Annotated in this window: 52 protein-coding genes (1 of these 52 running past the window's edge); 28 read left to right on the top strand and 24 right to left on the bottom strand. The window is 72.9% G+C overall.

Features of this window, described 5'->3' with window-relative positions:
* The 3 genes from ACFW01_RS28640 to ACFW01_RS28630 all read right to left on the bottom strand — a co-directional run.
* On the bottom strand, positions 1 to 656 hold the beginning of the coding sequence (locus ACFW01_RS28640) for a DUF692 domain-containing protein (RefSeq protein ID WP_384508255.1). Its footprint begins 688 nt before the window's first position; the window shows 656 of its 1,344 coding nt (coding positions 1–656); it begins with the start codon at positions 654 to 656; the stop codon falls past the left edge of the window.
* A gap of 113 nt (positions 657 to 769) precedes the next feature.
* On the bottom strand, positions 770 to 1,342 hold the full coding sequence (locus ACFW01_RS28635; RefSeq protein ID WP_384508252.1) for a GNAT family N-acetyltransferase: 573 nt from the start codon (positions 1,340 to 1,342) through the stop codon (positions 770 to 772).
* Positions 1,343 to 1,354: 12 nt separating this feature from the next.
* Positions 1,355 to 2,158, bottom strand: a complete 804-nt coding sequence (locus ACFW01_RS28630; protein ID WP_234959999.1) for an alpha/beta fold hydrolase — start codon at positions 2,156 to 2,158, stop codon at positions 1,355 to 1,357.
* Positions 2,159 to 2,336: 178 nt separating this feature from the next.
* Between ACFW01_RS28630 and ACFW01_RS28625 the strand changes: the two genes are divergently transcribed.
* Positions 2,337 to 3,407 (top strand): ArsR/SmtB family transcription factor, encoded by a 1,071-nt coding sequence (locus ACFW01_RS28625; RefSeq protein ID WP_384508249.1) that lies wholly within the window; start codon positions 2,337 to 2,339, stop codon positions 3,405 to 3,407.
* Positions 3,407 to 3,787 carry a hypothetical protein gene (locus ACFW01_RS28620; protein ID WP_234960001.1) on the top strand — a complete coding sequence of 127 codons (381 nt, stop codon included), beginning with the start codon at positions 3,407 to 3,409 and terminating at the stop codon, positions 3,785 to 3,787. Before ACFW01_RS28625 ends, ACFW01_RS28620 begins: the two co-directional genes overlap by 1 nt.
* Here the strand turns inward: ACFW01_RS28620 and ACFW01_RS28615 are convergent.
* From ACFW01_RS28615 to zapE, 9 genes are all read right to left on the bottom strand, one after another.
* A complete protein-coding gene (locus tag ACFW01_RS28615; protein WP_384508246.1) occupies positions 3,762 to 4,508 on the bottom strand; it encodes a peptidyl-tRNA hydrolase in 747 nt (248 codons plus the stop codon). The two genes, ACFW01_RS28620 and ACFW01_RS28615, sit on opposite strands and share 26 nt — an antisense overlap.
* A gap of 225 nt (positions 4,509 to 4,733) precedes the next feature.
* The gene (locus ACFW01_RS28610; protein WP_234960003.1) at positions 4,734 to 4,931 is read right to left on the bottom strand and encodes a hypothetical protein; all 198 of its coding nucleotides are present in this window, start codon (positions 4,929 to 4,931) and stop codon (positions 4,734 to 4,736) included.
* An 18-nt stretch (positions 4,932 to 4,949) separates the two neighbouring features.
* Complete coding sequence (locus ACFW01_RS28605; RefSeq protein WP_384508242.1) at positions 4,950 to 5,801, bottom strand: polysaccharide deacetylase family protein; 852 nt, start codon at positions 5,799 to 5,801, stop codon at positions 4,950 to 4,952.
* A gap of 77 nt (positions 5,802 to 5,878) precedes the next feature.
* Entirely contained in the window at positions 5,879 to 7,279 is a 1,401-nt protein-coding gene (locus tag ACFW01_RS28600; RefSeq protein ID WP_384508239.1) for a PhoX family protein, read from the bottom strand.
* 102 nt (positions 7,280 to 7,381) lie between these two features.
* Entirely contained in the window at positions 7,382 to 8,158 is a 777-nt protein-coding gene (locus ACFW01_RS28595) for a slipin family protein (RefSeq protein WP_234960005.1), read from the bottom strand.
* Between the two features lie 120 nt (positions 8,159 to 8,278).
* Positions 8,279 to 9,760: a SulP family inorganic anion transporter gene (locus tag ACFW01_RS28590; RefSeq protein WP_234960006.1), complete on the bottom strand. Its 1,482-nt coding sequence runs from the start codon at positions 9,758 to 9,760 to the stop codon at positions 8,279 to 8,281.
* A gap of 8 nt (positions 9,761 to 9,768) precedes the next feature.
* Positions 9,769 to 10,350 carry a carbonic anhydrase gene (locus ACFW01_RS28585; RefSeq protein WP_384508235.1) on the bottom strand — a complete coding sequence of 194 codons (582 nt, stop codon included), beginning with the start codon at positions 10,348 to 10,350 and terminating at the stop codon, positions 9,769 to 9,771.
* 81 nt (positions 10,351 to 10,431) lie between these two features.
* Entirely contained in the window at positions 10,432 to 10,815 is a 384-nt protein-coding gene (locus ACFW01_RS28580; RefSeq protein ID WP_384508232.1) for a hypothetical protein, read from the bottom strand.
* Positions 10,816 to 11,012: 197 nt separating this feature from the next.
* The gene (zapE, locus tag ACFW01_RS28575) at positions 11,013 to 12,134 is read right to left on the bottom strand and encodes a cell division protein ZapE (protein WP_234960009.1); all 1,122 of its coding nucleotides are present in this window, start codon (positions 12,132 to 12,134) and stop codon (positions 11,013 to 11,015) included.
* Between the two features lie 522 nt (positions 12,135 to 12,656).
* Between zapE and ACFW01_RS28570 the strand changes: the two genes are divergently transcribed.
* The 4 genes from ACFW01_RS28570 (at position 12,657) to msrB (ending at position 16,035) form a co-directional block, all read left to right on the top strand.
* The gene (locus ACFW01_RS28570) at positions 12,657 to 13,454 is read left to right on the top strand and encodes a pyrimidine reductase family protein (RefSeq protein ID WP_384508229.1); all 798 of its coding nucleotides are present in this window, start codon (positions 12,657 to 12,659) and stop codon (positions 13,452 to 13,454) included.
* Between the two features lie 214 nt (positions 13,455 to 13,668).
* On the top strand, positions 13,669 to 14,142 hold the full coding sequence (locus ACFW01_RS28565; protein ID WP_185832646.1) for an indole-3-glycerol phosphate synthase: 474 nt from the start codon (positions 13,669 to 13,671) through the stop codon (positions 14,140 to 14,142).
* Between the two features lie 73 nt (positions 14,143 to 14,215).
* Positions 14,216 to 15,613, top strand: coding sequence for a UDP-N-acetylmuramate--L-alanine ligase (gene murC, locus ACFW01_RS28560; RefSeq protein WP_234960011.1), 1,398 nt, complete (start codon positions 14,216 to 14,218; stop codon positions 15,611 to 15,613).
* 14 nt (positions 15,614 to 15,627) lie between these two features.
* Positions 15,628 to 16,035: a peptide-methionine (R)-S-oxide reductase MsrB gene (gene msrB, locus ACFW01_RS28555; RefSeq protein WP_234960012.1), complete on the top strand. Its 408-nt coding sequence runs from the start codon at positions 15,628 to 15,630 to the stop codon at positions 16,033 to 16,035.
* A gap of 1 nt (position 16,036) precedes the next feature.
* Here msrB and ACFW01_RS28550 read toward each other — a convergent pair whose 3' ends face one another.
* Positions 16,037 to 17,485, bottom strand: coding sequence for an ATP-binding protein (locus ACFW01_RS28550; protein WP_384508224.1), 1,449 nt, complete (start codon positions 17,483 to 17,485; stop codon positions 16,037 to 16,039).
* The gene (locus ACFW01_RS28545; RefSeq protein ID WP_234960014.1) at positions 17,485 to 18,174 is read right to left on the bottom strand and encodes a response regulator transcription factor; all 690 of its coding nucleotides are present in this window, start codon (positions 18,172 to 18,174) and stop codon (positions 17,485 to 17,487) included. Before ACFW01_RS28545 ends, ACFW01_RS28550 begins: the two co-directional genes overlap by 1 nt.
* A 283-nt stretch (positions 18,175 to 18,457) precedes the next feature.
* On the opposite strand from ACFW01_RS28545, the gene ACFW01_RS28540 reads away from it, so the two are divergent.
* The 6 genes from ACFW01_RS28540 (at position 18,458) to ACFW01_RS28515 (ending at position 24,243) form a co-directional block, all read left to right on the top strand.
* Positions 18,458 to 19,000 carry a GPP34 family phosphoprotein gene (locus ACFW01_RS28540; RefSeq protein WP_234960015.1) on the top strand — a complete coding sequence of 181 codons (543 nt, stop codon included), beginning with the start codon at positions 18,458 to 18,460 and terminating at the stop codon, positions 18,998 to 19,000.
* A 136-nt stretch (positions 19,001 to 19,136) separates the two neighbouring features.
* Entirely contained in the window at positions 19,137 to 20,444 is a 1,308-nt protein-coding gene (gene secY / locus ACFW01_RS28535; protein ID WP_234960016.1) for a preprotein translocase subunit SecY, read from the top strand.
* 178 nt (positions 20,445 to 20,622) lie between these two features.
* Positions 20,623 to 21,804, top strand: coding sequence for an ABC transporter ATP-binding protein (locus ACFW01_RS28530; protein ID WP_384508219.1), 1,182 nt, complete (start codon positions 20,623 to 20,625; stop codon positions 21,802 to 21,804).
* On the top strand, positions 21,801 to 22,511 hold the full coding sequence (locus tag ACFW01_RS28525) for an ABC transporter permease subunit (RefSeq protein ID WP_234960018.1): 711 nt from the start codon (positions 21,801 to 21,803) through the stop codon (positions 22,509 to 22,511). Before ACFW01_RS28530 ends, ACFW01_RS28525 begins: the two co-directional genes overlap by 4 nt.
* Positions 22,508 to 23,173, top strand: a complete 666-nt coding sequence (locus tag ACFW01_RS28520) for an ABC transporter permease (protein WP_122618303.1) — start codon at positions 22,508 to 22,510, stop codon at positions 23,171 to 23,173. The genes ACFW01_RS28525 and ACFW01_RS28520 overlap by 4 nt, the downstream gene beginning before the upstream one ends.
* A 107-nt stretch (positions 23,174 to 23,280) precedes the next feature.
* Entirely contained in the window at positions 23,281 to 24,243 is a 963-nt protein-coding gene (locus tag ACFW01_RS28515) for an ABC transporter substrate-binding protein (RefSeq protein ID WP_234960019.1), read from the top strand.
* Positions 24,244 to 24,277: 34 nt separating this feature from the next.
* Here the strand turns inward: ACFW01_RS28515 and ACFW01_RS28510 are convergent, their stop codons facing one another.
* The 5 genes from ACFW01_RS28510 to ACFW01_RS28490 form a co-directional block, all read right to left on the bottom strand.
* Positions 24,278 to 24,889: an ATP/GTP-binding protein gene (locus ACFW01_RS28510; protein ID WP_234960020.1), complete on the bottom strand. Its 612-nt coding sequence runs from the start codon at positions 24,887 to 24,889 to the stop codon at positions 24,278 to 24,280.
* Positions 24,876 to 25,235 (bottom strand): DUF742 domain-containing protein, encoded by a 360-nt coding sequence (locus tag ACFW01_RS28505; protein ID WP_234960021.1) that lies wholly within the window; start codon positions 25,233 to 25,235, stop codon positions 24,876 to 24,878. Before ACFW01_RS28505 ends, ACFW01_RS28510 begins: the two co-directional genes overlap by 14 nt.
* A 1-nt stretch (position 25,236) precedes the next feature.
* A complete protein-coding gene (locus ACFW01_RS28500) occupies positions 25,237 to 25,656 on the bottom strand; it encodes a roadblock/LC7 domain-containing protein (protein ID WP_125494684.1) in 420 nt (139 codons plus the stop codon).
* The gene (locus tag ACFW01_RS28495; RefSeq protein ID WP_234960022.1) at positions 25,653 to 28,067 is read right to left on the bottom strand and encodes a nitrate- and nitrite sensing domain-containing protein; all 2,415 of its coding nucleotides are present in this window, start codon (positions 28,065 to 28,067) and stop codon (positions 25,653 to 25,655) included. The genes ACFW01_RS28500 and ACFW01_RS28495 overlap by 4 nt, the downstream gene beginning before the upstream one ends.
* A 68-nt stretch (positions 28,068 to 28,135) precedes the next feature.
* Positions 28,136 to 29,149 (bottom strand): substrate-binding domain-containing protein, encoded by a 1,014-nt coding sequence (locus ACFW01_RS28490; protein ID WP_234960023.1) that lies wholly within the window; start codon positions 29,147 to 29,149, stop codon positions 28,136 to 28,138.
* 328 nt (positions 29,150 to 29,477) lie between these two features.
* On the opposite strand from ACFW01_RS28490, the gene ACFW01_RS28485 reads away from it, so the two are divergent.
* The 4 genes from ACFW01_RS28485 to ACFW01_RS28470 all read left to right on the top strand — a co-directional run bounded on the left by ACFW01_RS28485 (position 29,478) and on the right by ACFW01_RS28470 (position 34,325).
* A complete protein-coding gene (locus tag ACFW01_RS28485) occupies positions 29,478 to 30,125 on the top strand; it encodes a ScbR family autoregulator-binding transcription factor (RefSeq protein ID WP_234960024.1) in 648 nt (215 codons plus the stop codon).
* A 31-nt stretch (positions 30,126 to 30,156) separates the two neighbouring features.
* Positions 30,157 to 31,365, top strand: coding sequence for a damage-control phosphatase ARMT1 family protein (locus ACFW01_RS28480; protein ID WP_234960025.1), 1,209 nt, complete (start codon positions 30,157 to 30,159; stop codon positions 31,363 to 31,365).
* A gap of 95 nt (positions 31,366 to 31,460) precedes the next feature.
* The gene (gene cyc2 / locus ACFW01_RS28475; protein ID WP_234960026.1) at positions 31,461 to 33,653 is read left to right on the top strand and encodes a germacradienol/geosmin synthase Cyc2; all 2,193 of its coding nucleotides are present in this window, start codon (positions 31,461 to 31,463) and stop codon (positions 33,651 to 33,653) included.
* Positions 33,654 to 33,728: 75 nt separating this feature from the next.
* Positions 33,729 to 34,325 carry a PDZ domain-containing protein gene (locus tag ACFW01_RS28470; RefSeq protein WP_234960027.1) on the top strand — a complete coding sequence of 199 codons (597 nt, stop codon included), beginning with the start codon at positions 33,729 to 33,731 and terminating at the stop codon, positions 34,323 to 34,325.
* On the opposite strand, the gene ACFW01_RS28465 is transcribed toward ACFW01_RS28470, so the two are convergent.
* Positions 34,318 to 35,070: a metallophosphoesterase gene (locus tag ACFW01_RS28465; protein WP_234960028.1), complete on the bottom strand. Its 753-nt coding sequence runs from the start codon at positions 35,068 to 35,070 to the stop codon at positions 34,318 to 34,320. The two genes, ACFW01_RS28470 and ACFW01_RS28465, sit on opposite strands and share 8 nt — an antisense overlap.
* Before the next feature lie 168 nt (positions 35,071 to 35,238).
* On the opposite strand from ACFW01_RS28465, the gene ACFW01_RS28460 reads away from it, so the two are divergent.
* Together ACFW01_RS28460 and ACFW01_RS28455 are read left to right on the top strand one after the other, a co-directional pair.
* Positions 35,239 to 36,369 (top strand): aminopeptidase P family protein, encoded by a 1,131-nt coding sequence (locus tag ACFW01_RS28460; protein ID WP_234960029.1) that lies wholly within the window; start codon positions 35,239 to 35,241, stop codon positions 36,367 to 36,369.
* 55 nt (positions 36,370 to 36,424) lie between these two features.
* Positions 36,425 to 37,369: an aminoglycoside phosphotransferase family protein gene (locus ACFW01_RS28455; RefSeq protein ID WP_234960030.1), complete on the top strand. Its 945-nt coding sequence runs from the start codon at positions 36,425 to 36,427 to the stop codon at positions 37,367 to 37,369.
* 33 nt (positions 37,370 to 37,402) lie between these two features.
* Here ACFW01_RS28455 and treZ read toward each other — a convergent pair whose 3' ends face one another.
* The gene (treZ, locus tag ACFW01_RS28450; RefSeq protein WP_234960031.1) at positions 37,403 to 39,148 is read right to left on the bottom strand and encodes a malto-oligosyltrehalose trehalohydrolase; all 1,746 of its coding nucleotides are present in this window, start codon (positions 39,146 to 39,148) and stop codon (positions 37,403 to 37,405) included.
* Positions 39,149 to 39,389: 241 nt separating this feature from the next.
* Here treZ and ACFW01_RS28445 point away from each other — a divergent pair, with 241 nt between their 5' ends.
* The 3 genes from ACFW01_RS28445 to ACFW01_RS28435 all read left to right on the top strand — a co-directional run bounded on the left by ACFW01_RS28445 (position 39,390) and on the right by ACFW01_RS28435 (position 42,788).
* Complete coding sequence (locus ACFW01_RS28445; protein WP_384508206.1) at positions 39,390 to 40,649, top strand: acetyl-CoA carboxylase biotin carboxylase subunit family protein; 1,260 nt, start codon at positions 39,390 to 39,392, stop codon at positions 40,647 to 40,649.
* Positions 40,650 to 40,709: 60 nt separating this feature from the next.
* On the top strand, positions 40,710 to 41,261 hold the full coding sequence (locus ACFW01_RS28440; protein WP_234960033.1) for a DUF1707 and FHA domain-containing protein: 552 nt from the start codon (positions 40,710 to 40,712) through the stop codon (positions 41,259 to 41,261).
* Positions 41,262 to 41,462: 201 nt separating this feature from the next.
* Positions 41,463 to 42,788, top strand: coding sequence for a M14 family zinc carboxypeptidase (locus ACFW01_RS28435; RefSeq protein WP_234960108.1), 1,326 nt, complete (start codon positions 41,463 to 41,465; stop codon positions 42,786 to 42,788).
* A 7-nt stretch (positions 42,789 to 42,795) separates the two neighbouring features.
* On the opposite strand, the gene treY is transcribed toward ACFW01_RS28435, so the two are convergent.
* On the bottom strand, positions 42,796 to 45,216 hold the full coding sequence (gene treY / locus ACFW01_RS28430) for a malto-oligosyltrehalose synthase (RefSeq protein ID WP_384508201.1): 2,421 nt from the start codon (positions 45,214 to 45,216) through the stop codon (positions 42,796 to 42,798).
* Positions 45,217 to 45,365: 149 nt separating this feature from the next.
* Entirely contained in the window at positions 45,366 to 47,483 is a 2,118-nt protein-coding gene (gene glgX, locus ACFW01_RS28425; RefSeq protein ID WP_234960035.1) for a glycogen debranching protein GlgX, read from the bottom strand.
* A gap of 355 nt (positions 47,484 to 47,838) precedes the next feature.
* Between glgX and ACFW01_RS28420 the strand changes: the two genes are divergently transcribed.
* Entirely contained in the window at positions 47,839 to 49,086 is a 1,248-nt protein-coding gene (locus ACFW01_RS28420) for an SAV2148 family HEPN domain-containing protein (protein ID WP_384508198.1), read from the top strand.
* Positions 49,087 to 49,236: 150 nt separating this feature from the next.
* The gene (locus ACFW01_RS28415; RefSeq protein WP_234960037.1) at positions 49,237 to 49,959 is read left to right on the top strand and encodes a 3'-5' exonuclease; all 723 of its coding nucleotides are present in this window, start codon (positions 49,237 to 49,239) and stop codon (positions 49,957 to 49,959) included.
* Between the two features lie 126 nt (positions 49,960 to 50,085).
* Here the strand turns inward: ACFW01_RS28415 and ACFW01_RS28410 are convergent, their stop codons facing one another.
* The gene (locus ACFW01_RS28410; RefSeq protein WP_384508195.1) at positions 50,086 to 50,949 is read right to left on the bottom strand and encodes a phosphotransferase enzyme family protein; all 864 of its coding nucleotides are present in this window, start codon (positions 50,947 to 50,949) and stop codon (positions 50,086 to 50,088) included.
* 170 nt (positions 50,950 to 51,119) lie between these two features.
* Here ACFW01_RS28410 and ACFW01_RS28405 point away from each other — a divergent pair, with 170 nt between their 5' ends.
* The 5 genes from ACFW01_RS28405 to ACFW01_RS28385 all read left to right on the top strand — a co-directional run bounded on the left by ACFW01_RS28405 (position 51,120) and on the right by ACFW01_RS28385 (position 56,546).
* Entirely contained in the window at positions 51,120 to 52,058 is a 939-nt protein-coding gene (locus ACFW01_RS28405; RefSeq protein ID WP_384508192.1) for a carbohydrate ABC transporter permease, read from the top strand.
* Positions 52,055 to 52,888: a carbohydrate ABC transporter permease gene (locus tag ACFW01_RS28400; RefSeq protein ID WP_234960040.1), complete on the top strand. Its 834-nt coding sequence runs from the start codon at positions 52,055 to 52,057 to the stop codon at positions 52,886 to 52,888. Before ACFW01_RS28405 ends, ACFW01_RS28400 begins: the two co-directional genes overlap by 4 nt.
* On the top strand, positions 52,888 to 54,171 hold the full coding sequence (locus ACFW01_RS28395; protein WP_384508189.1) for an ABC transporter substrate-binding protein: 1,284 nt from the start codon (positions 52,888 to 52,890) through the stop codon (positions 54,169 to 54,171). The genes ACFW01_RS28400 and ACFW01_RS28395 overlap by 1 nt, the downstream gene beginning before the upstream one ends.
* Positions 54,172 to 54,504: 333 nt before the next feature.
* Complete coding sequence (gene erm(O), locus ACFW01_RS28390) at positions 54,505 to 55,284, top strand: 23S rRNA (adenine(2058)-N(6))-methyltransferase Erm(O) (RefSeq protein WP_234960042.1); 780 nt, start codon at positions 54,505 to 54,507, stop codon at positions 55,282 to 55,284.
* A complete protein-coding gene (locus tag ACFW01_RS28385; protein ID WP_384508185.1) occupies positions 55,281 to 56,546 on the top strand; it encodes a glycosyltransferase in 1,266 nt (421 codons plus the stop codon). The genes erm(O) and ACFW01_RS28385 overlap by 4 nt, the downstream gene beginning before the upstream one ends.
* Positions 56,547 to 56,588 lie beyond the last annotated feature (42 nt).

The raw sequence follows: 56,588 nt of genomic DNA, 5'->3' as shown, positions 1-56,588 counted from the left end.
TGCCAGACGCCGTCCCGTTCGAAGCCGCCCGCGACATGGACGTAGGCGATGGCCTCCAGCGGCAGTTCGCCCAGCGCCTCGGCCGGGTCCGCCCCGATGTTCACGTGGTTGGTGTGCAGGTTCGCCACGTCGATCAGCAGCCGCACCCCGGTCCGGTCGGCCAGCTCGTACAGGAACTGCCCCTCCGTCAGCTCCTCGTCCGGCCAGGCGACGAGCGCGGCGATGTTCTCCACGGCGAGCGGCACGGGCAGCGCCTCCTGCGCGATGCGCACGTTCTCGCACAGCACGTCGAGCGCGTCCCGCGTGCGCGGCACGGGCAGCAGGTGCCCGGCCTCCAGGTGCGGGGAGGCGGTCAGCGCGCCGCCCGCGCGGACGAACGCGATGTGCTCGGTGACCAGCGGCGATCCGAGCGCCTCCGCGCGGTCGGCCAGCGCCGCCAGCCGCCCCGCGTCCGGCCGTTCGGCGCCGCCGAGTCCGAGCGAGACACCGTGCGGCACGACGGTCACCCCGCGCTCGCGCAGCCGCAGCAGCGATTCGGGCAGATGCCCGGGACAGAGGTTCTCGGACACGGCCTCGACCCAGTCGATGCCGGGCATCCGCTCCACGGCGTCCGCGATCTCCGGACGCCACCCGATGCCCGTTCCCAGTCGTCGCATGGTCGTGCCTCCTCCCCGTCGGTATGACGGGGGTATGGCCCGCCCGGCCCGCCGCCAACCGCGCGGGGGCCGTCTTCAGAGCAACATCTGAGGTTCGCGGCGGCCCCGGACGCTCAGCGCAGGTCGAGCCGCATCAGGACGCGCGGGTGTCCGGCCAGCACGGAGGTGGTGTCGGCGGCGTGGACGAACCCGGCGCGCTCGAAGTTCCGCCGGAGCCCCGCGTATGCCATCGTCAGGTCGACCCGGGCGTCCCCGTTGTCCAGCGGGTACGCCTCGATCGCCGGAGCACCCCGGGAGCGGGCGAATTCGACGGCCCCGGCGATCAGGGCGTGCGAGATCCCCTGTTTCCGGTGCCCGGGCCGCACGCGGACGCACCACAACGACCAGACCGGCAGGTCGTCCACGTGCGGGATCTTGCGGTTGCGGGCGAAGGAGGTGTCCGCGCGCGGCGCCACGGCGGCCCAGCCGACCGGCTCGTCCCCGTCGTGGGCGAGCACCCCGGGAGGCGGCCCCGTCCGGCACAGCTCGGCGACGTACGCGCCGCGGGCCGGGCCGCGCAGCTCCTTGTTGACCTTGGAGGGGACGCGGTAGCTCAGGCACCAGCAGACGTTGGCTCCGGGTGACTTGGGGCCGAGCACCGCGCGCACGTCCTCGAAGACCGTGGCCGGACGCACGTCGATGCTCATGCCACCACGATGTCACGCCGCACGGGGCGACGCCTCCGGCGCCCGCCCGGTGCCCAGGAACTCCTCCAGGAGCGGCACGAGCAGGGCCGTGCGCCGCATCAGCGTCATGTGGGTGGTGTCGGGGAGGACGGCGAGGCGCGCGTCGGGGATCAGCTCCCGCATCTCGGCGGCGTGCTCCACGCGCACGAAGTCGCGGTCCCCGACGACCAGCAGCGTGGGGGCCGTCAGCCCGCGCAGGTCGTCGGCGCTCCAGGGCAGGGGGCCGTGGGCGGCCTGCGAGCACTTGTCGATGAAGTCCTGGAAGTGCTCGGGGTGCGGAGCGGTGGCCGCGTAGGCGTCGGCCATCTCCTTGAAGTCGGCCTCGCCGGGCAGCAGCGGCGAGTCGTAGTCGGGGGTGCGGACCTCCTCGCGGTAGCCGTCCTGGGTGTACTGCGTGGCGGCGAGCACCAGCCGTCCCACCCGCGCGGGGTGCCGGACGGCGACCTCCAGCGCGGTCAGCCCGCCCAGACTGAACCCGAGCAGGTCGGCCCGCTCGATACCGAGGGCGTCGAGCAGGGCGACCACGTCACCCGCCAGGTTGGGCACGGTGATGGCACGCTCGATGTCGGCGGTGTGCCCGTGCCCCTGCAACTCGGGGGCCACGATGTGCCGGCCGGGGGCGAGCGCGGGCAGCAGGGCGCCGAAGCTCAGTCCGACGGTGAGGACACCGCCGTGCAGCAGGACCAGCGGACGCCGGGCGGCGTCCCGGGCGGTGCCGTGGATCTCGTAGTACATCTCCAGCCCGTCGAGGTCGGCGTGGGCGGAACTGTTCGGCACGGTGATCACGTCCGTTTCTGGGAGGTACGCCTGCTGGGTAGACCGTCCCGCCCCGCGGAACTCATCGCACGCCCACCGCCGCGGCCACCGTTCAGCGGGCGTCAACCGTTTGCGTATGCGGGCGGCCCACGCTGGCCGTGGACGAGTTCGGCGACCGTCGGGGGGACGGGGGAACACCTTGCTGCGGATCCACTTCACCGGACAGGACCTGGAGAGCATCAGACTGGCGCGCGGCCCCGATCCGCTGTGGGAGATCGTGTGCAGCGTCTGCCGCCTCCAGACACGGGAGGGCGCGCTCGCCTTCGACCCGTGGCGGCGGCAGGTCAGGGCCCGGCTGCTGCGCGACGGCACGGCCCGCCGGGCCGCGCTGGCGCTGCGTGGCCTGGTGCCGTTCGGCGCGTACTTCCCGGACTTCCTCACGCCGCCCCTGGAGGGCGACCAGGTGACCCTGCGGGACGGCGTCGAACGGGTGCTCGCCACCCCGCGCGGCCGGCTCCGGCACGAGCTGGCCCTGCTGGCCGCGTCGGGCGCGCCGCCGGTCCCGGGCGCGGCGGCACTGGCCCGGGGCGACGTGACGGCGCTCGGGGGGCTCGGCGGCGGCCTGCACGCCTACGACGAGGCGCTGCTCGAACCGGTGCGCGACCGGATCGGGGCGGCCGTCGGCGCCGACCTCGCCTGGCGCACCCGTGCCCTGGTGACCGGCGGGACGGCCGCCCTGCTGGCCACCTTCCGGCCGATGGCGGTGTGGCGGCCACCGGTGCTCGAAGTGGACTATCCGGTCCGGCGCGACCTGCACCTGGAGGGGCGCGGGCTGCTGCTCGTGCCCTCGTACTTCTGCTGGCGACGCCCGATCACCCTGGTCGACGCGGGCCCGCGGCCGGTGCTGGTCTACCCGGCGGACAAGACGGTCGTCCCGGCGCCCGTCACCGGGTTCGCCGCGCTCACCGCACTGGTGGGCCCCACCCGGGCCGCGCTGCTCCACGAGGCGGCCGGACGCGCGTGCGGCACGACGTCCGAACTGGCGGCGGCGGTCGGCATCTCGCTGCCCAGCGGCAGCCAGCAGCTGGCGGTGCTGCGGGAGGCGGGCCTGCTGACGACGCGCCGGGCCGGCAAGTACGTCCTGCACTCGGTGACCGCGCTCGGCCTGCGGCTGCTCGGCGACGATTTGGCTGGGTCCGAACAGTGGTGCGCGAACGGCACCCGCGCCAGGAACCTGCCGGTGCAGGAAACCGCTACGGAGGGAATCTGATGAAGCTCTTCCACCGCGCACTCGCCGGCGGCGCCGCGTCCGTCGCCCTCACGGCCGGACTGCTGGGTGCCGGCCCGGGGGCGGCGTCCGCGGCACCGGCCGCGGCCTCCCAGTACGGATGCCCGGTCGGGGCCGTGTGCATCTACCCGCAGGACGAGTACTGGAGGGACAGCAAGCCGACCGACTTCTACTACTCCCGTGGGGTGCACAAGCTCTACAACCAGTTCGGGAACCACTGGGTCTACAACAACCAGACCGACGGCTGGACGGTCCGGCTGTGCACCGGCAGCAACGGCACGGGCTGCGGCGACCGCATTCCCATGAACTGGGCCTGGAACAGGAACCTCACGCCCATCAACTCGATTCTGATCGAGCCGTAGCACGGGCCAGCGCCGGGTGGTCCGCGACCACCGTGCACGACCCCGGCGCGATCTCCGTGAATCCGGCGTCGCGGACCACCGGCAGGCCACTCGTGGTCAGGCCGCTCCAGCGGGCGGGCTCCGGCGTGCGCACGGCCAGGGGGTAGCCCGCCGCACGCCACGCCGCCCGCGCCCCGGCGTCCAGCTCCCACCAGGCGAGCTGGGCGCCGTGGCCTGCCTGGGCCATGGCCTTGCCCGCCGACATGTCCAGGTCCGGGTTCATCCAGAGCACCGGCGCGGAGAGATCGGCCTCGCCCGGCGGCTCCGGGTCGTCGAGGTCGGTGCCGGAGACCTGGAGACGGGCCAGGTCCTTCGGCCAGCCGTCCAGCGGGACCGGCGGAAAGACCCGGACCTCCGCCGACCCGCCGCGGACCGTGATCCCGGGCAGCGCCTCGGCCCGCCGCCACTCGGCGCCGCGCGCCCGGCGCACCACCTTGCGGATCCGCGCGTCCTGCCAGTCCCGCACCGCCTGCGCCCACTCGCCGTCGCCGGCCGACCGCTCGTCGCCGAGCATCACCAGCACCGCCCGGGCCGCGGTCTCCAGCGCGTCGGTACGGGCCGGCGGCGCCGCCCGCTCGATGCGCACCACCAGCGGCAGGACGAACTGCGGCGCGAGGTCGCGGTCGCCGGGTTCGGGACGGAAGGGGCTGTCGGGGACGGGCGTCGTCGCTTCGTTGCTCACGCCCCCAGTCTGCCAACCCGCGCGCTCGCGGCAGTATGGCCCCATGCGACACGAGCTGAGGCTGGACGGCGTGGGGCGCCGCTACGGCATCCGCGGCCCCTGGGTGCTGGGCGGGGCCCTGCCGGTGCCGGTGGCGGCGGGCTCCGCGGCGCGGGCTGCGGTCGGCGCCCTGGTCACCGGCTCGCGGCCGGGGAACGTACCGCCTGTGCGCTCAGCTCGCGCCGGTCAGCCTGAGCAGGCCGTGCGCTGCGCCTCCTGCCACTCGCAGACCGGGCAGTAGGTGATGCCCTTGTACGACTCCGGGTACTCCGTGGGTTCCCGGCACAGCACGCACTCCGCATAGGGCGGGCCGTCCGCCTTGGGCGGCCGGGTCGCGTCGATCAGGCAGTAGTCGTTCGCACCCTGGTCGTCGTCGCTGTTCATCTCTCCAGCGTAGGCCCGTCAGGCGCGGCCGTTCGCGGTGCCGATCAGCTCCGAGACCTTCACGAAGCGGTAGCCCCTCTCGCGCAGTTCGGGGACGATCGTCCGGACCGCCCGCTCGGTCACGGGGGCGGCGCTGCGCGTGCAGTGCATGACGACCACCGACCCCGGCCGCACCCCGTCCAGCACCTGCCGGGCGACCGCGTCGGCGTCGGTCGCGAAGGCGTCCCCGCTCACCACGTCCCACTGCACGGCGGTGACACCGGCGGCGGTCAGCTCCCTGCGGGCCGCCTCGTCGTAGCAGCCGCCGGGAAAGCGGAAGTAGGGCATCGCGCCCCGGACCCCGGCTTTCCGGAACGACGTGTACGCCCGCTCCAGGTCCGCGCGCATCCGGTCCCGGGACACGGTCGGCAGTCCGTAGCAGTCGTCGGTGTAGGCGTAGTGGCTGTAGGAGTGGTTGGCGATCTCGAACCGCGGGTCCCGGCCGATGGACCGGGCCGCGTCCGGGTACTCCTCGGCCCACCGGCCGGTCATGAACACCGTGGCCGGCACCCCCAGCCGCCGCAGCGTCGCGATCAGCCCGGGATTGTCGAAGCGCTCGCCCGACGCCGCCCGGGGCCCCTGGTCGGCGGTCATGTCGGCGTCGAAGGTGAGCGCGACCGTCTTGCCGGCGGTGCGCGAGCCGTGCTCGAAGACGGGGGTCAGACCGGCCGGGCCGGGCGCGAGCGTCGGCGGCCGGGAGGGTTTCGACGGGGCGGCGGAGGGCGCGCTGGGCGCCGGTCGGGGCGCCCGCGGGGACTCGGAGGTTCCACAGGCGGCGAGGGCGGCGCCCAGCACGCAGAGGGCGGTGGCACGACGTACGAGAGTGATCACCGTACGAACGTATGAGTGTGTTCTTCGGTTTGTACGACTATAGGGCGTGACGTGCCCCGAGGCTCACCCTCCCGGGCCTACCCGCGCCAGGGACCCGTGACCGCGAAGGTGGTGCCGGGTGTGTAGCAGTTGACGTACATCGTGTCGCCGTCGGGGGAGAAGGCGACCCCCGCGAACTCGCCCCACTCCGGCGCCTCGGGCGTCCCGATGTTCTGGGCGCCCCGGGCCATCGCGTACACCTCGCCGCGCCGGGTCACCCCGAACACGTGCTGGGCGCCTCCGCCGTCCTCGCAGACCATCAGGCCGCCGCTGGGGGCCAGGCAGATGTTGTCCGGGGACTCGCCCGGCAGCTGCACGTCGGTGTCCGGACCGAAGACGATCACCAGGGTCAGGCGGCGCCGTTCGGGGTCGTAGCGCCAGATCTGCCCGTAGTGGTCGGCGGCCGAGCCCTCGTCGCTGTGGGCGAAGGACGACACGAAGTACACGCACCGCCCGCCCCAGTAGCAGCCCTCCAGTTTCTGCGCGTGGGTGATGCCGCCCCGGCCGAAGTCCTGGAAGCGGATGGGCGTCCCGGCGGCCAGCGGGTCGGGTACGTCCACCCACTCGATGCCGTCGAAGCAGGCGCCCGTCTCCTGGATCGAGGACAGGTCGGGCACGCCGGGCACCCGCATCGCCTGGAGCCTGCCGCCCGCCCGCAGCGAACCCCGGCCGCCGAGCGGCTTCTCGGGCAGGAACCGGTAGAACAGTCCGAACGGACGCTCGAACGCGTCCTCCGTCTCGTAGACGACGCCGCGCCGCGGGTCCACGGCGATCGCCTCGTGCTGGAAGCGGCCCATCGCGGTCAGCGGCACCGCGCCGGTGCGGTGCGGGTCGGCCGGGTCGACCTCGAAGATGAAGCCGTGGTCCTTGGTGTAGCCGTTGGTGCCGGCCTTGTCCTCGGTCTCCTCGCAGGTCAGCCAGGTGTGCCAGGGGGTGGGCCCGCCCGCGCAGTTGACGGCCGTACCGGCGATCGCGACCCGCTCGGACAGCACGCGGTTGCGGGAGTCCAGCGCCAGCGCCGTACAGCCGCCCTTTCCCTCGGGGTCGTAGGTCAGCCCCTTGACCGTCGGAACCGGGACGCGGCCGTCCGCGCGGTTCTCGTGGTTGCGGACCAGGTGGACTCCGCCGTGCCGGCCCGGGAAGGCGGCCATGCCGTCGTGGTTGGACGGGACCGGGCCCTCACCGGAGCGCAGCCGGTCGCCCTCGCGGGACAGCACCCGGTAGCGGAAGCCCCGGGGCAGGTCGAGCAGGCCGTCGGGGTCGGGCACCAGGGGGCCGTAGCCGGTGTGGCCCAGGGACTGGGCCGCGGCGGTGCCGGCGAAGAGTTCGGAGAGGGCCCCGGTGAAGGCGATGCCTGCGCCCAGGGCTCCCGTGCGCGCGAGTACCTGACGTCGGGTCGCCTCGTGGCCGGACATGGACTTGGACATGGACGTGGACATGGGGGAAACCTTCCTGCTGGCGGACAGGACTGTGACCCCGCCGTGTCTATCACCTGCCAGGAGTCCCGGGAACCACGCGCGTAGCACGTGTCACTTCTCGTGTCACTTCTCGACGGGATGCTCCTGGGCCCTCTCCAGGAACCGCAGCAGCTCCACCGGGAAGGGCAGTACGAGGGTCGAGTTCTTCTCGGCGGCCACCGCCACCACCGTCTGCAACAGGCGCAGTTGCAGCGCCGCGGGTGTCTCGGACATCTCCCGCGCCGCCTCCGCGAGCACCTTCGAGGCCTGCAGCTCGGCGTCGGCGTTGATGACCCGGGCCCGGCGCTCCCGGTCGGCCTCGGCCTGCCGGGCCATCGACCGCTTCATGGTGTCCGGCAGGGAGACGTCCTTGATCTCGACCCGGTCGACCTGGACGCCCCACCCCACGGCCGGGCTGTCGATCATCAGCTCCAGGCCCTGGTTCAGCTTCTCCCGGTTGGACAGCAGGTCGTCCAGCTCGCTCTTGCCGATGATCGAGCGCAGGGAGGTCTGGGCCATCTGGGAGACGGCGAAGCGGTAGTCCTCGACACGGACCAGCGCGTTGGCCGCGTCGATCACCTTGAAGTAGACGACTGCGTCCACGCGCACGGTGACGTTGTCGCGGGTGATGCCCTCCTGGGCGGGCACCGGCAGGGTGACGATCTGCATGTTCACCTTGTGCAGCCGGTCCACGACCGGCACCACCATCGTGAACCCGGGCCCGCGCACCTCGCCCGCGAGCCGCCCGAGGCGGAAGACCACCCCCCGCTCGTACTGCTTGACGACCCGCGCGGCCGAGACGACGTACACCACCCCGGCGCTGCCCACGGCCGCGGCCGCGGTCAGGAGCTCCTCGAGCATGACGGCCTCCTCGCCCAGAGGTCCGGTTCATCTGCTCCTGCCACGATATTCCCGACTTCCGGTCCGGGGCCATGGCCCCGGACCGGAAGTCCGCGCGGAGGTACGGCTACGGATCTGCCGCTACGCCGAGACCGCCTTCGGCGGTGCCGTGACCGTCACCGGTTCCGTGCCGGCGGTGCCGTGCCGTTCGGCCCAGTTCTCCAGGGCCGTGCGGCAGGCGTGGTCCAGGTGGTGCAGGCCGGACAGGTCCAGCTCGACCGGGCGGTCCTGCGGCAGCGACTCCAGGCTCTCCAGGATCTTCGGCAGCCGCAGGAAGGTCGCGTTGCCCGTCAGGTGGGCCTGGACGGGGCCCGCGCCCTTGTCGACGATCTCCAGCTTGAGGTGCGACGCCTCCCAGGCGGTCTTGACCACGGACAGAGCCAGACCGATCAGCACGCCCTCGAACATGTTCACCGCGACGATCGACACGGCCGTGACCACCAGGATCAGCGCCTCGCCCCGGTGCTCCCGCCACAGCGGCACGATGCCGCGGAACGGGATCAGCTTCCAGCCCGCGTGGACCAGGATGCCGGCCAGCGCGGGCAGCGGGATCAGGGCCAGCGCGGACGGCAGCAGCGCGGCGAACAGCAGCAGCCACACGCCGTGCAGCACCCGGGACGCCTTGGTCTTCGCACCGGCGCTCACGTTGGCGGAGCTGCGCACGATGACCGCCGTCATCGGCAGCGCGCCGAGCACACCGCACACCGTGTTGCCGGCACCCTGCGCCATCAGCTCCTTGTTGTACTCGGTGCGCGGGCCCTTGTGCAGCCGGTCCACCGCGGCGGCGCTGAACAGGCTCTCCGCCGACGCGATCAGGGTGAAGGCGACGATGGTGCCGAGGAGCCCGATGTTCGCCAGCTCGCCGAAGGCGTCGGTGCCGGGCGGCTGGATGGAGTCCAGCAGGCCGTTGACCTCGACCGTCGCGACCGACAGGCCGAACACCGCCGTGACCGACGTGGCCAGCACGACGGCGGCCAGCGCGCCCGGCAGGGTCTGCGCCCGCCTGGGCAGCCGCTTCCACAGCACCATGACCGCGACGGTGCCGGCGCCCAGGGCGAGCGAGGTGAGCGCCTCGGTGCTGCCCAGCGCGTCGGCGGCGGCGCCGGGCAGCCCGGTGAGCTTGTCGAGGCCGGAGGCGGGCGCCTCGAGGCCGGCGGCCGCGTAGAGCTGGCCGGCGATGAGCACCAGGCCGATGCCGGCCAGCATGCCCTCGACCACCGACAGGGAGATCGCCCGGAACCAGCGCCCCAGTTTCAGGGCGCCCATCGCGAGCTGGATGAGACCGGAGGCCAGCACGATCACACCGAGCGCGGGCAGCCCGTACTGGTCGACCGCGCCGAAGACCAGCACGGTGAGGCCGGCGGCCGGGCCGGACACCTGGAGGCTGCTGCCCGGCAGGACTCCGGTGACCAGGCCGCCCACGATGCCGGTGACGAGGCCGAGTTCGGCCGGGACACCGGAGGCGACGGCCACGCCGACGCACAGCGGGAGCGCGACCAGGAACACCACGAGCGAGGAGGTGACGTCCTGCCGCAGATACGGGAACTTGGCTATCCAGTTCATACCGGCGCTCACAGCGTCTCGAACGCGTCGGTGTCCGCGCTGTGCCGGCGTACGGCCCCGGTGTGGACCTCGTAGTACCAGCCGTGCAGCCGCAGCCGGCCCTCCGCCAGGCGCTGCTCCACGCAGGGGTAGGAGTGCAGCCGCTCCAGTTGTGCCAGGACGTGGTGCTGCACGGCCTCGGCGACGGTCGGGTCGGCGGGGTCGCAGGGCTTGGGCTCGTCGGCGGCGTACGCCAGCCAGTCGCGCACGGCGGGTACGGCGCTCAGGTCGTCGCCGCGCACCAGCGCGCCGACGGCGCCGCAGTGCGAGTGGCCGCAGACCACGATGTCGCCGACTCCGAGCACCGCCACGGCGTACTCGATGGTGGCGGCCTCGCCGGAGGGGTGGCCGGTGCCGTGCGGCGGGACGATGTTGCCCGCGGTGCGCAGCTCGAAGAGCCGGCCGGGCCGGGCGCCCGTGATCAGGGCCGGGACGACCCGGGAGTCGGAGCAGGTGATGAACAGTACTTCGGGCGACTGGCCTTCGGCGTGCCCGGCGAACTCCTCAGGGCGCTGTCCGAACGTACGGGCGTTGTCGATGAGGGGTTGCATGATGCGGGTTTCCTCCTGGCGCGCAGTGGGGGCGCGTCGGATGGGCAGGACAGAGGTGGGGGACGACGATCCGGCCGTACCTCAGCAGCGGAAGACCTGAAGTGCCGCCGGGGAGTGGTCCGTCGAGGGTCTGGACCGCTGGTCGGTGTGCCGCCCTGACGCGGCCTCCTCGATCCACGCGAGCGGGCGCTCGGGGGGATCGGACGGGGGCGCGGTGGTGGTGCGGTGCCGGTCGCGGACGCGAGCGGCATCATGGGCGTTCGCGGAGCGGCCGCTGTCGTGACAGCCGGCCCGCTCGTCGTACGGCGCCGTGCCGGAGAGGGTGGTTCCGGGATGGGCGTTGGCCATGGCATCACGGCTCGTATGCGCGAATGCGAAGATCGCGGCCGGAGCGAACAGCAGGAGCGCGACCAGGACGGCGGCGGGGAACGGAATCCGCGTCCGCGCCGTCGCGCATCGGAACATGCGCCCCCCTCCAGGCAGTTCACGCCTTCGATGTGTGCCGGTGCATGGTCGGTGCACGGTCATCGCTTGGTCAACGCACGGTCAATGCGTGGTCAAGAAACACGTTAACCCTGCAATGAGCTTTGCAGGGTTAACGTAGCGTTACGAGCTGAAGAGAGCCTGAAAATCGCGGGTTGGTTGGCGCGAAGCGGCCGTTCTCAGGGCGTGTCGGGGCCGTCGACCAGGCGCGCGGCGTCCCGGGCCAGCGCGGTGAGCCGGGAGATCGCCCGGAAGTACTTCTTGCGGTAGCCGCCCTTCAGCATGTCCTCGCCGAAGAGTTGGTCGAAGGGGAGCCCGGACGCGAGGACGGGCACCTCGCGGTCGTAGAGGCGGTCCGCGAGCACCACGAGGCGCAGCGCCGTCGACTGGTCCGGGACCGGGCGCACCCCGGTGAGGCAGACCGCCGCGAGGTCGTCGGTCAGGGCGCCGTAGCGGCTGGGGTGGACGCGGGCGAGGTGGTCGAGGAGTGCGCCGAAGTCGTCGAGCGAGGCGCCCGCGGTGGCTCGCGCCGCGCGGGTGACCTGCTCGTCGGAGTGCGGCGGCGGGGCCTCGGGCAGACCGCGGTGGCGGTAGTCCTCGCCGTCGATGCGCAGGGTGCGGAAGTGGGCGGACAGGCCCTGGATCTCGCGCAGGAAGTCCACCGCCGCGAAGCGGCCCTCGCCGAGCTTGCCGGGCAGCGTGTTGGAGGTGGCGGCGAGGGCCACGCCGGCCTCGACGAGCCGGGCGAGCAGGCTGGAGACGAGGACGGTGTCGCCGGGGTCGTCCAGCTCGAACTCGTCGATGCACAGGAGGCGGTGCCCGGAGAGGGTCCGCACGGTCTGCTGGAAGCCGAGGGCGCCGACGAGGTTGGTCAGCTCGACGAAGGTGCCGAAGGCCTTGCGGGAGGGGTCGGCGGGGGTGGCGTGCCACAGGGAGGCCAGCAGGTGGGTCTTGCCGACCCCGTAGCCGCCGTCGAGGTAGACGCCGCGGGGACCGGCCGGGGCCTTCGGTGCCTTGCTCCGCCCGAACCCGAAGAACCCGCGCCGCCCGGCACCCGCGCCGGACGTCTCGCCCAGCCCGCCCGCGAACTCCTCCAGGACCCGTACGGCCTCGTGCTGGCTGGGCTGGTTCGGATCCGGCACATAGGTCCCGAACCGGACCGAGTCGAACCGCGGCGGCGGCACCATCTCGGCGACCAGGTGGTCGGCGGGCACATGCGGCTCACGAGCGCACAGGGACAACGGATCGGCCCCGGCTATCGGGGTGGACCCGGGGCCGGCGGCGGAGGAGGAGGGCGACACGGTGGTCCATGGTAGGTCCTGCGGGCCCGGGGCCCCGGTCGAGCGGCCGGCGGCCCCCCGGTGCCGACGGCGCCTGCGGACCGGCGCGCGCGTGCGGCCGGGGCCTTGGCCACGTCAGCCTGCCTGCGGCGCGCGGGCCCCGCGGGCAGGGGCCCGCGGCCGAGCGTGGCAGACGTTGATCCCGTCAGCCCCGTCAGCCCCGTCAGCCCCGCCGACGGCTCCGGGGCCGGTGCGCGCGTGCGGCCGGGGCCTTGGCCACGTCAGCCTGCCCGCGGCGCCTGGGCCCCGCGGCCGAATGCGGCAGACCTTGATCCCGTCGCTCCCGTCGGTCCCGTCGCCCCCGCCGACGGCTCCGGGACCGGTGCGACGCGCGGCCGGGGCCCTGGGTGCGTGGCCTGCCCCGCCGCGTGGGTCCGGCACCCCATGGGCCCACGCGGTGGCGCGGCGGACCGCGGTGTCACGCGGCCCCACCGGCGGATCCGGGGCCGGTTCGGGTTCCCGGGGCGTGGAAGACTGCATCGCATGCGACGTCTGTTCCCTGTGATCGATCGGACAGCCGGCCCAGGGGCGGGCCCGGACCCCGACGGGGGTGACCGGGAATGGAGCCTGGCCGAGCTGGCGGAGGCCTACGCCTATCCCGTGCCGGACGGGCGGCGTGCGGCGTGGCTGCGGGCCAACATGGTGTCCACCCTCGACGGCGCCGCCCAGCACGAGGGCCGTTCCCAGCCCATCTCCAGCGCGGCCGACATGCGCGTCTTCGGCACCCTGCGCGCGCTCGCCGACGTGGTGGTCGCCGGCGCCGAGACCGTACGGCAGGAGGGGTACCGGCCCGCACGCGCGCGTGCGGAGTTCGCTCAGGCGCGGCGGGCGGCCGGGCAGACCCCCGTGCCCGCGGTCGCGGTGGTCAGCGCGAGCCTGGAGCTGGACCTCACCCTGCCGCTGTTCACCGCCCCGCTGGTGCCCACGCTGATCCTGACCGGGGCCGCCGCGCCCCCGGACCGGATCACCGCCGCCGAGAAGGCGGGCGCCCGGGTCGTGATCGCCGGGGACGGTGCCGGTGTGGATCCCGCGCGGGCCGTCGGCGCGCTGGCCGGCCTCGGACACACCCGGCTGCTGACCGAGGGCGGCCCGCGGCTGCTGGGCCAGTTCGTCGCGGCCGGTGTGCTGGACGAGCTGTGCCTGACCGTGTCCCCAATGCTCACCGCCGGGGGCGCCCAGCGGATCGCGGGCGGGCCCCCCGTCGGGGTGCCGCGGCGGTTCGCGCTGGCGTCCCTCCTGGAGGAGGAAGGTTTCCTCTTCAGCCGCTACCGGCGGGACTAGGACACCCCGTCCAGGGCAGACGACGGCCACCGGACACGGGTCCGGTCGTACCGCACCTCCGGAAATCGGCGGAATCATCCGTTCCGTTTGGTCCGCGCCGGGCACACTGATTCCGGCAGTACCCGGGCGATCACGGGGCAGGATGGTTTCCGCAGGGTCCGGTACGGCCTACGGAGGGTGGGCCCACGGGCCCTCGAAGGAGAAGGGGCGCCTGGTGTTCACAAGCGTTTTGATGATCGAGAAGGCCCTGACGTCCGCCGACGTGGAGTTCGTCACCACCTTGCACGGCGAGGAGACGGTCGCCTTCCACGTGCTGCTCCAGCCGCGCGGCGATCAGGCCGACAGGCTGCTGAGAGCGATCGACGACGTCGCGCTCGGCGAGCTGGACGACGCCGTCCGGGAGGGCGAGACGCCCGAGGGCGACGACGCGCAGAGCGTCGGCCGGCGGGCACTGGAGGTGTCCCTCACCGCCCTGCGCGCGTCCGGCGCCGAGGCCGACGGCCGGCTGATCGAGGACCATCCGCTGGACGAGCTGAAGTCCCTGGTCCTGGAGATCGGCGCCGACGAGGTGATCGTCCTCACGGACCCCCACTACGTGGAGGAGTTCTTCCACCGCGACTGGGCCTCCCGGGCCCGGCACAAGGTCGGCGTACCGGTCCTGAAACTGTTCTCCCACAGCAAGGCATAGGCTGGTGCCGCGCCCCCGCCCAGGGGGCGCGCCCACCAGCAGACCACCCGCCGCACCCCTGGGAGAACAGCGCATGGCACCCGGCCTTCCCACCGCCATGGACCGACCGCACTTCATCGGCATCGGCGGCGCCGGAATGTCGGGCATCGCCAGGATCCTCGCCCAGCGAGGCGCCCAGGTGGCGGGCAGCGACGCCAAGGAGTCCGAGACCGCCGAGGCGCTGCGCGCCCTGGGCGCCACCGTGCACATCGGGCACGCGGCGGAGCACCTCGCCGACGACGCGAGCTGCGTCGTCGTGTCGTCCGCGATCCGCCAGGACAACCCGGAGCTGGCCCGCGCCGCCGAGCTGGACGTCCCCGTCGTGCACCGCTCCGACGCCCTCGCCGCGCTCATGAACGGCCTGCGCCCGATCGCGGTGGCCGGCACCCACGGCAAGACCACCACCACCTCGATGCTCGCGGTCAGCCTGTCCGAGCTGGGCCTGAACCCCTCGTACGCCATCGGCGGCGACCTGGACGCGCCCGGCTCCAACGCCCTGCACGGCGACGGCGAGATCTTCGTCGCCGAGGCGGATGAAAGCGACCGCAGCTTCCACAAGTACGCCCCCGAGGTCGCCATCGTCCTCAACGTCGAGCTGGACCACCACGCCAACTACGCCTCGATGGACGAGATCTACGAGTCCTTCGAGACCTTCGCCGACCGGATCGTCCCCGGCGGCACCCTGGTGATCGCGGCCGACCAGCAGGGCGCCCGGGAGCTGACGCGGCGCCTGGCGGGCAAGGTGCGGACCGTGACCTACGGGGAGTCCGAGGACGCCGACGTGCGCATCCTGTCGGTCGTCCCGCAGGGCCTGAAGAGCGAGGTCACGGTGGTGCTGGACGGCACGGAGCTGACCTTCGCGGTCTCCGTCCCCGGCCGCCACTACGCCCACAACGCCGTCGCCGCCCTCGCCGCGGGCGCCGCCCTCGGCGTCCCCGCCGCCGAGCTGGCCCCCGCCCTGGCCGCTTACACGGGCGTCAAGCGGCGCCTCCAGCTCAAGGGCGAGGCGGCCGGCGTCCAGGTCGTCGACTCCTACGCGCACCACCCCACCGAGATGACGGCCGACCTGGAGGCCATGCGCGCCGCGGTCGGCGACGCCCGCATCCTCGTCCTCTTCCAGCCGCACCTCTTCTCCCGCACCCAGGAACTGGGCAAGGAGATGGGCCAGGCCCTGTCCCTGGCGGACGCCTCGGTCGTCCTGGACATCTACCCGGCCCGCGAGGACCCGATCCCGGGCATCACCAGCGACCTGATCATCGAGGCGGCCCGGGCCGCCGGCGCCGACGTCACCCCGGTCCACGACAAGGCCGGGGCGCCCGCGGTGGTCGCGGGAATGGCGAAGGCCGGTGATCTCGTTCTCACCATGGGCGCGGGCGACGTCACCGACCTCGGACCGCGCATCCTGGACCAGCTGTCGAGCACCGGAAACTAAGGGGCTGAGGACTCATGTCGTACGACGTCGAGAAGCCGGACGAGCAGTGGCGCGCGGAGCTGGCCCCGGCCGAGTACGCCGTGCTGCGCCAGGCCGGCACCGAACCGGCCTTCACCGGTGAGTACACCGACACCAAGACCGAGGGCGTCTACTCCTGCCGGGCCTGCGGCGCCGACCTGTTCACCTCCACCACCAAGTTCGAGTCGCACTGCGGCTGGCCGTCCTTCTTCGACCCGAAGGACACCGACGCGGTCGAGCTGATCGAGGACCGCTCGCACGGGATGGTCCGCACCGAGGTGCGCTGCGCCCGCTGCGGCTCGCACCTCGGGCACGTCTTCCAGGGCGAGGGCTACCCGACCCCGACCGACCAGCGGTACTGCATCAACAGCATCTCGCTGCGGCTGACGCCCGCGGAGGGCTGAGTCACCGGGCGGCGGACGCGTCGCGGGCGGCGGCCGGGAGCGTCACGGTGAACACCGTCGCGCCCGGCTCGCCGTCCACCTCGACCGTGCCGCCGTGCGCGCGCACCAGCGAGGCGGCGACGGACAGGCCCAGGCCGCTGCCGCCCCGGTCGCGGCTGCGGGCCTTGTCGACGCGGTAGAAGCGGTCGAAGATCCGTTCCCGGTCCGCCGCCGGGATGCCAGGACCCGCGTCGGCCACCGAGACCCGGACCGCGTCCGCCCCGCCGCAGACCGTGACCGAGACCGCGGTGCCCGGTGGCGTGTGCACGGCCGCGTTGGTGAGCAGGTTGTCGAGAACCTGCCGGATCCGCTGCGGGTCGAGGCGCAGCTTCACCACCGCCGCGCCCGTCCGCACCGTCAGCGGACGGTCCGGGTGCCCGGCGCGGAAGGCGTCGGCGGCCTGCCGCACCAGCTCCGTCAGATCCGCGTCCTCCCGGCGCAGCGGCGCCTCCACCTCGTCGGCGTCCAGCCGGGCGAGCAGCAGCAGGTCGTCGAGGAGCACCCCCATCCGGGCGGCCTCCGCCCGCAGCCGGGCCAGGTGCCGCTCCCGTTCCGCGGGCTCGTTGGCCGCCGCGTACTGGAACAGGTCGGCGTAGCCCCGCACGGACATCAGCGGCGTGCGCAGCTCGTGCGAGGCGTCGGCGACGAACCGGCGCAGCCGCCGCTCCGCCTCCGCCCGCACCGCCAGCGACGCGTCGATGTGCTCCAGCATCGTGTTGAACGCGGTCCGCAGCTCCGCCACCTCCTGCCCGCCGTCCCGCCCGTCGGCCCGCAGCGGGAGCCGGGCCGCCGACTCGGTCAGGTCGTGCGAGGCGATGCCGTGCGCCGTGCTCGCCATGTCGCTCAGCGGCTTCAGACCGCGCCGCAGCATCCGCCGCCCGAACACCACCAGGGCGAGCAGCGCCAGCCCGAAGGCGACGACCTGCACCGTGACCAGCTGGTCGACGGTGTCCTCGACGTCTCCCATGGGCGCCGCGCTGACCAGCACCACCCCGGGCTCCACCTCGCAGGCGCGCAGCAGGTAGGGGCCGTGCCCGTCGATCCGCACCGTGCGGGTGATGTCCTCCTCCGAACGGGCCATCGTCCGCGCCAGGTCGGTCAGGGCCCGGCTGTCGGCCGGCACCTCGGCGGGCGTGCGCAGCTCGGCCGAGGCGCCGGAGACGTCGTACACGGCCGTGTACCAGCCGTAGTACGGCTTGCGCTGCACCGTGCCGTGGGTCGCCGCGTCCTTGGACTGCACGACCTGCACGAGCTTCATCTGGTCGGCGAGCTGCCGCTCCAGGTAGTCCCGCATGTACGCGGTCAGCACCGTGCCGACCACCGCGAACACCACCAGCGACAGCACCCCGAGGCCCAGCGCCAGCCGGGTCCCGAGCCGCAGCCCCCGGTAGGCGCGCCACCACCGCCGCATCACGGGACGGTCTCCCGGATCGCGTACCCGAAGCCGCGCACCGTCTGGATCAGCGGCTCACCCGTGTCGTCGAGCTTGCGCCGCAGCCGGCTGACGACCAGCTCGACGACGTTGGACCGGCCGCCGAACCCGTACTCCCACACGTGGTCGAGGATCTGCGCCTTCGTCATGACGGACGGCGACTTGCGCATCAGGTAGCGCAGCACCTCGAACTCCGTCGGCGTCAGCGACAGCCGCCGCCCGCCGCGGCGCACCTCGCGCGTGTCCTCGTCCACCTCCAGGTCCGCCACGCGCAGCACCGACCGCGGGGACCCGGTCCCGGTGCTGCGCCGCAGCACCGTCCGCAGCCGGGCCATCAGTTCCTCCACCGCGAACGGCTTGACCAGGTAGTCGTCACCGCCCCGGGTCAGCCCCGCCACCCGGTCGGCCACCCCGTCCCGCGCCGTCAGGAACACCACCGGCACCATCGTGCCCGAGCGGCGCAGCCGGTCCAGGACGCCGAAGCCGTCGACGTCCGGCAGCATCAGGTCGAGCACCACGATGTCCGGGCGGAACCCGGCGGCCAGCCGCAGCGCCTGCTCGCCGGTGTTCGCGGTGACCGCCTCCCAGCCCTCGTAGCGGGCGACCGTGGCCACGAGGTCGGCGATGGGCGGGTCGTCGTCCACGACGAGCAGTCGCACTTTGTCCACCCGCACATACTGCGCCACCGGACGCCCGAACCCCTAGGGACCGCCGGGCCGACCGGCCGGAGGCCTCGGAGGCTCAGGCCTCGCGGCGGGCGGTGGGCAGCGGATGCTCCCTCGTCGCGGGAACGGACGAGGACACGGATGATGAAGGCGGCGGAGAAATTGCCGAGGCCTCTCGCTGTGCCTGTACCGACCGTGAAAGCGAGATGTGCCGGAGACGGCCGAATTGCTTCGGGGCGCCTGCCGCGCTGCCGTGGCGTACTTGGTGACCGACCTGGAGTCGTACATGGCAACAGCTCAGAGACTGTCGGCTCTCGCCGTCGTACTCGGTGCCGATCCGCGCATCGAGGAGGGCGACCTGTCGCTCGCGCTGGCCGCCGCCGAACTCATCGACCTCACGGAGGTGCAGGCCGTTCTCCTCGACGGCGATCGTCTCCTGCCCGCCGCGCCGATGGGGACCGGCTCCCCGATGCTGATCGAGGCCGCGTCGGAGCTTGTCCGCGACTTTCCCTACGAGACAGTGGGGAGCTGGCTGTGGCGCCGAGGCAGCGGGCTGGCCGGACGCTACCGGGTCGCCGTGGCAGACGCCCGTCACGTCCACCGCCACGCGGCCGAAGCCGTGAGGGACTGGAACGACCCCGTCTTCGCCCACCTCGCGGCGGCGGCCGGGATGCGCCCGGCGCCCCCCGACGACACGCCGGCGAACCTCGATCACGAGCAGATCGCCATTCTGGGTGAGCTGCACCAGGCGGTTACGCAACTGGCCGCCGAGAGGCAACGCAGATCGATCGAGCGAGGCTCCTTCCAGAGCATCCTGCGAGGCTTCTGATCCTCGCCGCTGAACCCGGACGGCCCATCGGCGCTACCGGTTGGGATCACCACGACGGGCCGGTCGTGCCCGGTTCGTGCAGCATGAGCTGGAGGAGCCGCGGACCGGCACCCTCGGGCCCACAAGAGGAACCATCGTGCTGAACGCGTTCGTCAGTGTCTTCAAGACTCCCGACCTGCGAAAAAAGCTGGCATTCACGCTGGGTATCATCATCTTGTTTCGTCTCGGCTCACACGTGCCGATTCCAGGGGTGGACTACCAGAGGGTCCAGCGTTGCGTGGATTCCGTTTCCCAGTCGAACGGAATCCTCGGGCTGGTCAATCTGTTCAGCGGCGGTGCGCTTCTGCAGATCACGGTATTCGCGCTCGGAATCCTTCCCTACATCACGGCCAGTATCATCCTTCAGCTGCTCACGGCGGTGATTCCGAGGCTGGAGGCGCTGAAGAAGGAAGGGGCGTCCGGCCAGGCCAAGATCACCCAGTACACTCGCTACCTCACGGTCGCTCTCGCCGTTCTTCAGGGGACCGGTCTCGTGGCAACCGCCCGCAACGGCGCTCTGTTTCCCAATTGCCCGGACGCGAACCGGATCGTTCCGGACGATTCCGTGTTCGTCACCGCCGTCATGGTCGTGACCATCACCGCCGGCACGGCATGTGTCATGTGGTTGGGTGAGCTGATCACCGAACGGGGTGTCGGCAACGGCATGTCGATGCTGATCTTCCTCTCCATCGCCTCGACCCTCCCCGGCGCACTCTGGGCCGTGAAGCAGGAGAGCACCCTTGCCGGAGGCTGGCTCGCCTTCGGCATCGTCCTGCTGGTCGGGTTCGTGATGGTGGGCCTGGTCGTCTTCGTGGAGCAGGCGCAGCGCCGCATCCCGGTGCAGTACGCCAAGCGCATGATCGGCCGCAAATCGTACGGCGGGACCGCCACCTACATCCCGCTGAAGGTCAACCAGGCCGGCGTGGTCCCCGTCATCTTCGGCTCCTCGCTGCTCTACATTCCCGCGCTGATCGCGCAGTTCGCCGGATCCGATTCCGGCTGGTCGACCTGGATCACGAACAACCTGAGCAGAGGGAACCATCCCTACTACGTGGCGATCTACTTCATTCTGATCGTCTTCTTCGCCTTCTTCTACGTCTCCATCACTTTCAACCCGGAAGAGATCGCGGGGAACATCAAGCAGGCCGGAGGATTCATTCCGGGGATCCGTGCCGGGAAGGCCACCGCGCAGTACCTGGGTTACGTCCTCAACCGCCTCACCTGGCCGGGATCGATCTACCTCGGTCTGATCGCTCTCGTTCCGACCGTGGCCCTCGGCAGTTTCGGCAGCGCGAACCAGCTCACGGGGACCAGCATCCTCATCATCGTGAGTGTCGGGCTGGAGACCGTCAAACAGATCAGCAGCCAGATCGAGCAGCACCGCTACGAGGGATTCCTGCGCTGACGATCCGCACGGCACACCGCGTTCACGACGGCCCCGGTGTGAACGTCCGGTCAGGGGGAAGGAGTCGCCCCGGACCAACGGGCCCCGCAGATCCGCCGTCTACACTCGACCGGCGACGGCCCCACCGACCGCGGCCGGAGCGGGCAGCTTCTGCCAGACCCGAAGGGTATTCGGCGTTTTGATACGCATGGACTCAGTCACCAAGCGGTACCCGGACGGCACCGTGGCGGTCGACCACCTGTCGCTGGAGATACCCGACCGCGCGATAACCGTCCTCGTCGGACCCTCGGGCTGCGGCAAGACGACGACCCTGCGGATGATCAACAGGATGGTCGAGCCCACCGAGGGCACCATCCTCCTCGACGGCGAGGACCTCGGCCGGCAGCCGGTCACCACACTGCGCCGCTCGATGGGCTACGTCATCCAGAACGCCGGGCTCTTCCAGCACCGGACGATCCTCGACAACATCGCGACCGTGCCCCGCATGATCGGCTGGGGCAAGCAGAGGTCCCGCGAGCGCGCGGCCGAGTTGATGGAACGCGTGGGGCTGGACGCCTCCCTCGGCAAGCGCTACCCGTACCAGCTCTCCGGCGGCCAGCAGCAGCGCGTCGGTGTGGCCCGGGCGCTCGCCGCCGACCCGCCGGTGCTGCTCATGGACGAGCCGTTCTCCGCCGTCGACCCCGTCGTCCGCAAGGGACTCCAGGACGAACTCCTGCGCATCCAGGACGAACTGGGCAAGACCATCGTCTTCGTCACGCACGACATCGACGAGGCCATCAAGCTGGGCACCATGGTCGCGGTGATGCGCACCGGCGGCCGGCTCGCGCAGTTCGCGCCGCCCGCCGAGCTGCTGTCCGACCCCGCGGACGAGTTCGTCGAGGACTTCCTCGGCGCCGACCGCGGCATCCGGCGGCTCTCCTTCTTCCCGTCCGCCGAACTGGAGACGACCCGCGATCCGGTCGTGCGCACCGGCGCCACCCAGGCGCCGCCCGCCGCGGCCGACGCCCCCTACCTCCTGGTGACCGACGCGGACGACAGGCCGCTGGGCTGGGCCCGGCCGGAGGAGCTGACCGCCGGGGACATCGCCCCCGAGCGGCTGCTGTCCCACGGGCGGCCCTTCACACCCGGCACGGACTCGCTGCGCGCCGCCCTCGACTGCGCGGTCCTCTCGCCCACCGGCTGGGCGGTCGCCGTGGACGCCGGCGGCCGGGTGACCGGGGTCGTCTCCCAGCAGACCATCGCCGAGGCCATCCGCGCCGCCCACGACGGCACGGCCACCGCCGGGGCGTCCGACGCCGGGACGCCCGGTGCCGGGGCGTCCGACGCCGGGTCCGCCGACGTCACGAAGGTCGCGCCGTGAACGGCTTCTTCGACATCCCGAGCGACCTCGACAACACCTACTTCGGACTGATCGGCCTGCACCTGCGCGAGGCGCTGCTGCCGGTGCTGGCCGGACTGCTGGCCGCGCTGCCCGTCGCCCAGCTGTGTGTGCGCTTCCGCTGGCTGTACCCGCCGGTGCTCGGCGTGACCACCGTCTTCTACGCCGTCCCGTCGCTGGCCGTCTTCGTCGTCCTCATCGACTACACCGGCCAGACCGAGCTGACGGTGATGATCCCGCTGGCCGTGTACAGCCTGGTCGTGCTGGTCCCGGCGATCGTGGACGGCGTGCGGTCGGTGCCCGAGGAGACCCTGGCCGCGTCGACCGCGATGGGCTTCGGTCCGGTACGGCGTTATCTCCAGGTGCAGTTGCCGATCGCGGTGCCCGCCATCCTCGCCGGGCTCCGCGTCGCCGTGTCGGCGAGCATCTCCCTGGTCAGCGTCGGCGCCCTGATCGGCAACCAGGGCGCCCTCGGCAACCTGCTCGCGGACGCGCAGAAGTACGGCCGGCCGGAACTGGCGGTCAACTCCGTCCTGACCACCGCCGTACTGGCCGTCCTGTGCGACGCGGTGCTCGTCCTGATCAGGAACCTGCTGACCCCGTGGATGCCGCGCGGCAAGGGCCGGCGACCCAAGGAGTCCGCCGCACGGCGGGAACTGCCCGAGCCGAAGGAGGCGTCGGCCCGGTGAACGTACTCAACTTCGTCAACGCCTTCTTCAGCGACAGCGCCCACTGGCACGGCTACGACGGCATCCCGCAGCGCCTGCTGGAACACGTCCAGTACACGCTGATGGCCCTCGGTCTCGCCACCGCGATCGGCCTGCCCATCGGGCTGCTGACCGGGCACACCGGGCGCGGCGGCAACGCCGTCGCGTTCGTCGCCACCGCCGCCCGCGCGCTGCCCAGCTTCGGGCTGCTGGTGCTGATCGCCGTCGTGGTCGGCATCGGCCTGCTGCCCGTGATGGTCCCGCTGGTCATCCTCGCGATCCCGCCGATCCTGGTGACCACCTACGAGGCGGTCCGCTCCGTCGACCCCTCACCCGTGGACGCCGCGCGCGGCATGGGCATGCACGAGTCGAGCATCCTGTTCCGGGTGGAACTGCCCGTCGCCCTGCCGCTCGTCCTCAGCGGACTGCGCTCCGCTGCCATCCAGGTCGTGTCGACGGCGACCATCGCGGCGTACGTCTCCCTCGGCGGGATCGGCCGGTACATCATCGACGGCCTCTACCAGCGCGACTACGAGAAGGTCGTCGGCGGCGCCACACTGGTGGCCCTCCTGGCGCTGGTCACCCTCGCGGCGTTCTGGGCGGCGGGACGGCTGGCGGTGTCCCCGGGCGTGCGGCGGCGCTGAGAAGTGACGGCTGCGACCGCCGTGGAGCGACGGCCGCGACCGCCGTAAAAGAAACCGTAACCAGGCCGTTCTTGACTGACAGACATGTGGCTCGTTTGGATCGATGGATGACTTCTACCAGGAAGAGCAGCTGGTCCAGGACGAGGCACTCCGGCGCGGCGGCCGTCGCGCTCACCGCCGCGGCGGCGCTGCTCGCGGGCTGTTCCTCCGACTCCGACGACACGTCCGACAATCCGCTGGCCGGCGAGAAGGCGAAGGCCGGCACCGTCGTCGTCGGCTCGAACAACTTCGCCGAGAGCACCCTGCTCGCCGACATCTACGGCGAGGCGCTGAAGGCCAAGGGCCTCAAGGTCACCTACAAGCACAACATAGGCAGCAGGGAGACGACGTACGGCCTGATGAAGAACGGCTCGGTCACGGTGCTGCCCGAGTACAACGGCTCCCTGCTGGCCTACCTCGACCCCGAGGCCGAGCAGCAGTCCACCGACGCGGTCAACGAGGCCGTGAAGGCCAAGCTCGACAAGAAGCTGACCGTGCTGGAGTCCTCGCCGGCCGAGAACAAGGACTCGGTGAGCGTCAACGCCGAGACCGCGAAGAAGTACGGACTCACCGCCGAGTCGACCCTCGCCGACCTCAAGGACGTCGCCCCGGACCTGACGATCGGCGGCTCGCCCGAGTTCCAGACCCGGCAGCAGGGCCTGAAGGGCCTGGAGTCGGTGTACGGGCTGAAGTTCAAGTCGTTCAAGGCGCTCGACGCGGGCGGCCCGCTGACCCAGTCCGCGCTGACGAAGAACACCGTGCAGGCGGCGGACGTCTTCACCACCGACCCGACCATCATCAAGGAGAAGTTCGTCGTCCTGAAGGACCCGGAGAACCTCTTCGGGTACGCGAACGTGACCCCGCTGGTCACCAAGGACGGACTGTCCAAGGAGGGCGTGGCCACGCTCAACGCGGTCTCCGCCAAGCTGGACACCAAGACCCTCCTGGACCTGGACGCCCAGGTGCAGCTGGACAAGAAGGACCCGCTGGACGTGGCCAAGGAGTGGCTCACCTCCGCGGGTCTCGTCTGACGGACGCCCGCAACGGACGCCCGCAGACGACCGGTCACGACGCCGCGGCCCCGGTCGCGGCGTCGATCAACTGGTCGATCAGGGCGATGAGGACGTCCCGGCTGGAGGTCCGCTCCCGCGCGTCGCACAGCAGCACCTGCACGTGCTCCGGCAGCGCCAGGGCCTCCCGGATCTCCGCCGCCGGGTACGGATGCCGCCCGTGGAAGCCGTTGACGCCGACCACGAACGGGATGCCCCGCCGCTCGAAGAAGTCGATGGCGGCGAAGCTCGACTCGGGCCTGCGGACGTCGACCAGCACCACCGCCCCGAGCGCGCCGATCGCCAGGTCGTTCCACATGAACCAGAACCGCTGCTGACCGGGCGTGCCGAAGAGGTACAGCACCAGTTCCCGGCCGATGGTGATCCGCCCGAAGTCCAGGGCCACGGTGGTGGCCCGCTTCTCCTCGATGCCGGCGAGGTCGTCGACGTCGAGTCCCGCGGCGGTCAGCGGTTCCTCGGTGCGCAGCGGGGCGATCTCGCTGACCGAGCCCACCATGGTGGTCTTGCCGACGCCGAAACCGCCGGCGATCAGGATCTTGACGGCGTCGGGCGCGGTCGCACGCGCGGATGCCGTGGGCGCCCCGTCGGCGCGGTCAGAGCCGGCCAAGGCCGTCCCTCACTTTCTGCAGCAGGTCCAGGTCCGGGTTGGCGCGGGTGACGAGGTGCGGCGGCCGGGCGGTGATCCGGCCGGCCTCCAGCAGGTCGGAGAGGAGGATGACCACCACGCTCACCGGCAGGTCGAGGCGGGCCGCGACCTCCGCCACGGCCACCGGCTCGGCGCACAGCCGCAGGATCCGCAGGTGCTCGGGCTGCGGCCGCGCGCCCCGGGTCGGCTGGGGGTCGACCGCGGTCACCGTCGTGATGAGGGTGAAGTCGGCGCGACTGGGCCGGGTCCGGCCGCCGGTCAGGGTGAACGGCCGCACGAGCCGGCCGGCCGCGTCGCCTCCGGTCACGTCACTCGCCGGGGCCGGCGGTGGCCCGCGGTGCCGCGCTCAGGTGCTCGCCGATCTTCTTCACCAGCATGTTCATCTGGTACGCCACCACACCGACGTCCGCGTTGGGCCCGGTGAGCACGACCAGGTGGGCGCCGGGACCCGCGGAGCTGAGGATCAGGTAGCTGTTGGCCATCTCGATGAGCGCCTGACGCACCGGGCCGCCGCGGAAGTCCATGCTGACGCCCTTGCTGAGGCTCATCAGGCCCGACGCGGTCGCCGCCAGCCGCTCGGCGTCGTCCCGCAGGAACCCGGTGGACTTGCTGACGACGAGCCCGTCCTCGGAGAGCACCACCGCCTGGTTCACGTCGGCGACCCGCTCCACGAGTCCGGTGAGCAACTGGTCCAGCTCGCTGTGCGTGGCGGGGGAGGGTCGGGTCATCGGGTGTCCTTCGTCGGCGGTCGGCGGTCGGCGGTGGGAGTGGAGGGGGCGGCGGAGGAGGAGAACACCTGCCCGTCGGTGTCGTCCGGGGCGGCGTCGGCCTGGGCCCGCAGCGTGCCGCGCTGGAAGCCGCCGAGGGACGACGCGGCGCGCTCGGCCGTGAAGTCGGCGTAGTCGTCGGTCGCGTCGTCCCCGCCGCCTACGGTGTCCTCGTCCCGCAGCTCGGCGGCGAGGCTGGTCTGCGGAACCCTGCGGGGCAGCGGCGCCAGGCCGTTCGGCTCGGAGCCCAAGCCGGAGGCGGGGTCGGAGGCAGCGGCGGAGGCAGAGGCCGGGGCGGCGGACGCGGCGGGTTCCGTCCGGCTCGCGGGCGCCGGCCGCGGCCTCACCGTGGGCCCGGCGGCGTCGACGGAGCCGCCGGACGCGGAGCCCCCGGAGTCCGGCCCGTCCGCCGGCGCCGGCGCGGGTGCCGAGGGCGCCTCGCCGACCGGCTCCCGCACCACGATCTCGTGCGGGATCAGCACGATCGCCGTGGTCCCCCCGTAGGGCGAGGAACGCAGGGTCACGGTGATGCCGTGCCGGTGCGCGAGGCGAGCCACGACGAACATGCCGAGCCGCAGGTCGTCGGCGAGCGCCACCACGTCGAACTGCGGGGCCACCGCCAACTGCTCGTTGAACGCCGCGTAGTCCTCCTCGGACAGCCCGAGCCCGCGGTCCTCGATCTCGACGGCCAGCCCCTTGGCCACCAGAGCCGCGCGCACCCCGACCGGGTTGGGCGCGGGGGAGTAGGCCGTCGCGTTGTCGATCAGTTCGGCCAGCAGGTGGATCACGTCGGCGACCGCGGGCGGCGCGAGCGCCACCTCCTCGTCGGTGTGCAGCTCCACGCGCTGGTATTCGGCCACCTCGCCCACGGCGCTGCGCAGGATGTCGACCAGTGAGACGGGCTCGCGCCAGGTGCGCCTGGGCTGCTCGCCGCTGATGATGACGAGGTTCTCCTCGTACCGGCGCAACTGGCTCGCCGTCGAGTCCAGTTCGTACAGACCCTGCAGGATCTCGGGGTCGGTGTGCTCGCGTTCCAGCGCGTCCAGCTTGCCGAGTTGCATGTTGACCAGGTTCTGGCTCTGCCGGGCGATGCCCAGGATCACCTTCTGGAAGCCGCGCCGGGTGTCGGCCAGTTCGACGGCGGTGTGCACGGCGGTGCGCTGCGCCGCGTTGAACGCCTGGGCGACCTGACCGAGTTCGTCGCGGCCGTAGTCCAGCGGCGGGGTCGCCGACTCCACGTCGACCTTCTCGCCCCGCTCCAGGCGCGCCACCACGTCCGGCAGCCGCTCCTCGGCCAGGCTCAGCGTGGCCAGCCGCAGCCCGCGCAGCCGCCTCGACAGCGAGCGCGTGATGCGCCAGGACATGCCGACGCACAGGAGCAGGGCGACCAGCCCGCCGGCGCTGAGGGAGGCGGCCGTGATCAGCAGCTGGCGCGCCTCGTCGGCGCTGCGGTCGAGGAGCCCGCCGGTCTGCTGCCGGATCAGTGTCCCGTACGCGTCGGAGACCTTCGCGAACGCAGCGGTCCACTGCTCCCGCAGGTCCGGCAGGTCGATCCGGTCCGTACCGTCCGCCGCGCGGGCCGCGAGCACCTGGTCCTCGACCCGCTGGAGGGTCTGCCACTCGGGGCTGGCGAGGATCCGCTCGGTCTGCGTCTTCACGCTGCCGCTCAGGGAGGGGACGATCTGGTCCTGGACCAGCCAGCGCCGGGTGTGCACCAGTTGCGCGAAGTCCGCCCACTGCTGCTCGTCCATCCGGCCGGACGGCCAGGCCAGGGTGAGCCGGGCGTCCGCCTGGGAGGTCAGTTCCGCGGCCTGCTCCAGGGAGACCAGCGGACCGGCCTGCGAGGTGAGGTCGCCGTCGTCGACCTGGGACAGTTCCTGGAAGGCGTGCACCTGCTCGTCGATGATCGAGGTGTACTGGTCGAGGGCCTGCTCGGGGGTGATGTCACTCGGGTCGTCGACCTGGCTGCGGTAGTACTCCAGGCTGCCCACCGAGCCGAGCACTGAGTACAGCCGGTCCGAGACTCGGGCCGGCGCGTCCTCGATCGCGTCGGACTGGCCGATCAACTGGGCGACCGCCTCGTCCGTCTTTCTGCGCTGCGCCTCCAGTTCCGCCCGGTCGCCCTCGGGCGCGGCCAGCCAGGCGGCCGACAGACTGCGCTCCTTCTGCAGGGCGAGCGTCGCCTCGGTGCCCATGGCCCCGGTGTCGCGGCTCAGTTCCGTCTGCGCGCGCAGCCGCAGGCCCTCCGAGAACATCTGGATCGTCGTCACCCCCCAGACGGCGGCCAGCGTGACGCCGGGCACCAGGGCGAGGAGGATCAGGGAGAGACGTATGGAGCCGAGGCGGCGCCGGGCTCCCTTCCGTGCGGGCATCGTCGTCCTAGGCGATCATCGGGGGAGGATGTCGGAGGTGCGGGGGAGCCGGCGGCCGCGGGGCCCGGTCACCGGGTGCCGCCCGCGGCGAACTTCGCGACCGAGTCGGCGTTCGTGCGGGTCACGAACGCGGGGCCGGTCAGCACGGGCGCCACTCCGCCGCCGCTGACGTTGCCGTTGGTCCGGTACAGCCAGAGCGCGTCCACCGCGAGATAGCCCTGGAGATACGGCTGCTGGTCCACCGCGAACTGGACGTCCCCCCGCTTGACGGCGGCGACCAGGTCGTTGTCGAGGTCGAAGGTGGCGACCTCGGCGCCGCTGCCCGCCTCGTCGACCGACTCGACCGCGGTGAGCGCGAACGCCGCTCCGTTCATGACGACTTCGTCGATGCTGGAGTCCTGGCGCAGCCGCGCGGTGACCGCGGCGCCGACCGCCTTCATGTCGGTGCCCTCGACGTAGAGCATCTCGGCCTCGCCCTTGAACGTCTTCTTCACGCCGGCGCAGCGGGCCTCCAGGGCAACGTTGCCACGCTCATGGATGACGCACAGGGCGTGCTTGGCCTTGAGGTCGTTGAGTTTGTCGCCGACGGCCCGGCCCGCCACGCTCTCGTCCTGTCCGAAGTACTCCAGGAGTCCCGTCGTCCGCCAGGCGTCCATACCGGAGTTGAGGCCGACCACGGGGATCCCGGCCGCCTTTGCCTCGGCGACCGGCGCCTTCATCGCCTGCGGCTTGGCCAGCGTCAGGGCGATGCCGTCCACCTTGTCGCGGACCGCGTCCCGCACCAGGGCGGCCTGGCCGGCGGTGTCGGCGTCACCCGCGTACGTCAGGTCGATGCCGTCCTTGGCCGCCGCCGCCTCGGCTCCCTTGCGCACCCGGTCCCAGAAGGCGTCGCCCTCGCCGCCGTGGGTGACCATGACGACCTTCATCCGGTCGGCGCCGGACCCGCCGGCGGCGTCCGCCGTCGAGCCGTCCTCGTCCCCGCCGAGCGCGGAGCAGCCGGCCGCCAGCAGACAGACGGCCGCGGCGAGGGCCGCGGCGCGCAGCGGGCCGGGGGAGTGGGTGGGCGGGGGAGCAGTACTCATGGGGGCGGGGGCACCTCGCTGTGCGGCCGAGCAGGAGGAACGGGGCGAGGTGCCCCGGAGCCACGTGTCGCTGCGCCAACCGGGTGAATCCCGCCTGGCCGGAGCCAATCGTGAGTGACCGCCGGTAGTCAAGTGACCAGCGACCAGGTGTGAGTTGTCGGTGCCGCATCGTGATGAACGGGACAGGTGGCCAAGGGTGCCCCTCGACGCCCGCGGCGGGGGCCGCAAGGAGGGTTATCTGACGGTCAGTTATCGGTGAGTTATCGTGTACAGGGGGTTAAGGCGGGCCGCACGGCCTGTTGAGTTCCAGCCCAGGAGAGTTCAGCCGATGGCGAGGCAGCTACGCGCCGAGCAGACCCGCGCGACGATCGTCGGCGCCGCCGCCGACCTGTTCGACCGTCACGGCTACGAGTCGACCAGCCTGAGCGAGATCGTGACCCACGCCGGGGTCACCAAGGGCGCCCTGTACTTCCACTTCGCGGCGAAGGAAGACCTCGCCCACGCCATCATGGAGATCCAGTCCAGGACCTCGCGGCAACTCGCCACGGACCTGGGCGGGCGCGGCTACACCTCGCTGGAGGCGCTGATGCGCCTCACCTTCGGCATGGCCCGGCTGTGCGAGGAAGGGCCGGTCCTCCGCGCCGGTCTGCGGCTCGCCACCGCGGGCGTGCCGGTACGGCCGCCGCTGCCGCACCCCTTCACCGAATGGCGGGAGATCGCCACCTCCCGGCTGCTCGACGCCGTCCGGCAGTCCGACCTGCATCCGGACATCGACGTCGACTCCGTCGCCCACACCCTCGTCTGCTCCATCGTCGGCACCCGCGTGGTCAGCGGGACCCTGGAACCGGCCGGGCGCCAGCCCCGCCGCCTGGCCGAGATGTGGCACATCCTCATCCGCGGCATGGTGCCGGTGACCCGTCGCGCCCGCTACGTCACCCTCGCGGCGCGCCTGGAGCGCGAGACCGCGTCCGTCTGAGCGGACCGGCCCGAGCGGTACGGTGAGGCGCATGCCCGACACCCCGTCCGCGCCCGCCCCCGTCATCCTCGGCGACGAGCCCGGGTCCTTCCCGCACGGTGTGCTCGCCGACCGGCACCCCGCCATCGTCGAGCAGGTGCGCGACGCGTTCCCCCACGGCCCCGAACGGCTGCGCGCCCTCGACGCGCTGCTCGCGAGCTGTGCCGACGGCGTGATCGAAGCGCTGCCCGCCGACGCCGACCCCCGCGACCGGGACCGCTGGGCGCGGTGGGGCCTGGACGCGTACGCCGGCCGCTCCTGGTACGACGTGCCCTGGCTGTGGGCCGAGAGCCACTTCTACCGCCGGCTCCTCGACGCCGTCGGCTACTTCGCTCCCGGCACCTGGCAGGGCGTCGACCCCTTCCGGCCGGCCAAGCTCGCCGAACTCGACGACCCCGCGACGGACGAGGAACTCGCCGCGCTCGACGGCCTCGCCGCCCTGCCCGCCGACGAGCGGACCCGGGCCCTGCTGCACGGCTCGCTCTGGGGCAACCGGGCGGACCTCGGCTTCCGTCTCTCCGAGGGAGGCACCGGCACCGGGGAGCAGGTGGAGGCCCTCGTGTGCGACGACAGCGACGCCCTGTGGTCCCTGCTCCCGCCCTCCGAAGGACCGGGCACGGCGGGACCGAGGACGCTGTGCCTCGTCGCCGACAACGCGGGGCGCGAACTCGTCCCCGACCTGCTCCTCGTCTCCCACCTGCTCGCCGAGGGCCGCGTCGGCCGGGCGGTCCTGCACGTCAAGCCGCATCCGTACTACGTCTCCGACGCCACGCCCGCCGACGTGCTCGACGCGCTGCGGCGGCTGGTGGCGGCGGGCGGCACGGCCGAGGAGTACGGGCGGCGGCTGTGGACCGCGCTGCGGGACGGGCGCGTCACCGTCCGCGCCCACCCGTTCTCCTGCGCCCCGCTGCCGTACGCGGACATGCCCCGCGACCTGCGCGCGGAGTTCGCTGCGGCCACCGTCACCGTCCTCAAGGGCGACCTGAACTACCGCCGCCTGGTGGGCGACCGGTGGTGGCCGCCGACCACGCCCTTCGCGGACGTCACCGCGTACTTCCCGGGCCCCGTCGCCGCCCTGCGCACCCTCAAGTCCGATGTGATCACCGGCCTGTCGGGGAAGACCGAGGCGGCGCTGGAGTCCGGCGGGGAGCGGCGCTGGCGGACCGGCGGGACGCACGCCCTGATCCAGGTCAGGACCTGAGCGCGGAGTTCCCGCGTTCCGCGCTCTTTCACGCGATGGTGTGATCATGTGCCGCCGGGCGGATGTGCCCTCGGGGCCGTGGGTAGTGCCGGGCCATGACGCAACAGCCCTTCGAACTCCCGCACTTCTACCTGCCGCATCCCGCACGGCTCAACCCGCATCTGGACGAGGCCCGCGCCCACTCGACGGCGTGGGCGCGCGAGATGGGCATGCTGGAGGGCTCCGGGGTCTGGGAGCAGTCCGACCTCGACGCACACGACTACGGACTGCTCTGCGCCTACACCCACCCCGACTGCGACGGGCCGGCGCTCTCCCTGATCACCGACTGGTACGTGTGGGTCTTCTTCTTCGACGACCACTTCCTGGAGCGCTTCAAGCGCACCCAGGACCGCGTCGCCGGCAAGGCCCACCTTGACCGGCTCCCGCTGTTCATGCCGCTCGACCTGACCACCGGCATGCCCGAGCCGGAGAACCCGGTCGAGGCCGGTCTCGCCGACCTCTGGACCCGCACGGTCCCCGCGATGTCGGCCGACTGGCGCCGCCGCTTCGCCGTCGCGACCGAGCACCTGCTCAACGAGTCCCTGTGGGAGCTGTCCAACATCAACGAGGGGCGGATCGCCAACCCCGTCGAGTACATCGAGATGCGCCGCAAGGTCGGCGGCGCCCCCTGGTCGGCGGGGCTCGTGGAGTACGCGACCGCCGAGGTGCCCGCGGCCGTCGCCGGGTCCCGGCCGCTCCGGGTGCTGATGGAGACGTTCTCCGACGGCGTGCACCTGCGCAACGACCTCTTCTCCTACCAGCGCGAGGTCGAGGACGAGGGCGAGCTGAGCAACGGGGTGCTGGTCCTGGAGACCTTCTTCGACTGCACCACCCAGGAGGCCGCCGAACTGGTCAACGACGTCCTCACCTCCCGCCTGCACCAGTTCGAGCACACCGCGTTCACCGAAGTCCCCGCGGTGGCCCTGGAGAGCGGACTCACCCCGCCCGAGGCCGCCGCCGTCGGGGCCTACGCCAAGGGCCTCCAGGACTGGCAGTCCGGCGGCCACGAATGGCACATGCGCTCCAGCCGGTACATGAACAAGGGAGCGCGGCCCGTCGCCGGGTGGCAGGCGCTCACCGGCCCCGGCACCGCCGCCGCCGACGTCGGCGCCCTGTTCGCCGCCACCGCCGCCCGGCGGGCCCGGCCCTACACGCACGTCCCCTTCCAGAAGGTCGGCCCCTCGGTCATCCCCGACATCCGCATGCCGTACCCGCTGGAGCTGAGCCCCGCCCTGGAGGGCTCCCGGCTCCATCTGCTCGCGTGGTCGCACCGGATGGGCATCCTCGGCGAGGGCGTCTGGGACGAGGACAAGCTCGCGAGCTGCGACCTCCCCCTGTGCGCCGCCGGACTCGACCCGGACGCCACCCAGGACCAGCTCGACCTGGCCTCCGACTGGCTGGCCTTCGGGACCTACGGCGACGACTACTACCCGCTCGTCTACGGACACCGCCGCGACCTGGCCGCCGCCCGGCTGACCACGGCCCGGCTCTCGGCCTGCATGCCGCTCGACGGCGAGCCGGTCCCGCCGCCCGGCAACGCCATGGAGCGCTCCCTGATCGACCTCTGGGCGCGCACGACGGCCGGCATGACGCCCGACGAGCGGCGCCCCCTCAAGACGGCCGTCGACACAATGACCGAGGCCTGGGTGTGGGAGCTGTCCAACCAGATCCAGAACCGCGTCCCCGACCCGGTGGACTACCTGGAGATGCGGCGCGCCACCTTCGGCTCCGACCTCACGCTGGGCCTGTGCCGCGCCGGCCACGGGCCCGCCGTACCGCCCGAGGTCTACCGCAGCGGTCCGGTCCGCTCCCTGGAGAACGCGGCGATCGACTACGCGTGCCTGCTCAACGACGTCTTCTCGTACCAGAAGGAGATCGAGTACGAGGGCGAGATCCACAACGCGGTCCTCGTCGTGCAGAACTTCTTCGGCGTCGACTACCCGGCCGCCCTGCGGGTCGTCCAGGACCTGATGAACCAGCGCATGCGCCAGTTCGAGCACGTCGTCGCGCACGAACTGCCCGTCGTGTACGACGACTTCCAGCTCTCCGACGAGGCCCGGGACATCATGCGCGGCTACGTGACCGACCTGCAGAACTGGATGGCCGGCATCCTCAACTGGCACCGGAGCGTCCCGCGCTACAAGGCCGAGTACCTGGCGGGACGCACCCACGGCTTCCTTCCCGACCGGATCCCGGCCCCGCCCCTGCCCTCGCCCGTGCCCAGGGGGTTCCTCGTGCCGGCGCCCTGACCGGCGTTCAGTCTCACTCGTTCGTGGCTCGTCACGCGCCGGTGCGCCGGGTAGAGCACTTGCCGGAGGCGATCCATGGAACAGACAGCGTTGCGGCCCAAACCGATGCCCGGCCGGGAACCGGCCGCCCGCACCGAACCCGACGGCCCCCGGCGCCCGCACGCCGGGCGCCGGCGCCGTCGGCGGCTGACCACCGTGCTGCTCGGTGTCCTCGCCGCGACCGTGCTGCTCCTGGCGGGCGTGGGACTGGGCACGGTGGGCGCCACGGTGATCGGCATGCGCGAACTGGCCGCACTGCAACAGCGGTCGGGAGCGGCGGCGCCCGGACCGGGGGCGGAGGACCGGACCGGCTCCCTCACCGCCCCGGCGCCCCCGTCGGCGACGCCGTCCCCCTCCCCGGCCCGGGCCTCCGCGACCCTCGGTGTGGAGGCCGTGGACCACGAGAAGCCGGGAGCCCTGGTCGTGGGCGTGCACGTGCCCGGCCCCGGGTACGCGGCGGGGCTGGTCCGGGGCGACGTGCTGCTGGCGTTCGGCACGACCCGCGTCGACTCGGCCGCCGACCTCGCACGGGCGGTGGCCCGCGCGCGGCCCGGCAAGGACGTGAAGATCACCGTCCGCCACGAGAGCGGCGGCTACCAGCAGTTGACGGCGGTACCGGGGGTCGTCACGTGACGGTGCGGAAGTGGCTGGTGAGCCGTCCGGCCTCGTCCAGCACGTGGTAGGCCAGCCCGACCGGCGCCTCTCGGTCCGCGACCTGCTCGCCCTCCCAGGGCAGCCGCAGGGTCCAGGTCACCCCGGGGCCGACCAGCACGGGCCGCCCGGCGAAGACGGTGGCGGCGGGGGTGTGGGCGTGCCCGGTGATCAGCCCGGCGACCCGGGGCCGCCGTTCCAGCAGCGCGGCGAGGCGCTCGGGCCGGCGCAGCGGGTACGAGTCGGGCAGGGGGTGGTGCAGGGGCGTCGGCGGGTGGTGGAAGGCGAGCAGCGCCGGGCGGTCGCCGAGTCCGTCCAGCGTCGACTCGATCCAGCCGTACGTCTCCTCGTCCAGCTCCCCCTCGTCGCTCCCCGGGACGCTGGAGTCGCACATCAGCACCGCGCCGCCGGCCAGGACACGCACCTCGTTGACCGGACCGTCGGCGGCGGGCAGCCCCAGCAGGGCCTTGCGGTAGGGGGCGCGGACGTCGTGGTTGCCCGGGCAGGTCAGCACGGGGAACGGCGCGGTGCCGTCGCGCAGCCCGAGGAGCGCCGCGGCCTCCTCGTACTCCGCCTCGGTGCCGTGGTCCGCGATGTCCCCGGTCACCAGCAGCGCGTCCACCCGCCCCGGCAGTCCCCACAGGTGGTCACGGACCCGCGCGGCGCGCTCAGTCGAGCGCGGGCTCCCGTCGAGATGAAGATCGCTGATGTGCGCGAGTACGAGCACGGTTCCCCCTCCTGCGGGCGCCCGGACGGGACGCCCCCGGCTAACGCTTGCAGCGCATCAAACCATTAGCCAGGTCGGTGGATCAATGCCAATCGGCTCGCGCCGCCCCCGCGCTGCGGGCAGGATGCTGCCCGTGGTCCCTTCACTCTTTCGCCCCGGGAGGCCCGGATGACCGGCAGCAGGCCCGCCGCTTCCTTCACCGCCGACGACTACCGTGCCCGCATGGAGCGCGCCGCGGGTGCCGCCGCCGACGCCGGTCTCGCCGGGCTGCTGGTGGCGCCGGGCCCGGACCTCGTGTGGCTCACCGGCTACGCGCCCACCGCGGACACCGAACGGCTCACGCTGCTCGTCCTCGCCCCCGGCCGCGACCCCGTGCTGGTCGTCCCCACGCTGGAGGCCCCCGACGCGGCGAAGGCGCCCGGCGCGCCCGCCCTCACCCTGCGCGACTGGACCGACGGCAAGGACCCCTACGCCGCCACCGCCGCCCTCCTCGACGGATCCGGGCGATTCGGCATCAGTGACAACGCCTGGGCGATGCACCTGCTGGCCCTGCAGCGCACCCTGCCCGCCACCTCCTACGCCTCCCTGACCGAGGCGCTGCCCATGCTGCGCGCCGTCAAGGACGCGGCGGAGCTGGAACTGCTGGCGGCGGCCGGCGCGGCGGCGGACGCCGCGTTCGAGGAGATCCGCGCCGTCCGCTTCGGCGGCCGCCGGGAGTCCGAGGTCGCCGCCGACCTCGCCGGCCTGCTGCTGGGCTTCGGCCACTCCCAGGTCGACTTCACCATCGTCGCCTCCGGGCCGAACGGCGCCAACCCGCACCACGAGGTCGGCGACCGCGTCATCGAGGACGGCGACATGGTCGTCCTCGACTTCGGAGGCCTGAAGGACGGCTACGGCTCGGACACCTCCCGCACCGTCCACGTGGGCGAACCCACCGACGAGGAGCGCCGGGTGCACGAGCTGGTCCGCGAGGCCCAGGAGGCCGGCTTCCGGGCGGTGCGGCCCGGCGCCGCCTGCCAGGACGTCGACCGGGCCGCCCGCGCGGTCATCGCCGACGCCGGGTACGGCGAGTACTTCATCCACCGCACCGGGCACGGCATCGGCGTCACCACGCACGAACCGCCGTACATGATCGAGGGCGAGGAGCGGCCCCTCGTGCCCGGCATGTGCTTCTCCGTAGAGCCCGGCGTCTATCTGCCCGGCCGGTTCGGGGTACGCATCGAGGACATCGTCACCGTCACGCCGGACGGCGGCCGGCGTTTCAACGACACCACCCGGGAGCTGGTCGTGGTGGAGTGACCGGCGACAGAAGGACCCGACCGCCCCGGCCGACCCGGAGGACGACGGCGCGACCATGACCCAGGCACCGACACCCACCGCGGACACCGTCCGCCGACTGGTCGGCTCCCTGCTGGGCGGGAGCACACGACCCGACGTACGGCCCGTCACCGCGGGCACGGGACCCGCCACCTGGTGGGTCGGCACCCGGCACGTGCTGCGGCTGGCCCCCGACCGCGACGCGGCCGTGCGCCAGCGCCGCGAGCTGCGCCTGCGCGAGCTGGTGCGGCCGTACCTGCCCGTCGCGGTGCCCACCAGCGTGGCGCACGGCGAGTGGGCGCCGGGGCTGACCTACACGCTGGACGCCAAGGTGCCCGGCGGTTCGGGCGAGGACCACGACGTGTCCGCGCTGGGCGAGGCGGATCTCGCGGCGCTGCTCACCGCCGTGCGCGAGGTGCCGGTCCGCCAGGCCGAGACCCTCGGCGTGCCCCGGTCCGCCCCGCGCTCCCTGGAGGCGCTGCGCGGGATCGCCGAGCGGGCCGCCGGACGCCTCGCCGAGGCCGACGAGTTCTACGCCGCGCGTCCGGAGCGGCTCACCCGGCAGGCGGCCGCCCAGCTCGGCGCACAGCCGGGTGCGGCGGTCCTCGTCCACCACGGACTGACCGGCGAGCACCTGGTGGTCGGCGCCGACGGCCGGGTCCGCGGCGTCCTCGGCTGGACCGACTCCGTCATCGGGGACCCGGCCGAGGACATCGCCGGACTGGCGCTCTCCGTCGGCTCACCGGCCGCGGTGCGCGCCGCCACGCTCGCCGGGTACGGCGCCCGGCCCTGCCTGCGCGGCCTGTGGCTGGCCCGCTGCGACACCGCCGTCCAGCTCGCCGACGCCCTCGCGGGCCGCTCCGCCACCGCGCTGCCCCTGCTGAGGACGCGGCTGCGGCGCGCCTGGGAGCCGATCCTGCTGGAACGGGTGACGGAGCTGCGCGAGGACGGCGGGGACGGCCCGGCCGACGCGCCCGCCTGAGCGCGCCGCCCCGACAGCGACGCCCAGGGCCTGTCACTGCTGTTCGAGCACCACGCTCGACTCGCCCGGCACCCGCAGTATCCCGTCCGCGCCCGGTCCCTCCACCGGTTCCCACGCGGCGAGCACCCGCGCGGGGCGGCTGCCCAGCGGGATGAGAGCCGGTTCGGGGCCCAGGTTGACGGCCACCCGGATGTCGCCGCGCCGGAAGGCCAGCCAGCGCGCCCCGGAGTCGTACGCCACCCGGGTGTCGGCGAGGTCGGGGTCGGTGAGGTCCGGCTGCTCGGCGCGCAGGGCGATCAGCCGCCGGTACCAGTCCAGTACGCGCGCGTGCGGCTCGCGCTCCGGCTCGGACCAGTCGAGGCAGGAGCGCTCGCGCGTCGCCGGGTCCTGCGGGTCGGGCACGTCCTCCTCCTTCCAGCCGTGCGCGGCGAACTCCCGCCGCCTGCCGTTGCGTACGGCCTCGGCCAGCTCCGGGTCGGTGTGGTCGGTGAAGAACTGCCACGGTGTTCCGGCGGCCCACTCCTCGCCCATGAACAGCATCGGGGTGAACGGCGCCGTCAGCGTCAGGGTGGCCGCGCAGGCCGCGAGGCCGGGCGAGACCAGTGCGGCGAGGCGGTCGCCCTGGGCGCGGTTGCCGATCTGGTCGTGGGTCTGGCTGTAGCCGGTCAGCCGGTGCGCGGCCACCCGCCCGCGGTCCAGCGGACGGCCGTGACCGCGCCCGCGGAAGCTGGAGTAGGTGCCGTCGTGGAAGTAGCCCCGGGACAGCGTCTTGGCCAGCGCGGCCAGCGGGTCGCGTGCGAAGTCGGCGTAGTAGCCCTGCGACTCCCCGGTCAGCGCGGTGTGCAGGGCGTGGTGGAAGTCGTCGTTCCACTGCGCGTGCACGCCCAGGCCGCCCTCCGCGCGCGGGGTGATGATCCGCGGGTCGTTGAGGTCGGACTCGGCGATCAGGAACAGCGGGCGGTCCAGGTCGGCCGCGAGGTCGTCCACGGCCGTCGACAGCTGCTCCAGGAAGTGGGACGCGCGCGTGTCCACCAGGGCGTGCACCGCGTCCAGGCGCAGTCCGTCGATCCGGTAGTCCCGCAGCCACGCCAGCGCGCTGTCCACGAGGTACGCGCGCACCTCGTCGGAGCCTGGCGCGTCCAGGTTGACGGCGACGCCCCAGGGCGTGTGGTGGGTGTCGGTGAAGTACGGGCCGAAGGCGGGCAGGTAGTTGCCGGACGGGCCCAGGTGGTTGTGCACCACGTCCAGGACCACGCCCAGCCCCAGCTCGTGCGCCCGGTCGACGAACCGTTTCAGCGCCTCCGGCCCGCCGTACGGCTCGTGCACCGCCCACAGCGAGACCCCCTCGTACCCCCAGCCGTGCCGGCCCGGGAAGGGGCACAGCGGCATCAGCTCGACATGGGTGACACCCAGTTCGGCCAGATGCCCGAGCCGCTCGGCGGCGGCGTCGAGCGTGCCCTCCGGCGTGTACGTGCCCACGTGCAGCTCGTACAGCACGCCGCCGGGCAGCGGCCGCCCCACCCACTCGGCGCGCCAGGCGTGCCGGCCGTGGTCGACGACGGCGCTGAGCCCGTCCGGTCCGTCCGGCTGCCGTCGCGAGCGAGGGTCCGGCAGTACCGGTCCGTCGTCCACCGCGAAGCCGTACCGCGAGCCGTCACGCGCCTCGCCCTCCCCGCACCACCACCCCGGCCGCCCGGGATCGCGCTCCAACGCGCGCGTGGCGCCGTCGCACTCCAGCGTCACTCGGCCGGCCTGTGGTGCCCACACCTCGAACTGCACGGACGGTTCCCCTTCGTCTGCTCACCGTGATGTAGCCCGTCCATGGTCCTTCATGGGGGAGCGGGGGCGCGTCACATACTCCGGTTCTCGTGTTCGGTTCTTTGGCAAGTGCTCCAAAAGCGTGAGTAATCAGGCGAGTTGGTTTCGTCTGTCAGGCCGATGGCCGCCGCGGCCCTTCCACGGGTTTGGTGGTGGAATGACAATCGGGGCGGGGCCCGCGTGGGGAAGCGGGCCGACACAGGTGCGGAAGATCGCGTTCCTGCGATCGGTGGACATCCAGCGGGCCGACCCCTACGTCCAGCGGGCCGTACGCGAACTCGCGGCCGACGGGATCGAGGCAGGGCTGTTCCACACCAGCGGCACCGCCGGCGACAGCGACTTCCCCGGCCACCGGGAACGGCTGGACGAAGGGGTGACACCGCGGGAGATCGCGGACGCGGTCGCCGCCTGGGGCGCGGACAGGGCGGTGTCGATCTCGCTGCCGTGCGAGAACGCGCTCCGCGACGCCGCGGCGAAGGCATTCCTGGACGCCGTCGGCATCCCGACGGTCATGACCCCGCTCGCGGCCACGATGCTGCTGGTGGACAAGTGGGAGACCAAACAGCTGTGCAGGCGGGCCGGGCTGGACGTACCCGACGGATTCCGCGTCGACTCCGACCTCCTCGCCGGACGGGGCCTTCCGGTGCCCGGCTACCGCGACGCACTGCGCGTCCAGGCCGAACGCGTCGGCTACCCGCTGATGTCGAAGCCCGTATGGGACTCGACCAGCATGGGCATCCGCACCCTGCGCTCACCCGCCGACCTCGACGCCCACCTCGCACCCCGCCCGGAGACGGTGTCGACGGTGGTGGAACAGGTGGTCGAGGGAGACCTGTGCAGTGTCGACATCGTGGGCCGCCCCGGTGCCTACCGGGTGCTCCCCCTGTGCTGGACCGGACGCGCGTGTGCGGAACCGGTGTTCACCTTCGCCGACCTGCGCTGGTGCGGTCCCCGCGAGGAGGCGGACGCCGCGTTCGCCGACGTGGCCCGCGCCCTCACCGGCCTCTGCGGGAGCCTCGGGGTCCGCGGGTCGGTCAACGTCGACATGATCTACACCGGCGGCCGGTTCGTCGTCCTGGAGATCAACCCCCGCATCGGCGGCGCGACCACCCTCTCGTGCGCGGCCTCCGGCAGCAACACCTTCAGCTCCCTCGTCCGCATGGCCCGCGGCCTGCCCCTCGGCGGAGGCATGGCGCGCCGGACCTGCTGGGCGGTCGAGTTCCTCGCCGGCGACGGCATCCGGCCCGCGACTCTGGCCGAACTCCGGCGGCGCGTGCGGGTGGTCACCGCGCACGAGCTGGTCATCGACGCCGTCTCCCACGGCGACATCGTCGTGTTCACGCTCGCCCGGGGCGAAGAGGAACGGACCGTCCGGGCCCTGGCGGAGCTGCACGAGGCGTCAGGATTTCCCACCGCCGAGGTCTTGGCCAGGATCAGTGCCCTGCTGGACCCGGAGCGGTGAGGCCACGGGCCGCAGCCGTGTCCTGGACACCCCGGCCTCGACTGACCGACAATCACCTGTGTGACGTCGTCCTTCGAGTTCCCCACGCACCCCGCGCGGTTGTCCGACGCGGAGCGCGACAAGGCGCTGAACCTGCTGCGGGACGGCGTCGTCATGGGACGGCTGTCGCACGACACGTTCGTGCGCCGGATGGAACTGGCGCTCGCCGCCCGCCGGCTGGAGGAGCTGGCCCCGCTCACCGCCGACCTGCCCACCGAGGGCCGGCTGTCCCGGTTCGTGTTCGGTACCGTCGAGGCGGTGTCGGGGTTCGGCGTGCGGCTCGGCAGGGCCTGGCGGGCCGAGCGGCTGCCCAAGCTGCTGCTGCCCCATCCCGCCGCCGGCCACCCGCTGCGGATAGGGCGCGACCCCTCCAGCGGCCTGCGGCTCAACCACGAGACGGTCTCCCGGGTGCACGCGGAACTCAGCCGCCAGGGCGGCATGTGGGTGCTGCGCGACCTCGGCTCCACCAACGGCACCACGGTCAACGGACGGCGGGTCATCGCGGCGGCCGTCGTCCGCGAGGGCGACCAGATCGGCTTCGGCCGGATGACCTTCCGCCTCGCGGTGAACTGACGGCGGCGGACGAGCCCCTGCACACCTCTGGCCTGGGCTTCACGCGCTGTCACGTGGCGTTCCGTGGCGTAATTCCTTTGCGTTGCGTGGTGTTGACGTACCCCCCAAGTCGTGACTGACTGTGCGTACACCGCACGCCAGGTGAACCGTCGGCCCACTTCGTGGAGGTGTGCCCTGCCGCCCCTCCTGCGCTATCCGACCGTGGACGAGCTGGGTGCCCGGGCCGCCGCCTTCGTCGCCCGCCATCCCCGACACGCCCGGCTGCGCCAGGTCGGCACCTCCCGCGCGGGTACCCCGCTGCTGCTGCTCTCCGTCGGCCACGGCACCCGTCACGTCCTCGTCGTCGCCGGACCGCACGCCAACGAGCCCGTGGGCGGCGCCACCGTCCTCCGGCTGGCCGAGCGGGCCGCGGCCGACCCCCGGCTCACCGAGGGCGCCGACGCCACCTGGAACCTGCTGCTCTGCGCCGACCCCGACGGACTGCGCCGCAACGAGGGCTGGCTGTCCGGCCCGTACACCCTCGGCCGCTACGCCCGCAACTTCTTCCGGCCCGGGTTCCTGGAGCAGCCCGAGTGGCTGCCCGACGGCCCGGACCGCGCCACCCTGCCCGAGACCCGCACCCTGCTCGACCTCCAGGACGAACTGCGGCCCTTCCTCCACTGCTCCCTGCACGGCGTGGACGTCGGCGGCGGCTTCGTCGAGCTGACCCACGACCTGCCCGGCATCGCCCAGCGCATCGCCCACACCGCGGCCCGGCTCGGCATCCCCCGCGAACTGGGCGCCTACGACACCCTGTACTGGCCCGACCTCGGCCCCGCCGTCTACCGCATACCGCCGCCCCGCCGCGGCGACCTCACCGCGGCCATCACGGAGGCCGCCGTCGACTCGACCTGGTGCCACCCGGGGCGCTACGGCACGGTCACCGCGGTGGTCGAGGCGCCCATGTGGGGGGTCGCCGCCGTGGCCGACGGCGCGCCCCCGGCCGACCGGGACGGGGTGCTGCGGGCCGTGAGCCGCGCCCTGCGGCACGACACCCGGCGCCTGCAGCGCGTCCTCGCCCGGGTCCGGCCGCACCTGGCCGGGGTGCCGGAGGCGGCGCACCTGCTCGCCCCGGTCGACGACTACCTGCTGGTCTGCCCGCGGCTCGCCGACGCCTGGGATCCCGACACCGACGACGGATCGGGCCGCTCCCTGCCGCCCATGAGCACCGCCCACCTGGTCGCCCTGCGCCTGGCCGGACGGCGCCTGGCCCTGCGCACCGCGGGGCTGCTGCACCAGCTGGTGACCCGCGCGGGGAGCGACCCGGCGGGCGTCCTGCCCGAACTGGACCGGCTCGTCGACGAGGGCTGCGCCGACTACCGCGACGGCTGCGCGGCGCGCTGGATACCGATCGCACGCCAGGTGGAGTACCAGACCCGGGTCGTCCTCGCCGCCTTCGCACTGGCCGGACGGCGCCCCACCGCGCGCTCCCGGTCGGGGGAGCCCGGCTGGGGCTCCGAGGCCGCCGTGCCCATGCGCCGGGAGTGACCCCGCCTCAGCCGTCCTGACCGGTGCCCTCCACCCGTTCCAGCAGCGCGACCGGTGTGACCGCGAAGAGGTCCGCCACGCGTGCGTGCCCCTTGAACTCCCTCTCCGGCGCCAGCGCGTCGGCCCACCGGCCCGGCGGCAGCGGCAGCGTCGTGGTGCCCCAGCCGCCCGCCTCCGCCAGCCGCAGCGACAGCCGGGTGACGGCCGTGACGGCCTCCCCGGAGCGGACGAACGCCAGGCAGTGCGCCGCCGCCGGGCCCTCGGCGGGCAGCGGCTCGTAGGCCGCCGTGTCGCCGAAGGCACCGGGCCGCCGGGCGCGCAGCGCGAGCGCCGCCCGTGTCACGGCCGCCTTCTCGCCGGACGCCCCCGGCTCCGTCGGCCCTCCGCGCCCCCGCGGGCCGGGCGGGAAGTCCACCGGCCGCCGGTTGTCCGGGTCGACCAGGGCCAGGTACTCGTGCTCGGTTCCCTGGTACAGGTCCGGCACGCCCGGCATCGTGAGGTGGGTGAGAGCCGTGCCGAGGACGTTGGCCCTGATGTGCGGCGCCAGCGAGTCGCGCAGCGCGGCCACCCGCTCGCCGGGCGCGCCGCACGGCCCCGCCGCCACGAACGCCGCCACCGCCTCCTCGTACGACGGTTCCTGTTCCGTCCAGCTGGTGTGCGTCCCCGCCTCGCGCACGTGCTTCAGGAGTGCGTCCCGCACCCGCTCACCGTCCGCCGGGCCCAGCCCGAACACCGTCTGCCAGGCCGCCCACGCCAGCTGCGCGTCCGGCCCGTCCTCGCCGGTACGGGTGACCTCCGCAAGTACGTCCGCCCACCGCTCGGGGCACTCGGTGAGCACGGCCAGCGCGGCCCGCACGTCGGCGCTGCGCTTGGTGTCGTGCGTCGAGACGACGGTGCCCGTCGCCGGCCAGTCGCGCTGCACGCGCGCGCAGTAGGCGTGGAACCGCTCCGGGGACAGCGCGGGACCGCCCGGGTTCCCGCCCACCTCCGTCGCCGACAGCAGCGGCACGTAGCGGTAGAAGGCGGTGTCCTCGACGGACTTGGCGCGCAGCGCCGACGCGGTCTGCGCGAACCGGTCCCGGAACTCCGCGTGCTCCGGCCCGTCGCCGTACCGCCCCAGCACGAGGTCCCGTACGACGTCCACCGCGCCGGCCTCCTCCGGCACCGCGAAGACGGCGCGCGCCTCGGCCGCCGCCTCCTCGGTCACCACGGATGCCGCGTCCCCGGCGCCGTACGGCCGGTACACCTCCAGGCGCACCAGCAGCTCGCACAGCGCCGTGCGCAGCGCCCAGGGGGCCCGGTCGCGCAGCGCGGGGTCCGGTGAGGCGACGCACAGGCGGTGCGCCACCCGGGTCAGGCGGTCCGTCTCGGTGGCCAGTTCGTGGCCGAGCACCCGGTACGCGGCCCGCCGCACCGTCGCCGCCCAGTCCCCGCCCAGGTCGTCCCGGGGGGCGGTGAACGCACGGTAGTGACCGAGCAGTTCCCCGTACCCGGCCGGGTCCGTGAAGACCCCGTCGACATGCCGCAGGGCGTCGTATCCGGTCGTGCCCGCGACGGGCCACGCGGCCGGCAGCCGCTCCCCGTCCGCGAGGATCTTCTCCACCACCGTCCACCGCCCGCCGCTCGCCTCGTGCAGCCGCCGGAGGTAGGCGCCGGGGTCCGCGAGACCGTCGGGGTGGTCGACGCGCAGCCCGTCGATCACCCCTTCGTGCAGCAGCCGCAGGACGGTGGCGTGCGTGGCCTCGAACACCTCGGGGTCCTCCACGCGTACGCCGATCAGCTCCGAGATGCTGAAGAAGCGCCGGTAGTTCAGCTCGGTGCGGGCGAGCCGCCACCACACCGGGCGGTACCACTGGGCGTCCAGGAGCTGCGGCAGCGGCAGGTCCGCGGTGCCGTCCCGCAGCGGGAAGGCGTGCTCGTGGTAGCGCAGTACGTCGCCGTCCACGCGCAGCTGGTCCAGCACCTCGCCGGCGGGGGCGCCGAGCACCGGCACCAGGAGCTGCCCGCCCTGCGCCTCCCAGTCGATGTCGAACCACCGCGCGCGGGGCGACGCCGGGCCCTGGCGCAGCACGTCCCACAGGGCGCCGTTGTGGCGGGGGGACATCGCCATGTGGTTGGGCACGATGTCCACCACCAGGCCGAGACCGTGCTCCCGCGCGGTGCGCGACAGGGCCCGCAGCCCCTCCTCGCCGCCCAGTTCCGCGCGCACCGGCGCGTGGTCCACGACGTCGTAGCCGTGGCCCGATCCCGGCACCGCCTCCAGCACCGGCGACAGGTGCAGGTGGGACACGCCGAGCGAGGCCAGGTACGGCACGGCCGCCGAGGCGGCGGCGAAGGGGAAGTCGGGCTGGAGCTGGAGCCGGTAGGTGGCGCGGGGAGCGGAGGAGGAGGCCGTGGACGTCACCGGGTCGGGTCGCTCAGGTGTCATGCAGAGCTACGTACCCGCCCCGCCGCCTTTCGTGTCACCGGCCCCCTGCACGGGTGAGGGGCGACCGCGCCGGGCGGACGCCCCGCGCCCGCGCTTGGGCCTGTCTGACAATTCCCGTCTGCCTCGCGACGCCATGCACGCACTCGCGCCTAGACGGGCCGCTGGAGCACCACCAGGCTGCGGTCCACCAGGGTCAGCCGGTCCCCGGCCTGCACCTTCGCCCCCGTCTCCGAGGGCACCCCCTCCGGGAGCGCGGTGTCCACGACCACCTCCCACTGCCGGCCGTGGTCCACCGGCACCACGAATTCCAGCGTCCTGGGCGCGGCGTTGAACATCAGCAGGAACGAGTCGTCGGTGATGCGCTCCCCGCGCGGACCGGGCTCGGAGATCGCGTTGCCGTTCAGGAAGACGGTCAGCGCGGACGCACGCGCGGAGTCCCAGTCCCGCTGCGTCATGTCCGCGCCCTCCGGGGTGAACCAGGCGATGTCCGAAAGTTCGTCGCGGGTGCCCTCCACGGGCCGCCCGTGGAAGAAGCGGCGCCTGCGGAAGACCGGGTGGTCCTTGCGCAGCCAGACCATGGCCCGCGTGAACTCCAGCAGTCCGGGGGCGGGCTCCTCGCCGTCCGGCCAGTCCAGCCAGGCCAGTTCGTTGTCCTGGCAGTAGGCGTTGTTGTTGCCCCGCTGGGTGCGGGCGAACTCGTCGCCGTGGCTGATCATCGGGACACCCTGGGAGAGCAGCAGGGTGGCGGTGAAGTTGCGCATCTGCCGCGCCCGCAGCTCCAGGACCGCCGGGTCGTCGGTGTCCCCCTCGACGCCGCAGTTCCAGGAGCGGTTGTGGCTCTCCCCGTCCCGGTTCTCCTCGCCGTTGGCGTGGTTGTGCTTGTCGTTGTACGCCACCATGTCGTGCAGGGTGAAGCCGTCGTGGCAGGTCACGAAGTTGATCGAGGCCAGTGGGCGGCGCCCGTCGTCCTGGTAGAGGTCGGAGGAGCCGGTCAGCCGGGAGGCGAACTCCGCGAGCGTGCGCTGCTCGCCGCGCCACAGGTCGCGCACCGTGTCCCGGTACTTGCCGTTCCACTCGGTCCACAGCGGCGGGAAGTTGCCCACCTGGTAGCCGCCCTCGCCCACGTCCCAGGGCTCCGCGATCAGCTTCACCTGCGAGACCACGGGGTCCTGCTGCACCAGGTCGAAGAAGGATGACAGCCGGTCCACCTCGTGGAACTGCCGGGCCAGGGTGGCCGCGAGGTCGAAGCGGAAGCCGTCGACGTGCATCTCGGTGACCCAGTACCGCAGCGAGTCCATGATCATCTGGAGGACGTGCGGGGACCGCATCAGCAGCGAGTTCCCGGTCCCCGTGGTGTCCATGTAGTAGCGCGGGTCGTCGGTCAGCCGGTAGTACGAGGCGTTGTCGAGGCCCTTGAAGGACAGCGTCGGGCCCAGGTGATTGCCCTCGGCGGTGTGGTTGTAGACCACGTCCAGGATCACCTCGATCCCGGCCTCGTGCAGCGCCTTGACCGCCGACTTGAACTCCAGCACCTGCTGGCCCCGGTCGCCCCAGGAGGCGTACGCGTTGTGCGGGGCGAAGAAGCCGATGGTGTTGTAGCCCCAGTAGTTGTTCAGCCCCATGTCCACCAGGCGGTGGTCGTTCACGAACTGGTGCACCGGCATCAGCTCCAGCGCGGTCACCCCCAGCTCGGTGAGGTGCTCGATCAGCGCCGGGTGCGCGAGGGCCGCGTAGGTGCCGCGCAGCTCCTCGGGCAGGCCCGGGTGACGCATGGTCAGGCCCTTGACGTGGGCCTCGTAGATCACCGTGTGGTGGTACTCCGTCCGGGGGCGCCGGTCGTCGCCCCAGTCGAAGTACGGGTTGACCACGACCGACGTCATCATGTGCGGGGCCGAGTCGAGGTCGTTGCGCCGTTCGGGCTCGCCGAAGTGGTAGCCGTAGACCTCCTCCCCCCACTGCACCGCGCCGCTGATCGCACGCGCGTACGGATCGAGGAGCAGCTTGGCGCTGTTGCAGCGCTGCCCGTGCTCCGGCGCGTACGGGCCGTGCACGCGGTAGCCGTACCGCTGACCCGGCATCACGCCCGGCAGGTACGCGTGGCGCACGAACGCGTCGCTCTCCCGCAGTTCGACGGCCGTCTCCGAACCGTCGTCGTGCAGCAGACACAGCTCTACTCGGTCGGCGGCCTCCGTGAAGACCGCGAAGTTGGTGCCGGCGCCGTCGTACGTGGCACCCAGTGGATACGCCTCTCCAGGCCAGACCTGCATGAACACGACTCTTTCAGGTGTGGGGCGCCGGTGCGGACGCCTTGGCTGCGAGTCTCCCCGAAAGTGAGGCGACCACCTAGCACGTACGTCTCCCTACCCACCCCTCGGCGTTCTGCTCCACACACGCCGCGGGACGGGCGCGGGGAAGTCTTCCCCGTACCCGGCCACGTCACCGCTATGACTCCGCTCACTCGCCGGTGGGGCGCGACCCGGAACGGGCCCGTGGATCAAGGACGTTGGGAAAACCGGCCCGTCCATCGGGCTGCACCGCGGACCGCTCCCGGAGTACCCTTCCTTGATCGTTGGGACGGGGTGTCCCCGGGAAGAGTCCGGGGGAGCGGAAGGCGGTACACGGGTGGGCTCGGGAGGGCTGGAGCTGCCTCCTGGTGACGACGGTCACCAGGAGAACTCCACGGACGTCCCGCCCGGTGCGGTGTCCCTGGCGCGGCCGATGAACGCGGGCGCGATCGGTCCGGAACTGGACTGGGACGGCGGCGCCTGGCACGAGGTGCGCACCCGCGCCCAGCGGGCCGGCCGCGCCTACATCTGGCTGAACCTCGTCGAACAGCGCCTGCGCGCCGTCGTGGCGGCCGTCCTGCGGCCGATCTACGAGCCCGTCCACGGCGACGACTGGGTGGTCGCCGCGGCCGGACCCGCCGGCCAGGAGTGGGTGCAGCGCGCCGTCGCGGTCCGCGAGGTCAGCCGCCGCAAGGGCTACCTGCTGGACCCGGCCGACGACAACGTCCTCAGCTTCCTCACCCTGCCCCAGCTGCGCGAGCTGATGGTGCAGCACTGGCCCTGCTTCGAGCCCTACGTGGACGAGCGCCGGGATGTCGAACTCGCCCTGGACGAGCTGGAGGTCACCCGCAACGTCGTCTCCCGCAACCGGGCGCTGTCCGAGGCGGTGCTGAGCCAGGCCGAGCGGGCCTCGGCACGACTCCTCGAGGTCCTCGGCGCCGGCGGCGACGTGCCCTCCGCGCGCCGGCTGCCGGTGGACGCGGTCGAGGACCTGGTCGGCGACCGCTACGCCGACGTCGTCGCCGTCCATCCGGACCGGGTGCGGCTGCTGCGCCAGTTCCCGGCCGAGGACCTGTTCGGCGGGGCCCGCCGCGTGGACGCCCTCGGCATCGGCCTCAACCTGCTCGTGCAGAACTTCTCCGGCCGCCGTCTGCTGCGGCTGGCCGAGTCCGGCGGCCGGGTGCGGCTGCTCTTCCTGAACCCGGCCTCCAGCGCGATCAAGCGCCGCGAGCGCGAACTGGGCATCAAGCGGGGCGAGCTGAGCCGGGCCGTGGAGATGAACATCCTGCACATGCGCCGGGTGCGCGCCCGGCTGCGGGACCCGGGGGCGTTCGAGATCCAGGTCTTCGACGAGACGCCCCGCTTCACCGCCTACCTCGTCGACGGGGACGGCGCCGACGGCATCGCGGTCGTGCAGTCCTATCTGCGCCGGACACGGGGCATGGAGGCACCGGTCCTCGTCCTGCGCAACGGGCGGGGCGGAGGCAGGGTGGTGAAGGCGGACGAAGTCGACGAAGGCGGACTCTTCCCCACCTATCGTGAGGAGTTCGAGCTGATGTGGGCGGATTCGCGGCCGGTGTCGTGAAGGTCCTGCCGGGTGTCGGACGGGGGCGTCCGGGGTCTGTCCGTCCCGGGGCGGGAACGGGGTAAACGGAATGCGATCCTCTGATTGTCAGTGGCCCGTGGGAAGGTGGAGACCACTGGGGGAACGCACCACCAAGAAGGGGGACCGCCCATGGGCTGGCACCGGGAGCTGCTGATCGGCTTCGACCTGGAGACGACGGGCACCGATCCGCGCGAGGCGCGCATCGTCACGGCGGCCGTGATCGAGGTCAGGGGCGGGGAGCCGCAGGGCCGCCGGGAGTGGCTGGCCGACCCGGGCGTGGAGATCCCGGCCGAGGCGGTCGCGGTGCACGGCATCAGCAATGAGCGGGCGGCCGCCGAGGGCCGGCCCGCCGACCAGGTCGCGGACGCCATCGCCGCCGTGCTCACGGACCGCTGGCGCACCGGCGTCCCGGTCGTCGCCTACAACGCGGCCTTCGACCTGACCCTGCTCGCCGCCGAGCTGCGGCGCCACGGACTGCCGTCCCTGCGCGACCGCCTGGGCGGCACGGACCCCGCCCCGGTCATCGACCCGTACACCATCGACCGCTCCGTCGACCGCTACCGCAGGGGCAAGCGCAACCTGGAAGCGGTCTGCCGGGAGTACGGCGTCCCGCTCGACGCGGCCCACGACGCCACCGCCGACGCCCTCGCCGCGGCCCGGCTGGCCTGCGCGATAGCCGACCGCCACCCCAAGGTCGCGGCCCTCGGCCCGGCGGACCTGCATCACCGCCAGGTCGAGTGGTACGCCGAGTGGGCGGCGGACTTCCAGAGCTTCCTGCGCCGCAAGGGCGACGCCACGGCCGTCGTCGACGCGACGTGGCCCCTGCGCGAGCCGGCCGACGAACGGGTCTGACCGGCCGGGCACCGGACAGACGGGACCGGACACCGGCCGGGCCCCGGGCAGCAGCGCTGGGACCCGGGCACCGGACAGGTGAAACCGGGCACGGCCGCGCCCCGGCACCCGCGAGGCGGCCAGGGCTCAGAAGGGATACCAGCGCACCGTCGGGTCCCCGCCCCGCAGCGACGCCACCCTGCGCTCGAACTCGGCCAGCGCCTTCGGGTTGCTCGGCGCGTGCTGGGCCACCCACGCGCAGCTGGCCGTCTCCCGGGCGCCGCGCAGCACCGCACAGCCGTCCCACTCGCGCACGTCCCAGCCGTAGGTCGCGGTGAAGGCGTCGTACGCCTCGGCGGGCAGCCCGTAGCGGTCCCGGCTGAGCGCCAGCACCACCAGATCGTGCTCGCGCAGGTCGGCGGAGAAGGTCTCCAGGTCCACCAGGACCGGCCCGTCGGGACCGACGTGCACATTGCGGGGCAGCGCGTCGCCGTGGATCGGGCCCGGCGTCAGGTGCGGGGTGAGCGCGGCGGCGGCCGACGCGAACCCGTCCCGGCGCTCGCGCAGATACGCGGCGTCCGCGGGGTCGATCACGTCGCCCGCGAGCCGCAGCCACCGCTCCACACCGCCCAGCAGCTCGCGGGGCGGCAGCTCGAAGGAGGAGGGGAGGTCCAGTCCGTGGACCAGCCGCAGCAGCACGGCCACGTCCCGCGGCTCGGCGGGCCGCACCGGCTCGGGCAGCCGCCGCCACACCGTCACCGGATGCCCGTCGACGAACAGCGCCGTCGGACGGGCCGCCCGCACCGCCGGCACGCCGGCCTCCTCCAGCCAGCGGGCGACGGCCACTTCCCGTCGCGCCCGGTCGAGCAGCTCCGCGTCCCGGCCCACCTTGACCGCGAGGTCACCGGCGGCGAACACCGCGTTCTCGCCGAGGGCCAGCAACCGCGCCTGAGCCGGTCGGGGGAGTACGCCCGCCCCGGCCAGCACCTCCCGGGCCCGTGCCTCGTCCATCGTCGTACGCCTCCGTGTCCGTCTTGTCCGCCGGGTTCCCGCCGTCCGTCGGCCAGTGTCGCATTCGCACAGGTGGGAGCGGATGCGCGGGCTCTTGACGGGTCGCGGTCACTTCACGACCATGACGAGGCCCGTCCGAGCAGCGCAAAGGGGCTGATTACGTGGCATTGGTGACCGATTCGAGGAAACCGGCGCGCCGTGCGCCCGGCGCGGAGCGGGGACGCCGCGGGCCGGACCACGGCGCCTGGTTCCTCGTGCTGCCCGCGTTGATCCCCATCCTGGTGCTCAGCGTCGGACCGCTGCTCTACGGCATCCTGCTGGCGTTCACCGACGCCCAGTCCGGCCGCACCGAGCCCACCCGGTGGATCGGCACGCTGAACTTCCAGGACCTGCTGCACGACACGCTGTTCTGGGAGTCCTTCCGGATCGGGCTCGTCTGGGCGGTCGGGGTGACGGTGCCGCAGTTCCTGCTCGCACTCGGTCTCGCCCTGCTGCTCAACCAGGACCTCCGCCTGCGCTGGCTGGCCCGCGCCCTCGCGATCGTCCCCTGGGCGATGCCCGAGGTCGTCGTCGGCGTCATGTGGCGGCTCGTCTACAACACGGACGCGGGCATCCTCAACGAGACGCTGCGCGACCTCGGCCTCGGCAACGGCCACGACTGGCTCAGCGGCCTCGGCACCGCCCTGCCCGCCGTCATCGTGGTCGGCGTCTGGGCCGGCATGCCGCAGACCACGGTGGCGCTGCTCGCCGGACTCCAGAACACCCCGCGCGAGCTGCACGAGGCCGCCGCGGTCGACGGCGCCGGAGCCTGGCGCCGCTTCCGCACCGTCACCTGGCCCGCCCTCAGACCCATCGCGCTCGCCATCACCGCGCTCAACGTCATCTGGAACTTCAACTCCTTCGCCCTGGTCTACGTGCTGACCAACGGCGGCCCCGGTGGCCGCACCCGGCTGCCCATGCTCTTCGCCTACGAGGAAGCCTTCCGCTACGGGCAGTTCGGCTACGCGGCGGCGATGGGCTGCGTCATGGTGGCCGCGATCTCGGTCCTGCTGGCCGTCTTCCTCGCCGGCCGGCTGAAGGGCGGACTCAAGGGAGGTGACGAGGCGTGAGGACCTCGACCACGGCCCGCGTCGGCCAGTACGCCGCGCTGCTCGCGTATCTCGTCTTCCTGGCCTTCCCGTTCCTCTGGCTGATCTCCACCGCGTTCAAGCCGCCACGCGAGCTGGGCAGTCTGCACCCCACCTGGATCCCGGAGAACCCCACCCTCGACAACTTCCGGCAGGCCTTCGACGAACAGCCCCTGCTGCACGCCGCGCTCAACTCCCTGGTCGCCGCGCTCGGCGCCGCGGTGATCGCCGTGGTGATCGCCACCCCGATGGCCTACGTCATGGCCCGCCGCCGCGGCCGGCTTGCCAGGGCCGCCACCGGATGGGTCGTGGTCAGCCAGGCCTTCCCCTTCGTCCTGCTGATCATCCCGCTCTTCCTGGTCCTGAAGAACCTCGGACTGATCAACTCCGTTCCCGGCCTGGTGATGGTGTACGTCGTGTGGTCGCTGCCGTTCGCGCTGTGGATGCTCGCCGGGTACGTCCGCGCCGTACCGGCCGAGCTGGAGGAGGCGGCGGCGGTCGATGGCGCCGGGCGGCTGCGGACGCTGGTCTCGGTGACCGCGCCGCTGCTCGCGCCGGGCATCGTGGCGACGGCCCTGTTCGCGTTCATCACCGCGTGGAACGAGTTCTTCTTCGCGCTGGTGCTGCTGAAGACACCGGAGAAGCAGACCCTGCCGGTGATCCTGACCCACTTCATCGGCGCCGAGGGCGTCGCCGACCTCGGCCCGCTGGCCGCGGCGGCCTTCCTCGCGACGCTGCCCTCACTGGTGATCTTCGCGCTGATCCAGCGGCGGATCACCGGCGGCATGCTCGCCGGGGCGGTGAAGAGCTGATGCGCACCCGCACCGCGACCCTGCTCGTCGCCCTCGCCCTGCTGCTCGCCGGCTGCACCTCGGGCGGCGGCGACGCGGACGGCGGCCGGATCACCCTGCGCTTCCAGTCGCTGGCCTGGCAGGCGGAGTCGGTCGAGGCCAACAGGGAACTGGTCCGGGAGTGGAACGCCGCCCACCCGGACGTACGCGTCGAGTACGTCCAGGGCAGCTGGGACAGCGTCCACGACCAGCTCCTCACCTCCTTCGAGGGCGGCGAGGCGCCCGACATCATCCACGACGCCTCCGACGACCTCGCCGACTTCGCGTACGGCGGCTACCTCGCCGACCTGACCGAGCTGCTGCCCGACCGGCTGAAGTCGGACATCCCCGGGCGCAGTTGGGAGACGGTCACCTTCGGCGACGGGGTCTACGGCGTGCCGTTCCTCCAGGAACCCCGGGTGCTGATCGCCAACGCCGACCTGCTGCGGAAGGCGGACGTCCGGATCCCCACGCCCGAACACCCCTGGACCTGGGCGGAGTTCCGGCAGGTGGCGAAGCGGCTCAGCGGCGACGGCGGATACGGGGTGGCCTGGCCGCTCAAGGAGCCCGTCTCCGCGACGCTCAACCTCTCCCTGTCCAACGGCGGCCGGATGTTCCACCGGGACGCGGACGGCAAGGTCACCGTCCGCTTCGAGGAGGGCGACCAGGTGGTGCCCCGCACCATCCACGACCAGGTCGAGAAGGACCGCAGCGCCTCCTCCGACACCCTGGGCAGCGGCGGCTCCGACACCCTGCCCGGCTTCTTCGCGGGCAAGTACGCGATGGTGCCCCTCGGCTTCTCCTACCGCCAGCAGATCGAGCAGCAGGCCCCGGAGGGCTTCGACTGGCAGGTGCTGCCCGCCCCCGCGGGCACCGACGGGCTCGCCCAGGGCGTCAGCCCGCAGACCCTGTCGATCGCCGAGGACACCCCGCACAAGAAGGAGGCCGCCGCCTTCCTCGACTTCCTCCTCCGGCCGGACAACATGGTGCGCCTGGCCCTCGGCGACTGGATGCTGCCCACCGGCACGCGGGCGCTGAAGGACCCCGCCCTGCACACGGCCGAGCGGGGCTGGTCCATCGGCACCGCGCTCGCCGGCCACCTGCGCTCGGCACCCGCGCAGTCCGTCCGGGGGTACCCCGAGTGGAAGGACAAGGTGGCCACCCCCGCGCTCCAGGAGTACTACAGCGGGGCGATCGGCCTGGACGAGCTGCGCGAGCGACTGGAGGAGGACGGCAACCTCGTACTCGCCCGGTACCAGCGCTGACGGCGGTCGGTGGGCAGCCCGCGCCCGGAGCCCGCGCCTAAAACCCGTTGCCTGCCCCGCGCGCGGCCGCCTAACGTCATCTCCGTGGCAGCTTGCAACGCGATCTTCAACTCCGGTCTCGGCCGGGGCTGCACGTACTCCATCAGGATGCGTCGTGGCCCCGGAGCCCTGACCGGCCCGGGGTCCCCCCGCCGCTGAGGCACGTCACGCGCTGACGCACGTCTCCCACTCGCGGCGGGGCTGAGCCTCCGCGTTCTTCTTTCGCCTTCGTCTTCCGGTCAGGGCCTTCGGCTGCCCTTTCCCCTCTCCACGGAAGACAAAGGACCGCAGGCCATGGCCCGCCCCACCCAGCGTGCCCGCACGCTCTCGCAGAACTTCCTCGCCGACCGCGCCACCGCCGAACGTGTCGCCCGGCTCGCCGCACCCGACCGCCGGCACCCTCCGCTCCTGCTCGAAGTGGGTGCCGGGAAGGGCGCCCTCACCGAGCCGCTGGCCCGCCGCAGCCGGGAACTGCGCGCCTACGAGATCGATCCCCGGCTCCTGCCGGGGCTCCGCGCCCGTTTCGCGCACGCCCCCCACGTCCGTGTCGTCGCCGGCGACTTCCTCGCCGCGCGGCCGCCGCGCACCCCGTTCGCCGTCGCCGGGAACGTGCCCTTCTCGCGTACCGCGGACATCGTGGACTGGTGCCTCACCGCCCCCGCGCTCACCCACGCCACGCTGATCACGCAGCTGGAGTACGCCCGCAAACGCACCGGTGACTTCGGCCGCTGGACCCTGCTGACGGTCCGGACCTGGCCGTGCCACGAGTGGCGCCTGGTGGGCAGGGTGGGCCGGTACCGCTTCCGCCCGGCGCCACGCGTCGACGCCGGAATCCTCCGCCTCGAACGCCGCCCCACCCCGCTGCTCACCGGCCCCGCCCTCCGGAGCTGGGACGACCTGGTCGAGCTGGGCTTCTCGGGGGTCGGCGGGTCGCTGCACGCCTCCCTGCGGCGGGCCCGTCCGCCCCGGCGCGTGGACGCCGCGTTCCGGGCCGCGCGGCTCGACCCGCGGGTGCTCGTCGGCGAGGTCCCGCCCGCGGCGTGGCTGCGGCTGCACGAGGAGCTGGCGGCATGAACCGAGAAGATGCGCGCCAGAACTTGCACGAGACGTCTCGTCTCGCGTACGGTCGGTGCATGACCAGTCCCGCGCACATCGCCATGTTCTCCATCGCCGCCCACGGCCACGTGAACCCCAGCCTGGAGGTGATCCGCGAACTCGTCGCGCGAGGACACCGGGTGACGTACGCGATCCCGCCGCTCCTCGCGGACAAGGTCGCCGAGGCGGGGGCCGAACCCAAGCTGTGGAACAGCACGCTGCCCGGCCCCGACGCCGACCCGGAGGCATGGGGGAGCACCCTGCTGGACAACGTGGAGCCCTTCCTGGACGACGCCGTCCAGTCGCTCCCGCAGCTCGCCGAGGCGTACGAGGGCGACGAACCGGACCTCGTCCTGCACGACATCGCCTCCTACACCGCCCGCGTCCTCGGCCACCGCTGGGACGTGCCCGTGGTCTCCCTCTCGCCGTGCATGGTCGCCTGGGAGGGGTACGAGCAGGAGGTCGGCGAGCCGATGTGGGAGGAGCCGCTGAAGACCGAGCGCGGCCAGGCGTACTACGCCCGCTTCCACGCCTGGCTGGAGGAGAACGGGATCACCATGCACCCCGACCCCTTCGTCGGCCGCCCCGAGCGCTCCCTGGTGCTGATCCCCAAGGCCCTCCAGCCCAACGCCGAGCGGGTCGACGAGAAGACGTACACCTTCGTCGGCGCCTGCCAGGGCGACCGGACCGCCGAGGGCGACTGGACGCGCCCCGAGAGCGCGGAGAAGGTCGTGCTGGTCTCCCTCGGGTCGGCCTTCACCAAGCAGCCCGGCTTCTACCGGGAGTGCGTCAGGGCCTTCGGTGAGCTGCCCGGTTGGCACACGGTGCTCCAGATCGGCCGGCACGTCGACCCGGCGGAGCTGGGAGAGGTGCCGGACAACGTGGAAATGCGCTCCTGGGTACCGCAGTTGGCGATCCTCCAGCAGGCCGACCTGTTCGTCACCCACGCGGGCGCCGGCGGCAGCCAGGAGGGCCTGGCGACCGCCACGCCGATGATCGCCGTACCGCAGGCCGCGGACCAGTTCGGTAACGCCGGCATGCTCCAGGGGCTCGGTGTCGCCCGGCAGCTCGACACCGAGGAGGCCACCGCCGAAGCGCTGCGCACCGCTGCCCTCGCCCTGGTCGACGACCCCGAGGTGGCCCGGCGACTCAAGGAGATCCAGGGCGGGATGGTCCACGAGGGCGGCACCCGCCGGGCCGCCGACCTGATCGAGGAGCGACTGGCCGCCGCCAGGGCCTGACCGCGCCCGGCACAGCACGCCGCGGGCCCGCCGGTTCCGAGA

Source organism: Streptomyces sp. NPDC058985 (assembly GCF_042740985.1).
In the GTDB taxonomy this organism is placed as follows: domain Bacteria; phylum Actinomycetota; class Actinomycetes; order Streptomycetales; family Streptomycetaceae; genus Streptomyces.
This window is presented reverse-complemented; position numbering and strand designations above follow the sequence as displayed.

What these genes read in the sequence shown, in the direction of transcription:
- ACFW01_RS28635 (WP_384508252.1), bottom strand. Translation starts at nt 1,342, where the DNA reads ATGAGCATCGACGTGCGTCCGGCCACGGTCTTCGAGGACGTGCGCGCG.
- ACFW01_RS28620 (WP_234960001.1), top strand. Translation starts at nt 3,407, where the DNA reads ATGAAGCTCTTCCACCGCGCACTCGCCGGCGGCGCCGCGTCCGTCGCC.
- ACFW01_RS28610 (WP_234960003.1), bottom strand. Translation starts at nt 4,931, where the DNA reads ATGAACAGCGACGACGACCAGGGTGCGAACGACTACTGCCTGATCGAC.
- ACFW01_RS28600 (WP_384508239.1), bottom strand. Translation starts at nt 7,279, where the DNA reads ATGTCCACGTCCATGTCCAAGTCCATGTCCGGCCACGAGGCGACCCGA.
- ACFW01_RS28595 (WP_234960005.1), bottom strand. Translation starts at nt 8,158, where the DNA reads ATGCTCGAGGAGCTCCTGACCGCGGCCGCGGCCGTGGGCAGCGCCGGG.
- ACFW01_RS28590 (WP_234960006.1), bottom strand. Translation starts at nt 9,760, where the DNA reads ATGAACTGGATAGCCAAGTTCCCGTATCTGCGGCAGGACGTCACCTCC.
- ACFW01_RS28585 (WP_384508235.1), bottom strand. Translation starts at nt 10,350, where the DNA reads ATGCAACCCCTCATCGACAACGCCCGTACGTTCGGACAGCGCCCTGAG.
- ACFW01_RS28580 (WP_384508232.1), bottom strand. Translation starts at nt 10,815, where the DNA reads ATGTTCCGATGCGCGACGGCGCGGACGCGGATTCCGTTCCCCGCCGCC.
- ACFW01_RS28570 (WP_384508229.1), top strand. Translation starts at nt 12,657, where the DNA reads ATGCGACGTCTGTTCCCTGTGATCGATCGGACAGCCGGCCCAGGGGCG.
- murC (WP_234960011.1), top strand. Translation starts at nt 14,216, where the DNA reads ATGGCACCCGGCCTTCCCACCGCCATGGACCGACCGCACTTCATCGGC.
- msrB (WP_234960012.1), top strand. Translation starts at nt 15,628, where the DNA reads ATGTCGTACGACGTCGAGAAGCCGGACGAGCAGTGGCGCGCGGAGCTG.
- ACFW01_RS28550 (WP_384508224.1), bottom strand. Translation starts at nt 17,485, where the DNA reads ATGCGGCGGTGGTGGCGCGCCTACCGGGGGCTGCGGCTCGGGACCCGG.
- ACFW01_RS28540 (WP_234960015.1), top strand. Translation starts at nt 18,458, where the DNA reads ATGGCAACAGCTCAGAGACTGTCGGCTCTCGCCGTCGTACTCGGTGCC.
- ACFW01_RS28515 (WP_234960019.1), top strand. Translation starts at nt 23,281, where the DNA reads ATGACTTCTACCAGGAAGAGCAGCTGGTCCAGGACGAGGCACTCCGGC.
- ACFW01_RS28500 (WP_125494684.1), bottom strand. Translation starts at nt 25,656, where the DNA reads ATGACCCGACCCTCCCCCGCCACGCACAGCGAGCTGGACCAGTTGCTC.
- ACFW01_RS28495 (WP_234960022.1), bottom strand. Translation starts at nt 28,067, where the DNA reads ATGCCCGCACGGAAGGGAGCCCGGCGCCGCCTCGGCTCCATACGTCTC.
- ACFW01_RS28490 (WP_234960023.1), bottom strand. Translation starts at nt 29,149, where the DNA reads ATGAGTACTGCTCCCCCGCCCACCCACTCCCCCGGCCCGCTGCGCGCC.
- ACFW01_RS28485 (WP_234960024.1), top strand. Translation starts at nt 29,478, where the DNA reads ATGGCGAGGCAGCTACGCGCCGAGCAGACCCGCGCGACGATCGTCGGC.
- ACFW01_RS28480 (WP_234960025.1), top strand. Translation starts at nt 30,157, where the DNA reads ATGCCCGACACCCCGTCCGCGCCCGCCCCCGTCATCCTCGGCGACGAG.
- cyc2 (WP_234960026.1), top strand. Translation starts at nt 31,461, where the DNA reads ATGACGCAACAGCCCTTCGAACTCCCGCACTTCTACCTGCCGCATCCC.
- ACFW01_RS28470 (WP_234960027.1), top strand. Translation starts at nt 33,729, where the DNA reads ATGGAACAGACAGCGTTGCGGCCCAAACCGATGCCCGGCCGGGAACCG.
- ACFW01_RS28460 (WP_234960029.1), top strand. Translation starts at nt 35,239, where the DNA reads ATGACCGGCAGCAGGCCCGCCGCTTCCTTCACCGCCGACGACTACCGT.
- ACFW01_RS28455 (WP_234960030.1), top strand. Translation starts at nt 36,425, where the DNA reads ATGACCCAGGCACCGACACCCACCGCGGACACCGTCCGCCGACTGGTC.
- treY (WP_384508201.1), bottom strand. Translation starts at nt 45,216, where the DNA reads ATGACACCTGAGCGACCCGACCCGGTGACGTCCACGGCCTCCTCCTCC.
- glgX (WP_234960035.1), bottom strand. Translation starts at nt 47,483, where the DNA reads ATGCAGGTCTGGCCTGGAGAGGCGTATCCACTGGGTGCCACGTACGAC.
- ACFW01_RS28415 (WP_234960037.1), top strand. Translation starts at nt 49,237, where the DNA reads ATGGGCTGGCACCGGGAGCTGCTGATCGGCTTCGACCTGGAGACGACG.
- ACFW01_RS28410 (WP_384508195.1), bottom strand. Translation starts at nt 50,949, where the DNA reads ATGGACGAGGCACGGGCCCGGGAGGTGCTGGCCGGGGCGGGCGTACTC.
- ACFW01_RS28395 (WP_384508189.1), top strand. Translation starts at nt 52,888, where the DNA reads ATGCGCACCCGCACCGCGACCCTGCTCGTCGCCCTCGCCCTGCTGCTC.
- ACFW01_RS28385 (WP_384508185.1), top strand. Translation starts at nt 55,281, where the DNA reads ATGAACCGAGAAGATGCGCGCCAGAACTTGCACGAGACGTCTCGTCTC.